Here is a 55,323-nt window from a genome sequence, read left to right as displayed (position 1 = left end):
TCCTTTTCCTTCTGCTCCTTCCACCACTGCAACTCGTCCTGGCGATTGCCCATGATGATGGTCGGGCGCGGCTTGCCGGCAGCGGCGAAAGCCTGCGCCGCGCCATAGCCGTCACCGCCCTGGTCGACGACACCGACCACATCCGGCAGCGACGGCAGGATCGTCGCTACGGCCTTCTGTGCCGTGGTCTGGTCCCAGTCGCCGGTCACCGAGCCGACGATCTTGAACTCGGGATGGGCGGCGACGCCTTCGAGGATGCCGGCATGGATGGCATCGTCGATCGAGGTGCCGGCGAGGCCGCGGATTTCCAGGAGGTTGCCGCCCTTGGGTTGGAATTTGGCCATCTGCTCGACTTCCTGCTTGCCCATGTCCTTGAAGTCGACGACCACCCGGTAGGCGCAGGGTTCGGTGACGATGCCGTCGAAGGAGACGACGACAATGCCGGCGTCGCAGGCCTGCTTGATGGCGCCGTTGAGCGCATCCGGAGACGCCGCATTGATAACGATCGCGTCATAGCCCTGCAGGATCAGGTTCTGCACCTGGGCTGCCTGCGTCGGCACTTCCTTGTCGGCCGTCGTGAAGACGTCGGCGGCGCCGACCACCTTGTCGGCAACCGCCTTCTTGGTGACGATGGCGTAGCTGTCCAGCATCGCCTGCCGCCAGGAATTGCCGGCGTAATTGTTGGAGAAGGCGATCTTCTTGCCGCTGGTGTCGGCAAGCGCGGTGCCTGCGGCAAGCATTGCCGCAAGGGCGCCCAAAACGAATATTTTCTTCATGTCATACTCCTCCCGTGAGTTGCTGTCTTACTAGTGGCTAATGGCTGGCTGGTGGCTAATGGCTGATATGCTCATAATGCTGTTTTTTATCTATTATCAGACAAATGCAGATAGGCGACAAGCTGTCAACAGCAATCCATGGCCAGCGATCAACTTGCGGTGCAATCATTGAAACTGGTTCGGCTCCTGGTCTAGGGATGGCGCTGGAGACCGATTGAATGGCAGCGAATCTTGCGCCGGGTGCACCCGGCATTCCGGCGCGCTGGACGTCGAGCGCCAAGAGCGGCGTCGGCACCGCGCTTTCGCCGGCGTGCCCGATCTGGTTCACCATCAGCCATGGTATTCTCAACGAGATCTACTATCCCCGCCTCGACAGCGCCTGCACCCGCGATCTGGGGCTGATCGTCACCGGACCGGACGGCTATTTCTCGGAAGAAAAGCGCGACGCCGAGCACAGCATCGAACCCCTGGAGGACGGGGTGCCTGCCTACCGGCTGGTCAACACCGCAAGCGATGGAACCTACAGGATCGAAAAGCGCATCCTGACGGATCCGGAACGTCCCGTCTTGCTGCAGCAGATTATGTTCACGCCGCTCAAAGGCGCGGCCGCCGATTACCGCGTCTACGCGCTGCTGGCGCCGCACCTCGTCAACGCCGGCATGGGCAACACCGCCTGGATCGACGACCATGAAGGACAGCCTGTCCTGTTTGCATCGGGACGCGGCACCTGCCTGGCGCTCGTCTCGTCGCTGCCGTGGAAGGCGTGCGCGGCCGGCTATGTCGGCGTCTCCGACGGCTGGCAGCAGCTTCGTCAAGGCGGCCGGCTCGATCCGGCCTGCCGCAGGGCCGAGGACGGCAATGTCGCGCTGATCGGCGAGATCGGCTTTTCGGCCGCGAACCCAAAAATATTGCTGGCACTGGGCTTCGGCACGACGCCGCAACAGGCGGCGGAGACTGCTTTCGCCAGCCTGAACCAAGGTTTTGGGCCCGCAGCCAGACCCTACATCGACAAATGGCGCCAATGGCAGTCTGGATTGCTGCCGCTGGACCGGCATGCGGCGTCCGGGCTCAACAACTACCGCCTCAGCACGGCGGTGCTGGCGGCACACCACTCGTCCGCCGGAGCAGCCGTTGCCAGCCTGTCGATCCCGTGGGGCTTCAACAAGGGCGACGACGACCTCGGCGGCTATCACCTGGTCTGGCCGCGCGATCTGGTCGAAACCGCCGGCGGCTTCCTCGCCGCCGGCGACCCGGCGGAAGCCTTGCGCATCCTTGGCTATCTGCGCTCGATCCAGCAGCCGGACGGCCATTGGCCGCAGAACGCCTGGCTCGACGGGTCGGCCTATTGGCCGGGCATTCAGATGGACGAATGCGCCTTCCCGCTGCTGCTCGCCGACGCGCTGCGCCGCGCCGGCCATTTGCCGCATGCCGCACTCTCCTCCTTCATGCCGATGATCGAGCGCGCTGCCGCCTATGTCGTGCGCAACGGCCCGGTCACCGGCGAGGACCGCTGGGAAGAAGACGCCGGCTACAGCCCGTTCACACTTGCGGTCGAGATCGCGGCGCTGCTTGCGGCTGCGGACATGTTCGACGCCGCCGGCAAAACAGAGCCGGCAAACTATCTGCGCGAAACCGCCGATATCTGGAACGATCAGATCGAGCGCTGGACCTACGTCGTCGGCACCGCCGCATGCGACGAAGCCGGCGTCGAAGGCTACTATGTCCGCATCGCCCCGCCCGAGACGGCCGGCGCGGCATCGCCGAAGGACGGCTTTGTACCGATCAAGAACCGTCCGCCCGGCGATGCGAACCGCCCGGCCGAGGCGATCGTCAGCCCGGATGCGCTGGCACTGGTCCGCTTCGGCTTGAGGCAGCCGACGATCCGCGCATCCTCGACACGGTCAAGGTCATCGACGCGCAATTGCGCTGCGAACTGCCGCAGGGCCCGCTCTGGTACCGCTACAATGGCGACGGCTATGGCGAGCATGCCGACGGCGCGCCCTTCGATGGAACCGGCCAGGGTCGCCCCTGGCCGCTTCTGGTCGGCGAGCGCGCCCATTACGAGCTGGCGGCGGGCCGTAGGGATAGTGCGGCAAGCCTGCTCAGGACGTTCGAGAACTCTGCCGGGCCGGGCGGCCTGCTGCCGGAGCAGGTCTGGGACGGTCCCGACATGCCGGAGCGCGAATTGCGGCATGGCGGGCCCTCCGGCAGCGCCAAGCCGCTGGTCTGGGCGCATTCCGAGCACATCAAACTGCTGCGTTCGCTGCGCGACGGCGCCGTGTTCGACATGCCGCCGCAAGGCGTCAAGCGCTATGTCGAGGGCAGGACGGTGTCGCGCCTCAGGGCATGGCGCTTCAACCACAAGATCCGTACCATCCCGGCAGGCAAGGCGTTGCGCATCGAACTTCTGGCCCGGGCGGTGGTTCATTGGAGCAGCGACAATTGGGCAACCATCCATGACGCCGAGACCACCGCGAATCTTTTCGGCATCCATCTCGCGGAGTTGCCGGTTGCCGACGCCGCTCCGGGCAATAGCATTGTCTTCACATTCTTCTGGTCCGATGCCGGCCGTTGGGAGAACGCTGACTTTTCTGTCGGCATCGGCGATACCGGAGAGAGCATGATCCCGCAAAGTGGAGACCGGTTTTCGGAAAAGATCATGCTTCAATAACAGCGCCACTAGATCATCGATCCCTCAAGTAAGGCAGGACGAGACCATGCAGATAGGAATGATGGGACTGGGCCGGATGGGCGCCAACATGGTTCGGCGCCTGCTGCGTGATGGCCACGAATGCGTCGTCTACGATATCAACCCGGCGAGCGTCGCGGCGCTTGTGAGCGCCGGCGCGGTCGGAGCCGCCTCGATGGAGGAGTTCGTCGGCAAGCTGGCGAAGCCGCGCAGCGCCTGGCTGATGCTGCCGGCGGCGATCACCGGCAGGATCGTCGACCAGGTGGCCGCCTTGATGGAGCCGGGCGACATCATCATCGACGGCGGCAATTCCTATTATCACGAGGCCGTCGACCACGCCGCGCGCCTGGCGTTGAAAGGCTTGAGCTATGTCGATGTCGGCACCAGCGGCGGCGTCTGGGGCCTCGAGCGCGGCTATTGCCTGATGATCGGCGGTCCCGACAGCGCGATCCAGCATCTCGATCCGATCTTCGCAACGCTGGCGCCCGGCGCCGACGCCGCTTCGCCTGCCCCCGGCAAGGACGCCGGAACCGCTCCCTTCGGATATCTCCACTGCGGGCCGAGCGGCGCCGGCCATTTCGTCAAGATGGTCCATAACGGCATCGAATACGGCGTCATGGCCGCCTATGCCGAGGGCATGAACATCCTGAAGTCGGCGAATGCCGGCAAGCGGCAGCGCACCGCCGACGCCGAAACCAGCCCGCTGGAAAACCCGCAATATTACCAGTTCGACATCGACATCGCTGAAGTGGCCGAGGTCTGGCGGCACGGCAGCGTCATCGGCTCGTGGCTGCTCGATTTGACGGCCGGCGCGCTGAAGGCCGATTCGTCGTTGACGCAGTTCGGCGGGCGGGTTTCGGATTCCGGCGAAGGACGCTGGACGCTGAAGGCGGCGATCGACACCGGCGTGCCGGCGCCGGTGCTGTCGTCGGCGCTGTTCGACAGGTTCTCCTCGCAAGGCGAATCCGAATTCGCCGACAAGCTTCTGTCCGCCATGCGCTATGCCTTTGGCGGCCATGTCGAAAAACCCAAGGCCGGCTCGTGACGGGCGACAGGGAGGCACGCCCATGAGCCAGGAACGATCGGACACGCTGGTGCTTTTCGGTGCCACCGGCGATCTCGCCCACAAGAAGATCTTCCCCGCCCTTTACGCCATGGTGGCCAAGGGGACGCTGAGCGAGCCGGTGATCGGCGTCGCCTTCGATCCCTGGGACCTCGCCAAGCTGCAGGCGCGCGCCCGCGACGGCATCGTCAACGCCATCGGCAGCATCGACGAGAAGATCTTCGCCAGGCTTGCATCGCTGCTGCGCTATGTCAGCGGCGACTACCGTGCGTCTGCGACCTTCGAGAAGCTGAAAGCCGCACTCGGCAGCGCTGAGCGGCCGCTGCACTATCTGGCAGTGCCGCCGGCCATGTTCGAGGTCGTCGTCCAGGGGCTGGAACAGTCCGGCGCCGCCCAGGGCGCGCGCCTGATGGTGGAAAAGCCGTTCGGCCACGATCTGCAATCGGCGCGCTGGCTGAACCGGGTGCTGCATCTGGTCTTCGACGAGAAGTCGATCTTTCGCATCGACCATTATCTCGGCAAGGAGGCGATCCAGAACCTACTCTATTTCCGCTTCGCCAATTCCTTCCTCGAGCCGATCTGGAACCGCAATTACGTCGAGAGCGTGCAGATCACCATGGCCGAGGATTTCGGTGTCGAGGGCCGCGGCCGCTTCTATGACGAGGTCGGCTGCATCCGCGACGTCATCGAAAACCACCTGCTCAACATCCTCTTGCTGCTCGCCATGGAGCCGCCGGTCGGCCGCTCGGCCGACGATCTGATCGACGAGAAGGTGCAGGTGCTGCGGGCGATCCGGACGCTGACCAGGGACGATGTCGTGCGCGGCCAGTTCGACGGCTATCTCAGCGAGCCGGGCGTGGCGCCGAATTCGCCGGTCGAGACCTTCGCGGCAGTGCGCTTTTTCGTCGATACCTGGCGCTGGCAGGATGTGCCGTTCTTCATCCGCGCCGGCAAATCCCTGCCGGTGCACGCCACCGAGGTCATCGTGCGGCTGAAGCGGCCGCCGCTCGACGTCTTCGATCCAATCAAACCCGGCGACTGCAATCACGTGCGCTTCCGCATCGACCCGCAGGTGGCGATCTCGATCGGAGCCCGGCGCAAGGCGCCCGGCGACGACATGGTCGGCGAGCAGGTCGAGCTCACCGCGCTCGACGATTCGAAGGGCGACATGCCGCCTTACGAGCGGTTGATCGGCGACGCCATGAACGGCAACGGCCAGCTGTTCACCCGCCAGGACGCCAGCGAGCTCGCCTGGCGCATCGTCGGTCCGGTGCTCGGCGACACCACGCCGCCCCCTGTCTACGCGCCAAAGACGTGGGGGCCGGCCGAAGCCATGGCTGGATTCGGGCCGCCGAACGGCTGGATCAATCCAACAAAATGATTTCTGGGAGGCGAAAGCGGTGGCCAAAGCGGTGAAGCAACAGGCATCGGACGAAGAAAAGATCGTGCTTGCGATCGATATCGGCGGCTCGCACGTCAAGATCCGCACCAGCGCCGGCGGCGACGAGCGCAAGACCGCTTCCGGACCGGAGCTGACGCCGCAGCAGATGGTCGCGGCGGTGAAGACGCTGGCCGAAGGGCTGCAATACGATGTCGTCTCGATGGGCTATCCGGGTCCGGTGCACCACAACCGGCCGCTGACCGAACCCGCCAATCTCGGCAAGGGCTGGGTCGGCTGCGATTTCGCCGCTGAGCTCGGCAAGCCGGTGAAGGTCGTCAACGATGCGCTCATGCAGGCCATCGGCAGTTATGAGGGCGGCCGCATGCTGTTCCTTGGCCTCGGCACCGGCCTGGGGGCCGCGATGATCGTTGATAACGTCGCCCAGCCGATGGAGCTTGCCCATCTTCCCTACAAGAAGCGCGGCAGTTTCGAAGACTATGTCGGCGAACGCGGCCTGCAAAAGCGCGGCAAGAAGAAATGGCGCAAATACGTCTTCGACGTCGTCGACCGGCTTCGCACCGCGATGCAGCCGGATTACGTGGTCATCGGCGGCGGCAATGTCGACGAACTCACCGACTTGCCCGCCGATTGCAGACGCGGCGACAACACACGCGCCTTCGAAGGCGGATTTCGACTATGGCGCGACAAATCCCTGATTATCTGATATTGCTGATTGTCTGATATTATCGAGCACCGGCTCAGGGTTGTTAATCCCGCGCTGCCGTTAGTATTATTATTCAAAATAATGTGTGACGTGGTGCGGCGTCATTGCATTGCGCAGATTTGCCGACTAGGAATTTCTGCGACCCCCACGGACGGAGAAATAGATTGATCGACGACAACAACAACGCTCGCAAAGACATCGACCTGCTCGAGCTGACCGCCCATATCGTGTCCGCATATGTCGAGAAGAACCGCTTGCCGGCTTCCGGCCTCGGCGATCTCATCGCCAGCGTCAGCGCCTCCATAGGCGGGCTCGGGCAACCGGCAGTGCCGGTCGCCGCGCCGCTGACGCCTGCCGTCAATCCCAAGAAATCGGTGACGCCGGACTACATCATCTGTCTCGAGGACGGCAAGAAGTTCAAATCCTTGAAGCGCCATATCGGCGTCCATTTCGGGCTGACGCCCGACGCCTATCGCGCCAAATGGGGCCTGCCGTCCGACTACCCGATGGTCGCCCCCAACTACGCTGCCTCGCGTTCGCAGCTCGCCAAGGCGATCGGCCTCGGCCGCAAAGCCGCCCCGCCCGCGCCCGTCAAGGGCAGGGGCAGGAAGGCCAAGGCGACGGCCTAAAAGCGTTCGGATCAGGTCCGGTCGCTCCGCCAGCGGCAACGCCCGGCGGAGCGGAAATTGTTGATCCAGGCCGGATTTTTGCGCGCGTCCCGCGCCGAACTGCGCTAAAGGCTCTTTTGGCCGGACCAGCGCCCATCGTGGAAGTGCCCCGCCGGCCGACATCGCCGCCACGGGGCCTTATTCCATGACCACAGAATCCCAAGTACCGCCTGACCAGCGTTATGCAGCCTTTCGCCACCGGCCGTTCCTGAGCTACTGGGCGGCGCGTTTTCTCTCGACATTCTCCACCCAGATCGTGTCAGTCGCCGTCGGCTGGCAGATCTATGATCTCACCCGCGACCCGTTCGACCTCGGCCTTGTCGGCATCGTCCAGTTCCTGCCTTCGCTGCTGCTGGTGCTGGTCACCGGCGACGTTGCCGACCGTTTCGGGCGCCGCCTGATCATGGCGTTGGCAGTGCTGGTCGAGGCGGGCTGCGCCTTGGCCCTTCTGCTGTTGACGCTGCGCGGCCTCTCCGGGCCGATGCCGGTCTTCATCGTGCTCGCCATGTTCGGCATCGCGCGCGCCTTCTTCGGGCCGGCTTCGTCATCGTTGTTCGCCAATCTGGTGCCGCCGGAGGATTTCGCCAACGCCATCGCCTGGAACTCGTCCGCCTGGCAGACGGCAACCATCGTCGGGCCGGTCGCCGGCGGCCTGCTCTACGGGCTTTCGGCCGAAGCCGCCTACACCACCGCGGCCGTGCTGATGCTCATCGCCGCCGTGCTGATCTTCACCATCCCGAAGCCTGCCCAGCGCAGCCGGACCGACAGGCCGACGGTGCAGACCCTGTTCGCCGGCTTCGGCTACATCTGGAGCGAAAAGATCGTGCTCGGCGCGATTTCGCTCGATCTGTTCGCGGTGCTCCTGTCCGGCGCCTCGGCGCTGCTGCCGGTCTATGCGCGCGATATCCTCGAACTCGGCCCGTGGGGGCTCGGCCTGTTGCGCTCGGCGCCCGGCGTCGGCGCCATCTGCGTCGCCATCTGGCTGGCCGGACACCCGATCCGCAACCATGCCGGCCTTGTTATGCTCGGCTTCGTTGCGCTGTTCGGCGCGTTCACCGTCTTGTTCGGCCTCTCGACCATCACCTGGCTGTCGATCGCAGCCCTTGCCCTGCTCGGCGCCACCGACATGTTCAGCGTCTACATCCGCGAGACGCTGATCCAGCTGTGGACGCCGGACGACGTTCGCGGCCGCGTCAACGCTGTCAACCAGGTGTTTGTCGGCGCCTCCAATGAGCTCGGCGAATTCCGCGCCGGCACCATGGCGGCGTTGATTGGCACGGTTCCGGCCGTGGTGGTCGGCGGCGTCGGGGCGATCGCTGTCGCCGGTCTATGGGCGGTGCTGTTCCCCCAGCTGCGCAAGGTGCGTCATCTCAGGGGACGAAACTAAAGCGCGACGCGCTTTAGTTCGTTTGTTGTGCATGTCGTTTTCCCAAGACCGCTGCACACTTTTGGGCACATGCACCGACTTCACCGCAGCGCCGGCTTGCCAAAAATCATCGGCAGGAACTCGCCGAGCCAGCGCTTGAGGTGCATGTCCCAGATCAGCCGGCCGCCGAGATGGTCGCGGCCGGGCTGCGCGCCGGGCAGTTCGAAGCGGTGCGCGCCGCGCACCACCCAGCGCTGCATCATCGCCCGGGTCAATTCGCCATGGAACTGGATGCCCCAGGCATTGTCGCCGTAGCGGAAGGCCTGGTTGGGATAGGTTTCGGCCGTCGCCAAAAGCGTCGCGTCTTTGGGCAGCGAAAAGCCCTCGCGATGGAACTGATAGACCATCTCCGGCCAATGCATCAGCCTGCTGCCCGCTTCGGTCGCCTTCAGCGGATACCAGCCGATTTCGACCAGGCCCTCGCCATGGCCCTCGACCCTGCCGCCAAGATGCTTGACCAACATTTGCGCGCCGAGGCAGATGCCAAGCAGCGGCCGGTTCTCGTTGAGCGGAATTTTGAGCCAGTCGGTCTCGCGGCGGACGAACTCGTCGCCGTCATTGGCGCTCATCGGCCCGCCGAACACCACGGCGCCGGCATGGCCATCCAGCGTCTGCGGCAAGGCCTCGCCGAGCGGCGGGCGGCGGATGTCGAGATCGAAGCCTTCCTCGATAAGCATATGGCCGACCCGCCCCGGGCTCGAATGCTCCTGATGCAGCACGATCAGGATCTTTGGTCTCGGGCTTGGCTTGGGCGGCATTGGAAGGCGGGATCCTGTCTATTCGTCGCTCGACGTTCCGGCAGCACCAGGAGCCGCGGCGGCCGCCTTGAGGCGCGCCTCGACACGATCGCGACGTTCGACGCCGATCAGCTCGGCGACCCGCCAGACGGTATTGTCCTCGAGTTCGTGCAGCTCGCCATCGGCATAAACGATCTCCCACATCAGGCCGATGAAGGCCTTTCGCGCCTCGGCGTCGAGATGGCGCTTGAGCACGCTGGTGAAGGCGTAGAGGTCGATCGCCTCATTGTCGGCCCGCTCGCCGGCAGCCGCCAACGCGTCGAGTTCGTCGCCGCTGATCGAGTAGCTTTCCGCCAGCACCTTCTTGAACCGCTCCCATTCGGTATCCTGGCGCACCCCGTCGGCGTTCATCACATGGAAAAGCAGGGCGGACGCCGCAATGCGCGGATCGTCGGCGCTGGGGCTGTCGCCACCACCGGACGGCAGATCCCTTAGAAACGACAGAACGCGTTCGAACATCAAATCATTCCCAATAAGCCCGGGTCCGCTCGACCCTGATCAGAACAAACGAAACCGGCGCGCCGATTTATCCGCCGCGTCGTCGGGATCGACGCCGGGGTCGTCAGGCAGCCGCGTCAATTCCTGCGCCGGCTCGACGGCTTCGGCATCGTCCGGCACCGCGGCAAATGCCGCCGCGGTGACCGGTGTCACATGATCCTCGCCGGCACGGTTTTCCGGCCTCTCCTCGGTCGCCGCGCTCGGCGTCTCGGCAGCAACCGCTGTGGGCTCGATCGCCTCGGCTGTTTCCTCTACCGGCTTGGCTGGAGCCGCGATGGCCGGCACCGGCGCCTCCGGCGTATCCTCATGGCTGTCGATCAACTGGCCGAGCCGCTCCATCGGCGCCCGCCATTCGAATGCGTCGAGCCTGCCGGTGATCGGCGATACCGGAGTCCAGCGTTCGGAGACGACGCCGTCGGCGACCCAGGCCGGGTCGCGCGGCGCCCTCACCGCCTTCGACAGCAGCTGCCGCACCTTGCCCTGGTCGCCGCTCTCGGCCTCCTCGACGTGGGCGAGCAGCAGATAGGCGCCTTCGCGGCGATCCATTCGGATGGCGGCTTCCGCCTCCCGACGGGCGGTTGAAAAATCCTGCGCATCGAGCGCGGCGCGCGCCACGGCAAGCGAGGACTCGGCATGATTCTTCTTCAGGTCCTGCAGCTTCTTTGCCCGGTTCAGCCGGTCGAGCACGGCATCGCCCGGCCTGGCATGGGTATAGAGCTCGGCGATCTCGGGATGCGGCTCGGCCTTCCACGCCGCCTCGAGGATTTTCGAGCCCTTGCGCACGTCGTTCTGCCGAAACAGCAATTTTGCCGCGACGACCGCCGCCGGCGCGAAATCCGGCCGCAGCCGGTTGGCTTCCAGAGCCGCCGTCCGGGCGGCATTGGCATCGCTGTCGATCAACGCCTGCGCCTTGGCGGTCAGCAGCACGGCGCGGCGTCGGTTGGCCGCATCGCGCTCGATCTGCCGGGTCGACTTCTGGGCGTCGACCAGTTTCAGCGCACCGTCCCAATCGCCGCGGCCGGTCAGGTCTTCCAGCGTCGATTCGGCCGCCCATGCCAGTTGCGGCGCCACTGCCGCGGCACGACCCGCGTAGTGGCGCGCCGCATTGCGGTCGCCGAGCCGCTCGGCCTCGAGATAAAGCCCACGCAGGCCGAGCAGCCGCATTTCGGGATCGTCGAGCATGGTCTCGAATTTTTCACGGGCGCCCTCATGGTCGCCTTCGAGCAGCGAGGCCTGCGCGTCGAGCAGCTGGATCAGCGGCTCCTGGTCGGAACGAATCAGCTTTGCCGCCTCCTTAGTCTTCTTGCGGGCGAGCGCGCCATCACCGGCACCAGCCGCGATCATCCCGGTCGACAGCGCCTGATAGCCGCGGTCGCGGCGACGCACGCGGAAATAGCGCGAGATCGTATAGGGGCTGTTCCACAGCGCCTTGACCAGCCACCAGACGATCATCACCGCGGCAACCACGGCAACGACCGCCACCGCCGCGACCATCAGGCTGACCTGGTATTGATAGCCGTTGAAGGTGACGAGCATTTCACCCGGCCGGTCGGCCAGCCAGGCGAAGCCGAGCCCGAGCGCAAAGACGACGGCGAGGAAGGCGAGGATGCGGATCATTGGGTTCCTCACGCCTTCATCGCGCCGGCGATGAGCGACTCGATCTGCATCTCGACCTCCATCCGAGCTTTCAGCTTGCCGGCAAAGTCGGCGCCGGCGGCCTTGGCCGCGTCAGGCAGGGTTTCGTATTCGCTGAGCGCCTTGGCGTAGTCCCCCTGATTGACCGCGACCTCCATGCGGGCGACGGTTTCCGGGACGCCGGTGCCTTCGACGGCGCCGATCGGCCTGACCTTGACCAGCGATTCGGCGCTCGACAGCAGCTTTTGCAGGATGCCGGCATTCTGCTCGACGGGCGTCGCGGCAGCGACCATGGCGTTGGCGGCGGTGTCCGCTTCGGCGGCGATCTCGGCCCGCGTCGGGACGCCCTTTTCGGCAAAGGCGCGCAGCGTCGCGATCTCGGGTGCATCGGGTGAGATGGCGGCAAAGGTTTCGAGCTCGGCGGCGAACGGCGCACCACGGTCGAGCGCTGCCTTGAGCGCCGAGGCGGCAATGGCCAGCGCGATCTTCGGCTGCGAAGCCTGTGCATCGACCTTGCCCGAGAGCTGTGAAACCGACTGTTCCAGGGCCGCAAGTCGGCCTTCCTGCGCCTTTGCCGTGTCGCCGGCGGATTTCACCAGCGCGTCGAGCGCGGCCAGCCTTTCGTTGAGCGGGCCGAGATCGACGGGCGCCGTGCCGCCGGCCTTGCCGAGGGCCGCGACCGCCGTCTCGATCTGCCTGACCTTGTCGCCAAGTGCTGCCACCCCGGCATTGTCGCCGGCGCCGCCTTGTTCGACCGTCGATTTCAACGCCGCGACGTCCGCCCTGACCTGGTCCAGCGCCGATGACAGCCCGTCCACCTTGGCCGATGCGTCATTGTTGGCGCCGGCCTGTCTGAGGTCCGCGACCTCGCGTTTCAGCGAAACGATCTCACCATTGACGGCGTCGAGCGACACGGGGCCCGACCCCGGCGCACCGAGCAGGCCGGCAAATTGCAGCCCGCCGGCCGCGGCGAGCGCGATGACGCCGCCGACAATACCGGCGGCGATGCCGTTGATGCCGCTCCGCTTCGGCTGCGCTGCCATATGGTCGTCCCTCGTCTCGGCTGTCTTCTCGCCGGAGCCCGGGATCCCCGGTTCGTTGGCCCTGGTTCCGCTGGATGCATCTTCGAAACTGTAGTCGGAAGCCGTGGAGCGACCGGGCGGCGCATCCGAACCGGCGGGATAAGGGGTTTCCGTTTCCCTGGTAGAATCGGTGCCGGCATCCGCCGGCTCTTCCGTGCCGGCGCGCGCGGCTGCGTCGGCGTGTTCCCATGGCTCGAGATCGGTCTGGTCGGCATGCACCGGCTCTTCAGGCGGCTCGGGCTGCGAGGCGTTCGCCGCTTCCTCGGCCCGCGCCTCGTCAGTCTGCGAGGTCGCGACATCTTGTTCGTCGGCGACTCGCGAGACGGCGCCGGGCTCGAGCTCGATGGTCACCGGCTCACGGCGGCTCTTGGAATGCCGCATCTTCGGCGTCTTGACCATACTCGGGCTCCGCAAAATTCGCTTCGGGATGGTTGAAAGGGTCTAGCACATCACCAAGCGGTGAAAAGGGGCGGCGTGATGACGCCACGGCTTGGAGTTCAGTTTTGGCAAAACGCCGCAGTGGTTTTGGGATACGGCATGCGGGGCCAGAAACAAAAAACCCGCCTCGGCGGCGGGTCGTTGGGGCGAATCAGCACCATCAGTGATTTTCTAGCATAGCTGCCGGCACAAAGCAAGAACAAAATGTGACTCGAGGGCAATCGTCCATGTTGGCGCTGCCCCTCATCGCCCTGCCGGGCACTTCTCCCCGTATAGTGACGGGGAGAAGGGGCTGTCACGAGGCTCGACGCTTCTTCTGCAACGCTGGAGATTGGCGAAATCCTCGGCGAAGGCACCCCTCTCCCCGTCACTATACGGGGAGAGGATGCCGGCAGGCAGGTGAGGGGCGGCGTCAACATCTGGAGGACAGGGATAGAGCCGCCTCGAGTGCCGGTCAGCGCGACGCCTGCAAAAGCCCCAGCAAGGCATCCTCGCTGGGCTCCGGCGCTATCCGGATCCTTTCGCCGGCGACATCGCCCAGGGCCGCGGCAATGCGCCCCGACAACGCGAAAAAGCGCGTGTCCTGAAAAAGGCCACGCAGCGCCGGCCGGCCAGCCAGGGCCTGCATCGCCATGGCCGCCTTGGCCGAATAGAGCAGCACCGCCTCGACCGGCCGGGCGGACAGGCGCGCAAGCACGGCCTCATCGGAGTAATCCAGCACAACGGCGTCGTAGGTCTCGACGGCGCGGACCTGAACGCCCGCCGCCTGCAGCCGCTCCTCGAAACCCGGAAACCGCACCCGCCCGCAGAGATAGACGATCGTCTGCCCGGCAAAACCACCAGCAAGTGCATCGGCCAGCGCCTCGGCATTGCCCGGGCCTTCGCTGACCGACAGAAACCCGGCAGCGCGGGCTGCTTCCGCCGTCTTCCTGCCGACGGTGTGGCACGGCAAGCCCGCGAGCGCCGCGATGACCTCTTTCGGCGCATGGCGAACGGCATTGGCGCTGGTGACCGCGACCGCGGCGGCGGCATCGGCGACCGCGCCGGCATCGACCGCCAGCGCCACGGTTTCGGTCAATGGCAGCAGGATCGGCTGAAAGCCGGCATCCGCAAGCCGGCGCGCCGTGCGCGAGGTGCCCGGTTCGGGCCTCGTCACCAGGACGCGGAGCATGTCAGGTCCAGCCGTCGAAGAATGTTTCGCCGGCTTTGGCCCGAACGGTCGCGGCGGCTTCCGCGCCGATGCGCGCCGCCTCCTGCGCCGGCCCTTGCAGCCTGACTTCATGCGACTGCGTGCCATCGGGCGAGATGATCAGCCCGGCAAAGGAAATCGTCCCGCCCGATATCGTCGCATGGCCGGCGATCGGCGTGCGGCAGGACCCGTCGAGCGCCGCCAGGAAGGCGCGCTCGCAGGCCAGCGCCTCGCCGGTCGGCCCGTCGTGGATCGCCGTCAGCATCGCTTCCACGTCGCGGTCGCCGATGCGGCTTTCGATGCAGATCGCGCCTTGTCCCGGCGCTGGCGGAAAGACGTCGAGCGGCATCAGGTCGGTGACGACATCTTCGAGCCCGAGCCGCTTCAGCCCGGCATAGGCGAGGATGGTGCCGTCGGCGATGCCGTCGTCGAGCTTGCGCAGCCGCGTCTGCACATTGCCGCGGAACATCACCACTTCGACGTCCGGCCGCATCCGCCGGATCAGCGCCTGGCGCCGCAGCGACGACGAACCGACCTTGGCGCCTTGTGGCAGGCCGGCAATCGTTCGCGCCGCCTTGCCGATGAAGGCATCGCGCGCGTCCTCTCGCGGCAGGAAGGCGGACAGTTCCAGCCCTTCGGGCAACAGCGTCGGCATGTCCTTCGACGAATGCACGGCGATATCGATGCGGCGCGCCAGCAGCGCCTCCTCGATCTCCTTGGTGAACAGGCCCTTGCCGCCGGCTTCCGACAGCGGCCGGTCCTGGATGCGGTCGCCGCTGGTCGAGATGACGACCACCTCGAACGCCTCGGCCGGCATGCCGTGCGCGGCCATCAGCCGCGCCTGCGTTTCATGCGCCTGCGCCAGCGCCAGCGGGCTGCCGCGTGTTCCGATTTTCAAGGTTGTTTGCATGACGCGCCGTCCGTGATAACCCCCGGCAGATCGAGGCCGTTTTCCGGGCTTTCTCCTATCGGGGAAAGGCCGGTTGCACAATCATCGAGGACAGCGACGAATTGATCCGCGTTCTGGGCATCGAGACGAGTTGCGACGAGACCGCCGCCAGCGTGGTGGCGCTGGACGGTCGCAGCACGCCGCAAATCCTGTCGAACATCGTGCTCAGCCAGATCGAGGAGCATGCTGCTTTCGGCGGCGTCGTGCCGGAGATCGCCGCGCGCGCCCATGTCGAGGCGCTCGACGGCATCATCGAGGCAGCGCTGGCCGATGCCGGCGTCGAGCTCGCCGACATCGATGCGATTGCCGCCACCGCCGGTCCCGGTCTTGTCGGTGGGCTGATCGTCGGCCTGATGACGGCCAAAGCAATCGCCGCGGCAGCCAAAAAACCGCTGATCGCCATCAACCATCTCGAAGGCCACGCGCTGACGGCCAGATTGACCGACGGGCTCGGCTTTCCCTACCTCTTGCTGCTGGTCTCCGGCGGCCATACCCAGATCGTCGCCGTACGCGGCGTCGGCGACTACCAGCGCTGGGCGACGACGATCGATGACGCGCTTGGCGAGGCCTTCGACAAGACGGCCAAGATGCTCGGCCTGCCCTATCCGGGCGGACCGAATGTCGAGCAGGCGGCGGCAAATGGCGATGCGGCGCGTTTTGCGTTTCGGCGCCCGATGAAGGGCTCGGCGCAGCCCGATTTTTCCTTCTCCGGCCTCAAGACCGCGGTGCGCCAGGCGGCAACCGCGATTGCCCCGCTGAGCGACCAGGATGTTGCCGATATCTGCGCCTCGTTCCAGGCGGCGGTGGCGGATGCGCTGGGCGACCGTGTTGCGCGGGCGCTGACCCGGTTCCGTCAGCAATTCCCGGACAAGGCCGAGCCTGCGCTGGTTGTCGCCGGCGGCGTCGCCGCCAACCGGACCATCAAGGCGACATTGCAGGGCCTGTGCGAGCAGGCCGGGTTCAGCTTCGTCGCGCCGCCGCTTAACCTCTGCACCGATAATGCGGCGATGATCGCCTGGGCCGGCATCGAGCGCCTGCGCGCCGGCATATCAGGCGAAAACGCGGCCGATTTCGTGCCGCGCTCGCGCTGGCCGCTGGACAGCGTCTCGGCCCCGATGGTCGGCTCGGGCCGGCGTGGGGCCAAGGCGTGACCGGCAGCGAACACAAGGCGCCAAGCGGCTGGCGCGTCGCCGTGCTCGGCGGCGGCGCCTGGGGCACGGCACTGGCGCTGGCCATGCTGCGAGCCGGTCATTTCGTCCGCCTCTATGCGCGCGACCCGGAGACCGTCGCGGCGATCGACCGTGGCGAAAATCCGCGCTATTTGCCGGGCATCGCGCTCGATCCCGGCATCGTGGCGACGAGCGACATCGAGGCCTCGCTCGACGGCGCGGACTGCGTGCTGGCGGTGGCGCCGGCGCAATCGTTGCGGATTATGCTGACGGCGGCGTCCAGCCATATGCCGAAAGGCGTCCCGCTGGTCCTCTGCGCCAAGGGCATCGAGCGCGACACCGGCGCGCTGCTGTCATCCATTGCCGAGGAAATCCTGCCGGCAAATCCGGTCGCCGCTTTGTCCGGCCCAAGCTTTGCCACCGACGTCGCCAGGGGCCTGCCGACGGCCGTCGTGGTCGCCGCCCGCGACGAGGCTCTGGCCACCGACCTTGCCGCCCGCTTTTCGGCGGAAAATCTGCGCTGTTATTCGAGCGACGATCTAATCGGCGTCGAGATCGGCGGCGCGCTGAAGAACGTCTTTGCCATTGCCGCGGGTGCCGTCACCGGCGCCGGGCTCGGTGCCAGCGCCCAGGCGGCGATGGTGACGCGCGGCTTCGTCGAATTGCGCCGCATCGGCGCCGCCTTTGGCGCCAAGCCGGAGACGCTGATGGGGCTTTCAGGCCTCGGCGACCTGCTGCTCACCTGCTCGTCCGCCCAGTCGCGCAATTTCGCTTATGGGCTGGCGCTGGGGCAAGGCAAGCCGCTCGCCGGCCTGCCTCTGGCGGAAGGCGTGCCGACGGCGGCAATCGCCGCCCGCATCGCCGGCGAGCGCCGGATCGACGCGCCGATCATCGCCGCCGTCGCCGCCATACTGGACGGCACCATAACCATAGACCAGGCTGTGTCGGCGTTGATGACAAGGCCGCTCAAGACCGAAACCGACATGTAATCCCGAACGATTGCGGAGATGGAAAGATGCTGTTTGCGTTGATTTGCAAGGACAAGCCAGGAAGCCTGCAGGTGCGGCTCGATACGCGGCCCAAGCACCTTGCCTTCCTGGAAGGGCTGAACGGCGACAAGAAATTGGCCTTCGCCGGCCCGTTCCTCGACGCCGACGGCAAGCCGAACGGCACTCTCGCCGTTGTCGAGGCGCCCGATCTGGCTGCGGCAAAAGCCCTGTCGGCGGCCGATCCCTATACCAAGGCAGGGCTGTTCGAAAGCGTCGAAATCCGGCAGTGGAACTGGAGCTTCAACAAACCGGCGGATATCTAATCGAGGCGGCACCTGAGGAGGAGCAAAACAATGAACTACTGGCTGTTCAAATCCGAACCCTCGGTCTTCTCCTTCGAAATGCTGAAGGCCAAGGGCAAGGCCGGCACGCAATGGGACGGCGTGCGCAATTATGCGGCGCGCAACAACATGAAGGCGATGCAGATCGGCGATCTCGGCTTCTTCTACCATTCCAATGACGGGCTCGACATCGTCGGCATCGCCGAAGTCTGCGCTCTGGCCCATCAGGACAGCACCACCGACGACCCCCGCTGGGAGTGCGTCGATATCCGCGCCTTCAAGGACATGCCGAAGCCAGTGACGCTGGAGCAGGCCAAGGCCAATCCAAAGCTGGCCGACATGGCGCTGGTGCGGCTCGGGCGGCTGTCCGTGCAGCCGGTGACGCCGGCCGAATGGCAAGAAGTTTGCCGCATGGGCGGCCTGACGCCGGCGCCATGACGGCGCTGACGCCGGACAGCGCCAAGAAATTCATCCTCGACAACACGGCGCTGATGGCGCCGCCGCATGTGCCGGAGATCCGCCTGCAACTGGCCGACGAGGCACATGAATTATGGCAGCGGACAGAGGACGAGCTGACCGAAATCGGCCTGCCGCCGCCCTTCTGGGCTTTTGTCTGGGCCGGCGGCCAGGGCCTTGCCCGCTACATCCTCGACAATCCGGCGGCGGTGCGCGGCAGGCGCGTGCTCGACTTCGCCTCCGGCTCCGGCCTTGTCGCCATTGCCGCGGCCAAAGCTGGCGCCGCGGAGGTGATCGCCGCCGATATCGACCCGCTCTGCGCGACAGCGATCCGCCTCAACGCCGAGGCAAATGGAGCCGAGATAAAATTCCTCATCGGCGACTGCATCGGCAGCGATGCCGGGTGGGACGTCGTGCTGGCCGGCGATGTCTTCTACGACAAGTCCTTTGCCGACAGGCTGATGCCGTGGTTCGTCACTCTGAAGGCGCGCGGCGCCGACATCCTCGTCGGCGATCCCGGCCGTTCCTATCTGCCGAGGGCGGGACTGAAACCGCTTGCCGTCTATGAAGTGGCGGTGACCCGGGCGCTGGAGGACGCCGAGGTCAAGCGCACGACCGTCTGGCGTCTTGCTTGACGGCATCGCCGAACAGGCGTTCCATCGCGCAATCGACCGGAGGGAACCATGGATTTTTCAGCAATCAATTGGCTGGCGGTAATCGTCGCCGCCGTCGTGGCATGGCTGTTCGGCGCGGCCTGGTACATGGGCTTGAGCAAGCCGTGGCTGAAGGCCGCCAAGCTTGATCCGGCGACGATGAGCAAATCGATGCTGCCCTTCGTCGTCTCCTTCATCGCGGACCTCGTCATGGCGCTGGTCATGTCGCTGATCATCGGCGCGGTGACCGGCGGCGAACCGAGCCTGCTTGCCGGGGTGATCTTCGGCTTCGTTCTCTGGCTGGGGTTCGTCGCCACCACGCTTTCAGTCAACCATCGCTACGAAGGCTTCGGCTGGGATCTGACGCTCATCGATGTCGGCCATTGGCTCGGCGTGCTGCTTCTCATTGGCGCGGTGATCGGCTGGTTCGGCGCGGCGGTGGGCTGACCGTCAGGTCGGGGTCTTGGCGATTTCCTCGAGAAGCCAATCGCGAAATGCGACGATGCGCGGATCATTCGCCGCACTTTCGGGATAGACCAGGAAATAGGCGAATTCGGGCGCGACCTTGATGCCGAGTTCGAAGGGCCGGATCAGCCTGCCTTCGGACAGGTCGGTTGCCACCATGGCGAAATCGGCGAGCGCGACCGCGTTGCCGTCGAGCGCGGCCTGGACGGCATCCGTCGAGTTGCCGAACACGATGGTCCGGCTGTCGTCGAAATCGTCGACGCCCGCCGCCGCCATCCATATGCTCCAATTCGGCCAGGTGACGCCTTGGCGCGACCACTCGATATGGGCCAGCGTATGATGGAACAGGTCGCGCGGCTCCTTGAGCGGCGGCCCTGACCGCAGCAAGGCCGGACTGCAGACGGGAATAATGACGTTTTCGAACAGCCGGTGCGATCGAAGCCCCGGATACTTGCCGGTGCCAAAACGGATGCCGAGATCGACGTCGTCGCGATCGAAGTCGCGCACCTCGTAGCTGATGTCGAAACGCAGCTCGATCGCCGGATGCTGCTTGCGAAAATCGTCGACGCGCCGCATCAGCCACTTCGTCGCGAATTGCGCATCGAGGGTGACCTTCAGCAGCGCCGATCCGCGCGCTGTCTTCTGCGCCCGTGAGACGGCCCGACCAAGCAGGTCGAGCGCATCGGTCGAAGCTTCGAACAGCACCGCGCCCGCCTCGGTCAGCCGGATCGTGCGGCTGGTGCGTGTGAACAGCACGATGCCGAGCTGATCCTCGATTTCCTTGATCTGGTGGCTGACCGCTGCCGGGGTCAGGCCGAGCTCGTCGGCGGCGCGGGTGAAATTGAGGTGCCGGGCCGCTGCCTCCAGCGTCCGCAGCGCACGGGTTCCAGGCAACAGGCGCGCCATCAGTGCCAGACGAGGAGGGTTCGGTCGAGCATTCCAATCCTCAAACAAAACTTGAAGATGCGGAAAAAACTACTCGTTTCCCGTTTGAATTTCAATCCGCCATGATCTGAGCATCAAAGAAACATCAAACCGGATTTGATGTCCGGAGAAGCGGATTGCACCATGTCTGACATCACCTTGCGCTCTGTAAGCCTCCGCCCGGCCTGGCTGCGCGCCGTGCTTGACTGGCTTCGGCACGCGAGAATCGCGGTCAGTCTTCCCTACGAGAATGTCGAGAATCTCTCCGACCGCCAGCTGCGCGACATTGGCGGCGAACGCAAGGACATCGCACGCGCCATGGACCGGGAACTCGGCCGGCTCGGCCTTCTCGACATAGGGTGGCAAAGGAGTAGGGGAGTAGGGGAGTAGGGGAGTAGGAAAAGCTAAGCGGCGCGCCCGCGCCTGTCTTACCCTTACTGCCCTATTCCCCTACTCCCTTATTCCCCTACTCCCTTACCTTACCACCCTTACCACCGTCCGCTCCGACAGCAGCGGCAGCAGCCGTGCCATGGTGCGGGCCGTTACCGCGACGCAGCCTTGCGTCGGCGTGAAGCCGGGGCGCGCCAGGTGGAAGAAGATGGCGCTGCCGCGCCCGCGCCGGCGCGGCACAAAGTTCCAGTCCAGCACCAGGCAGGCGTCATAGAGGTCGTCGGCCCGCAGCATCCGCTCATGGCTGGCGCCATACGGGATTTTTACCGGACGGTTGTAGTTGCGGTCCCCAGGCACCTCGCACCAGCCGAGATCGCGGCCGATCGGCGTCATCGCCAGCCGCGTCCGGCGGCCGCCGGCAAAACGGTCGCCGCGAAAATATCCCGACAATATCCGCATCGAGGCAAGCGGGGTGGCGCCGTCGCCCTCGCGCTTGCCGGCCGAGATGCCGCCATGCCCCAGCGCACATGGAAACACGAGTTTGCCAGCCTGCAGAAAGCCTTGGCTGGGCTGGCCTGGGCGCGCGCGCACGGTGAGCACGGTGAGCCCTTTCGGCAAAATTGCGCCGACTGCATTGCGATCGTGTTTTTTCTTGTATGATCGTGCCACGGAACAAATCACTGTGAACGGCTGTTGTGCCGGTCAGCTTCCGCATAAACAGGCAGCGGTCAACTGAAATCTCTTTTCAAAACAACGGATTGATCCATGACTTCACGCACCATTCTGATCGTCGACGACGATGACGACCTGCGCGGCACCCTTGTCGAGCAATTGTCGCTTTATGAGGAATTCGATGTCCTGCAGGAAGCGACCGCCGCCAAAGGCGTCGCCACGGCGCGCGGCGGGCTCATCGACCTGCTGATCATGGATGTCGGCCTGCCCGACATGGATGGCCGCGAGGCGGTAAAGATATTGCGCAAGGGCGGCTACAAGGCGCCGATCATCATGCTGACCGGCCATGATACCGATTCCGACACCATCCTTGGCCTCGAGGCCGGCGCCAACGACTATGTGACGAAGCCGTTCCGCTTTGCCGTGCTGCTGGCCCGCATCCGCGCCCAGCTGCGCCAGCACGAACAGAGCGAGGACGCCACTTTCTCGGTCGGCCCCTACACGTTCAAGCCCAGCCAGAAGCTTCTGATCGACCCGCGCGGCGCCAAGGTTCGGCTGACCGAAAAGGAAGCCTCGATCATCAAATATCTCTACCGCGCCGACCAGAAGGTGGTGACCCGCGACGTGCTGCTGGAGGAAGTCTGGGGCTACAATTCCGGCGTCACCACGCATACTCTGGAAACGCATGTCTACCGGCTGCGCCAGAAGATCGAGCGCGATCCTTCCAACGCGGAAATTCTCGTGACAGAAAGCGGCGGCTACAAGCTGGTTCCTTAAACATTTCATTATTCAAATAAGCGATCCGGGCGGGGCGCTTTTCGGGTACGGTCCTGAGGCTGGAGGTGGTTCTGGATCGGCCTCGTAGGGGAGGAGTCGGACTGACGGTTCGGGGACATAGCTAGATGGCGCTGGATGACGACATCCGCATCCTGTCCGCCGTGAGGCTCTTCGAGGGCTTCACGCAGGAACAGCTGCGTCTGCTCGCCTTCGGCGCCGAAACCACCAAGTTGCAAGCCGACCACAAGCTTTACCGCGAGGACGACGAGGCTGATTGCGCCTATATCGTGATCAGCGGCCGCATCGTCCTCTACCGCGAGCACGATGGCGAGCGCATCCCGATCGGCACCGCCGGCCCCGGCACCATGCTCAGCGAACTGGCGCTGATCGCCGACACCAACCGGCTGACCAGCGCCTCCGCCGAAATCGATTCGGAAGTGCTGCGGCTCAGCCGCAAGATGTTCCGCCGCATCCTCGAGGAATATCCGGAGCTGGCGGTTCACCTGCACCAGCGCATCTCGGAGGATTTCCAGGCGATGATCCGCCGGATCGAGGAACTTGGGCCGCGTTTTGCCGGCTAATGTAGCGCCTCTGGCCTAACCAGATTGGAACCGCGAGGGCTCAAGGCCGGTGCGTTGCGGAAACAAGCTCGGCCTTGCGCCGCGCCGTCTCCAGTCCGAGCGCAATGAAGCGGCGCGCATGTTTGGCCAACTCCATATTGTCGGTCCACAGATTGCGCCAGATCGCGGTTTTCCGCGACAGGTTCTCGTCGACGATTTCCGAGGAGAAGGATTCGAAGCTGAGGTCGTCGCTGTAGCCGATGGCGGTCAGCGCATCGAATATCCCCGCAAAATCGATATTGCCGGTGCCGAGGAAGCCGCGATGGCTCTCGCCGATATGGACATAGCCAATCTTCCTTGCGGCGTTGCGAATGGCCAAGCTGACATCGGCCTCCTCGATGTTCATGTGGAAACTGTCGAGATGCAGGAAAATGTTGTCGGAGCCGCTGTCCGCGATGAAGGCCATGCCTTGCGCTGCGGTGTTGAGCAGATTGCTTTCGAAGCGGTTGACGATTTCGAGGTTGAGGGTGACGCCGGCTGATTTTGCCGTCTCCGCCACCTCGGCCAGCGTGCCGGCGCTGCGGTTCCACTGGTCGCGCGTCGGCGCCTCGCTCTGCAAGCCGTGGCTGGTGCTGAGGATGCCGGCAACCTTCTGGCCGCCGAGATCGCGGGTCAGCGCGATCGTACGTTTCAGGATTTCGACGCCGTGCGCGGCAATCGTTTTGTCGGCGCTCGAAATATCGCCGTCGGCCGGCAGTCCGATGCTGATCGCAACACCGAGGCCGAGATCGGCGATCCGCTTGGCCAACCCATCAATGTCGACATTGGCGGGGTCGAGATAGGAGAATTCGATCAGGTCGAAGCCGGCTTCCCTGGTGTTGGCCAGCGTCCGCTCGAGGTCGCCCTGCGCCGAGCTCGCCGACCAGACGAATGAGTGGATTCCGATGCGCGACATGATTGTCTCCGGTTATTGCAGGAGTAGCGGACGTAAGTCCAAATCGGTTTTGGCAATCCGTTGCTCGAACAAAAAAGGTGCGGCCGGTCATCCCGGCCGCCCCCCGCTTGGGGGGCTTAGCGAGCTGCGGTCCAGCCCTTGTAATCCTTCAAATTGTCGGCGGTGATCAGCTTCGGGTCGAGCAGCACCGTCGGCTCGGCCGGCTTCTTGCCGGCAAGCAGGTCAGCCGCCATCGTCAGCGACTGGCCGGCCATCACATAGGGATCCTGTGAGGCCGAGGCCTTGATCATCGACGTGCCGGAGGCGAGTTCCTTCTCGATATCCGGCGCACCGTCGACCGCGGTGAAGATGAACTCCGAGCGGTTGAGCTGCTTGGCCGCAAGCTGGGCGCCGATCGCTGTCGGATCGTTGATGGCGAAGACCGCGTCGATCTTGTCGAAACGGGTCAGCAGCGACTGGAACACTTTCAGGCCGCCGTCACGCGAGCCTTCGGCGTTCTGGTCGTCGGAAAGAACCTTGATGTCCGGGTGTTTTGCCAGCACGTCCTTGCAGCCCTTGACCCGCTCCAGGATCGACGACGAGGCCGGGCCGTTGAGGATGACGTAGTCGCCCTTGCCGCCGGTACGATCGACCAGATACTGGCACGCCTCTTCGCCGGCCTTGACATTGTTGGTCATCACGGTGACGTCGGCGCCCGGCGCCGAAACATCGAAGGCGGCAACGACGATGCCGGCCGCCTGCGCCTTCTTCACCGCCGGCGCGATCGCCTTGGCATCGACGGCGTTGAGCATGATGACGTCGACGCCGGCGGCGATGAAGGAATCGACCTGCGACACCTGCTTGTTGAGGTCGTAGTCGGCCGATACCGAGGTCACCTGCACATTCGGGTTGATCTTCTTGGCCGCGTCCTCGATGCCCTTGATGGTGGCGACGAAGAACGGGTTGCCGAGCAGGCCGACCGAGATGCCGACCTTGTTCAGATCCTTGGCCGATGCCGGCGCGATGACGGCGGCCGCAAGGGCGACGCCGCAGAGCAGTTTAGCGATGGTCTTCATTGTTTTGTTTTCCTCCTGATGCCCCGCGCCTCTCACGGTGCGTTACACATGAAACCGGCTCGTTGGATGCCGGCGACTAAGGGCCATCACGTTCTTGCTCCTGCCTGGAGCCGGTAACGGTCGAGGGCGACCGCCACGATGATGACCAATCCCTTGATGATGTACTGCCAGATGTCCGAAACACCGGCGAGGATAAGCCCGTTGGACAGCACGGCGATGATCAGGCCGCCGATCAGCGTGCCCCAGATCGAGCCGACGCCGCCGACGAAACTGGTGCCGCCGAGGATGACCGCGGCAATGGCGTCGAGTTCGTAGGACTGGCCGAGCTGCAGCCCGTTGGCGGCATAGAGCCGGGCCGCCGACATGGCGCCGCCAAGGCCGGCCAGAAGGCCGGAAACGCCGTAGACGAAGAGCAGCACCAACGGCACCTTGATGCCGGTCAGCCTGGCGGCCTCGGCATTGCCGCCGACGGCGTAGATCCAGGTACCGAGCACGGTGCGCTTGAGCACCAGCCAGGACAGCACCACGACCGCCAGCGCGATGATGACCAGCCACGGAATGCCGAACAGCGACCCGTTGCCGATGAAGTCGAACGGCAGGTCCGCGTTGAACACCGTGGTGTCCTGGCCGAGCAGGCGGGCGACGCCGCGCACGGCGGTCAGCGACCCCAGCGTGACGATGAAGGGTGGCAGCTTGATATAGGCGATCAGCAGCCCGTTGATGACGCCGAAGCCGAGCCCGACGAGAATGGCGGCCGGCACGCCCAGCAGTCCCCAATCGGGCACCAGCGACACCATCACCGCCACCATCGCCGAGGCGGCAAGGATCGAGCCGACGGACAGGTCGATGCCGCCGGTCAGGATGACGAAGGTCATGCCGGCCGCCAGCACGATGTTGATCGACGATTGCTGCATGACGATCAGCAGATTGGTCTGGGTGAAAAAGCGCGGGTTGATGAACTGGAAGCCGACCGCCAGCAGGATCAGGATCGGCAGCATGCCGAGCGCAGCGATGGCGGTGCGCCACCTTGTGCTCCTGCCGACCGCCCGGTCGTCCGCTTTCATCGTGTCGGCCACCTTGTCGGTCATCGCTGAGCCGCTCCCGTTGCAAGTTCCATGATCGCTTCCTGCCGCAGCGGCTCGCCCTCCGACGCCGTCACCTCGCCGGCAATGATGCCGTCGCGCATCACCAGCACGCGGTCGGCGATGCCGATCACCTCCGGCAGTTCGCTGGAGATCATCAGGATGGCGATGCCTTTCTTGGCCAGATTGTCGATCAGCCGGTAGATTTCCGACTTCGCCCCGACATCGACGCCGCGGGTCGGCTCGTCGAGGATGACGACCTGCGGCTCGGTTTCCAGCAGGCGGGCGAGCAGCACCTTCTGCTGGTTACCGCCTGACAGCGAGCCGGCGTTGGCCTGCACCGAGCCGGTGCGGATGGAGAGGTCGGATACCGCCTTGGCGGCGCGCTTTTCGGCTGCCGTGAAGTCGCGCAGACCGCCGGCGTTCGCGTCCTTTGCCAGCACGCCCATGCTGATGTTGTCGGAGATCGACATGTCGAGGAACAGGCCAAGTTGCTTGCGGTCCTCGGTCAGGTAGGCGATGCCGGCATCGAGCGCCTCGCTTGGCGAACCGATGGATATCGGTTTGCCGCCGAGCTCCAGCGTGCCTGATGTGTGCCTGTCGGCGCCGAAGATCAGCCGTGCCAGTTCGGTGCGGCCGGAGCCGACCAGGCCGGCCAGTGCCAGCACCTCGCCTTTGTGGAGATCGAAGGAACAATTCTTTATGAGATTGCCGTCCGACATGCCGCGCACCGACAGCGCGACGGCGCGCTTGCTGTCCGGTGGGCGGTGATCCTTCTTGTAGAAGGTCGACAGATCGCGCCCGACCATCATCGATACCAGGCGCGAGGCGTTCAGATCGGCGCGGTCGAGCGTGCCGACATAGCCGCTGTCGCGCAGCACGCTGACGCGGTCGGCGAGCTGGTAGACCTCTTCCATGCGGTGGCTGATGTAGATGATGGCGATGCCTTGCGCCTTCAGCGTCGCGATCACCTCGAACAGCCGGTCGGTCTCACGCGAGGTCAGCGACGTGGTCGGCTCGTCCATGACGATGATGCGCGCATTGGTCGACAGCGCGCGGGCGATTTCGACCAGCTGGCGTTCGCCGAGTGACAGGCTGGCGACCGGAGTGCGCGCCGAAAAGGTCACGCCGAGCCGCGCGATGATCTCGCTGGCGCGCCGATTGCACTGCTCGCGATCGACGACGCCGAACCGTCGCGGCTCGTTGCCGAGAAAAATGTTCTGCGCCACCGACAGATTGGGCGCCAGCGACAGCTCCTGATAGATGACCGCAATGCCGGCGGCGCGCGCCTTGATCGGGTCGCCCGTGGCGGCCGGCACGCCGTCGATCAGGATCTCGCCGCCGGGATCCGGCCGGTAGGCGCCGGACAGCACCTTCATCAGCGTCGACTTGCCGGCACCGTTCTCGCCCATCAGCGCGTGCAGTTCGCCGGCATGAACGGTCAGCGAGACATTGTGCAAGGCGCGGATCGCACCGAACGTCTTGGAGATGTGGCGCATCTCCAGCACGGGCTGGCGGGCCGTCTCGCTCCTGGCGGCGGCGCTCATCGCGCACCTCCCGCACCTGCCCTGGCCACACCCCGGTCGGCGGCAAGGCCGCGCCAATCATTGCGATAGCCGGCAAGGCCGCTGAAACTTGCCGCATGCACCGCCTCCGGCGCCTCGGTGGCAAACTCGCGTCCGACGCTTTCGAAGGCAAGTGCGGCGGCACCGGTGGCGCTGCCCTCCAGCGTTGCGCCCTGCAGGAAGGCCTGCCCGGGACGCAACTGCGCCAGCAACGCGGCAAGCAGCCCGCCATTGTTCAGGCCGCCGTCGACGATCACCGTATTGTCCGAATGGATCAGCTCGAGGCACAAATCCACCATCAGCGCGACATAGAGCAGCGCCATGGCCGCGCGTTCCTCGGCATTGGGCGTACGCCCGACCAGTTCGCCGCGGCGGTGTGGAATCGGGCCGCCGGGCGCGAAGCTCGGCAGCGCCATGATGCCGGCGTCGATCACCCGCTGTACCGAGGAGGGCGCGATTGCGCCCTGCCAGCCGGCGCTGATCGTGGCGAATTCGCGCCCGCCCATGAAGCGGATGGTCGGCACCGGGCCGTCGTCGACATCGACATTGACCAGCATGTCGCGCTCGCCATCGAGTGCATCGAGCGGACAGTCCGGATTGAGCACGACCACCCAGGTGCCGGTCGAGACCACGGTCACCGGCCCGAGCTGCTGCCGGCGGTAGGCATGGAGCGCAGCATTGCTGTCGTGGACGCCATTATGGATGGCGACCGGCTTCGCGGCCTGGCCGAAGCGCTGCTCGCCGATCACCGCGCCGGCACGCTCGAAGGCGGGCATCTGGCTGCGCCAGCCCTCGGCATCGACCAGCGAGCTGAAATCGCGTTTGCGCGGCGCCCACAGATGCGAGTGGCAGCCGAGATACGACACTTCCGACACCGGCCGGCCGCCAAAACGCCAGCTCCAATATTGGGGATAGCCGAGGATCGATTTCGCTGCGGCGAAGGCACCGGGCTCCACCTCCTTCAGCCACAACATGTGGCGGCCGTAGTTGAAGCCAAGCGGCAGGCGCGGCGAAAAAGTCTCGGCAAAATCCGGAATGCGGCGGTCGATCTGCGCGGCGATTTCGGCCGGCGGTTCCTGCTCGTAGTCGAGGATCGGATGCGTCAGCGCGGCGTCGTCGACCAGCGCGAAGGTGCAGCCATGGCCGGATACCATCAGACCTCCGACGCCATGCGTGTCGACGGCGTCATCGATGGCGCGAGCCGCCCAGTCGTGCAGCGCTGGCTCGTCGAGCACGCTGAAGCCGCCTTTGCGGATCCAGCTCGGCTGGGTGCGGCGCTCGTCGAGGATCTGTCCGTCCTGGCCGAAGACGAACAGCTTCGAATTGGTCTTGCCGAAATCGAGGACGGCGATGTTCACTGGGCGCCTCCCGAGGAAGCGGCGATCCGCACCATGACGCCGGCATCTTCGAGCATGCGCGCATCGGCGTCGGACAGGCCGTCATCGGTGACCAGCGTGCCGATCCGCGACAGCGGCAGCGCCACGTTGCGCGCGTGGATCGACAGTTTGCGGCTGTCGGCCAGCACGACGATCTGGTCGGCGCAGAGGCTGAGCTCGACGATCGAGCGGACCAGCAGCGGATGCGATTCCAGAAGACCTTCCTGGCCGATGCCTTGCGCGCCGAGAAAAAACTTCGAGGCATAGAACGGCACCGTCTGCGTCAGCGAATGGATGATGCCCGGCTCGCGGTGCAGTTCGCCGCCGGCGACAGTGAGGCTGCAATGGCCGTGGTCGCTGAGATAGGCCGCGAGCGGCATCGAGTTGGTGTAGAGCCGGATATTGCGGTCGGCGAGCTTGACGCCGAGATGGAAGCAGGTCGAGCCGCCATGCACGATGACCGCGTCGCCGTCGCGCACCATGGTGGCGGCGAGAGCGGCGATTTGCCGCTTGGCCTCGACGGCGAGGTCGCGGTTCTCGTCATAGGGCCTGGCATAGGCGACGCCGGCTTGCGAAGCGCCATCGAGCGCCGAGATGCCGCCATAGACCTTGCGCGCTTCGCCGGCCTCGTCGATCTTGTCGATGTCGCGCCGCACCGTCGCCGCCGACACGCCAAGCCGCTCCTGCAGCTCGCGCACCGATGCGAAAGGCCGGTCCCGCAAAAGCTCGACAATCTGACGCTGGCGGCCGGAGTCGCTCAACCCTTACCTCCCAATGCGCTTGCCTCCCAAGCCATTTTGCACGGCATTGCCATTTTGCACGGCAATTGGTGCAACTTACTCAAAGTGCCTCCGATTGCAAGCCTGATTTGACGCGATAACATCACTGTTGACGTAACTTACTCGCATCTGCGATACCAGCGTCGGTCTTCGTCCCGGCAATGGGACGTCCAAAGCCGTGGCCACGCGGCCGGTTTGTGGAGGAATTTCGATGACGATCAGTGCGGATGCGCAGGAACTGGCAGCGCTGCGGTCGCTTTCGGCGGAGATCGGCAGCGAGCCGCATCTGACCCAGGCCGCCGGCGGCAACACCTCGCTGAAAGCCGGTGACACGCTCTGGATCAAGGCCTCCGGCACTTGGCTGAAGGACGCGCTCATCGCGGACATCATGGTGCCGGTCGGCATCCCGCCATTGCTCGACGCCATTGAACGGGGCGACCCGGCCGCCGAACAGCCACAGGCCTTCGCCATCGGCGCCTTCAATCCACGCGGCTTGCGCCCGTCGATCGAGACCACCGTGCATGCGCTGATGCCGCAACGCATCGTTCTGCATGTCCACTGCGTCGAGACCATTTCGCTGGCCGTGCAGGCCGACTGCGAGGCCGAGGCCGCCAGGCGGCTCGACGGCCACCAATGGGCGTATGTTCCCTATCGCCGGCCGGGACTGCCGCTCGCCCAGGGTATCGCCGAGCGCCTGCGGCCAGGCGTGGACGTCCTGATCCTCGGCAATCACGGCCTGGTCGTTGCAGCCGAGACCGTCGCCGCGGCCGACATGCTGCTGCGCCGCGTGACAAGGCTGTTGGCGCGACCGCCGCGCCAGGTGGCAGAACCGGACATCGTGGCGCTGACGGCGCTGGCCGGCGACAGCGACTACAGACTACCGGCCGACGTCGAGGCGCATGCGGTGGCGATCGACCCCGAAAGCTGCCGCATGGCGTCAGGGGGCAGCCTCTACCCCGACCACGTCATCTTTCTCGGCGAGGGTTCGGTCGTGGCGAGACCGGACGAGGGTGTGAAGCGCGTCATCGAGCGCAGCGGCGCCGCACCCGTGGCGATCCTGTTTCCCGGCCTCGGCGTGCTGATGCGCGGCGACGCCGGCGCCGGTGCCGACGCCATGCAGCGCTGCCTCGCCGACGTGACGGCGCGGGTCGATGTCGCGGCGAAGCTGAATTATCTGACAGCGGCAGAGAATGACGAACTGATCAACTGGGACGCCGAAAAATATCGCCAGAGACTCAATGCCGGAGGCAACTGACATGCCGCGTTCGTCTGGCCCGCTTGCCATCGGCATTGACATCGGCACATCCGGCGCGCGCGCCGTCGCCATGCGCCCGGACTTTTCCATTGCCGCGCATTCCGCTATTGCCCTCGAGCGATTTGGGCTGAACGGCCGCGACCCCGCCATATGGTGGGAGGCGGTCGGCGCGACGTTGGCGGAACTGCTCAAATGTATCGATCGCGCGGCAGTGCGCTCGATCGCCGTCGACGGTACGTCGGGCACGCTGCTGCCGGTCGACGGCGCCGGGCGGCCGCTGGCCGAACCGCTGATGTACAACGACAAGGTCGCTGACGACACTATTCTGACTGCAATAGCTGGCGCGGCACCGGCAACGAGCGCTGCACTTGGGGCGACGTCCGGTCTCGCCAAGGCGCTGTCTTTCCAGCACCTGCCCGGCGTCGCCACTGTGCTGCACCAGGCCGACTGGATCGCCGGACAGTTTTCCGGCCGCTTCGACGGCAGCGACGAGAACAACGCCCTGAAAACCGGCTACGATGTCGAAACCCGCCGCTGGCCCGACTGGATCGCGGCCACCGGAATGCGTGTGGATCTTCTGCCCCGAGTCGTGCGACCGGGCGATGTCACGGGCACACTCACCGCCAGCGCTGCGAAAATGTTCGGCCTGCCGCGTGACCTGGTCGTGGTCGCCGGCACCACCGACGGCTGTGCGTCGTTCCTGGCGACCGGTGCGACTACCGCGGGCGACGGCGTCACCGCGCTCGGCTCATCGCTGACCATCAAGATCCTCTCCGACCGGCCGATCTCGGCGCCGCAATTCGGCATCTATAGCCATAGGCTGGGAGACATCTATCTGGCGGGCGGTGCCTCGAACTCCGGCGGCAAGGTGCTAGCCCAGCATTTTCCCGTCGCCCGCATTGTCGAACTCAGCAAAAAAATCGACCCGGCGACCGAGACCGGCCTCGATTATTACCCGCTGCCGGCGCCGGGCGAACGCTTCCCCATAGCCGATCCGGCGTTGCCGCCGCGCCTCGAGCCGCGGCCCGCCGACGACGCCGACTATCTGAAAGCGATGTTCGAGGGTATTGCGGCGATCGAAGCGCTCGGCTATCGCCGGCTTGCCGAACTCGGCGCCCCCCGGCTGACATCGGTCAGGAGCGTCGGTGGCGGTGCGGCCAATCCGGCCTGGACGGCGATCCGGCAGCGCAAGCTCGGCGTCGCCCTCTTGCCGGCTCTGTCGGACGAGGCCGCTGCCGGTACGGCGCGGCTGGCGCTGATGGGCGCAAGCGCAGCGGGGCTTTTATGACGGCCAAGGCAATTCAACACCTCGACGGCATCGCCGCGCTGGCCGACCGCTATCAGGTGTTCCTGCTCGACCAATTTGGTGTGCTGCACGACGGCACCAGCGCCTATCCAGGTGCTGTCGAAGCCTTGTCGGCACTCAAGCGCGCCGGCAAGACCATCGTGCTGATCTCGAATTCCGGCAAGCGGGCGCAACCCAATGAGCGCCGCCTGCTGAAGCTCGGCTTCGAACCGGGAAGCTGGGATCACTTTGTCTCCTCCGGCGAGGTGGCGTGGCGCTCCTTCCATCAAATGGCGGCATCCGGAGCCCTGCGCCCGCAGACAAAATGCCTGCTGATCCGCCGCGACAATGACCGTTCGGCTGTCGACGGCCTGCCCTTCGTCCTGGCCAAGGACGGCGACGATGCGGAACTGGTGCTGATTTCCGCCAGCGAGGGCGATCGCTACGACCTCGACCATTATCGCCGGCTTCTTGGTCCGGCGGCGGCGCGCCGGGTGCCATGCTTCTGCACCAACCCCGACAAGATCATGCTGACTGCCGTCGGCCCTCGCTTCGGTGCCGGCCGGCTCGCCGATCTCTATGAGAGCCTCGGCGGCAGCGTGGCGCGCATTGGCAAGCCCAATCCGCAGATATTCGAGGCAGCGCTGGCACTGGCGGGCCACCCGGAGCGCGACAGCGTGGTCTGCGTCGGCGACAGCGTCGAGCACGACATCGCCGGCGGCAACGGCGTCGGCGTCGCGACGACGCTGGTCCTGTCAGGCATATTGGCGGGGGCGCCTGACCTGGAGGACGTTTTCGCCACGCTCAACGCCCGTCCCGACTACATCGCGGATAGCTTCAGGTTTCGCTGAGTTGTTAAGGCGAGACAAAGCTAATCCAGGTTGAAACGCCCGATCACCGGCACATGGTCCGAGGGCCGTTCCCAGCCGCGCGCCGGCCGCAGGATTTCATAGCTGGCAAAATGCGGCACCAGGTTTGGCGACGACCAGATATGGTCGAGGCGGCGGCCGCGATTTGAGGCCTGCCAATCCTGGGCGCGATAGCTCCACCAGGTGTAGAGTTTCTCCTCGTAAGGCACATTCAGCCGCATCAGGTCGATCCAGTCGCCGGCGAGCCGCATTGCCTCGAAATTTTCCGTCTCGACCGGCGTATGGCTAACGACGTTGAGGAGCTGCTTGTGCGACCAGACATCGTGCTCGAGCGGCGCGATGTTGAGATCGCCGACCAGGATCGAGCCGGAGTGCTCGTCATGCTCGGCGCGGACGGCGTTCATCTCGGCAACGAAATCGAGCTTGTGCTTGAACTTGCGGTTGACGGTCGGGTCGGGCTCGTCGCCGCCGGCCGGAACGTAGAAATTATGCAGCAGGATCGTCTTGCCGCCGACGTTGACGGTGACCGACAGATGCCGGCTGTCGTCGATGTCGCAGAAGCGGCGCTTTTCGACGATCTCGATCGGACGACGCGCTATGGTCGCAACGCCGTGATAGCCCTTCTGGCCATGGAAGGCGATGTGCTCGTAGCCAAGCTTGCGGAACGCCTTCTCCGGAAACAATTCGTCCGGAACCTTGGTTTCCTGCAGGCAAAGCACGTCCGGCGCCTGCTCGACCAGCAGGCGCTCGACAATCGGCATGCGCAGCCGAACGGAGTTGATGTTCCAGGTAGCGACGGAAAACGGCATGTGGGGTTCCGGACAACGCAAGATCCGCCGGATGGCTCCGACGGAAGTCAATCGCGGAAACTACTGCCAGCCGCGCACCGTAAAGACAAGCCGCCCGCACCAACGCGGAAAGCCATCCCGCAGCGGTAGAAAGCTACCTAGTCTTGGTGTTCAGTTCCCGGTTGGCCGTATAGTCGATGGCGAAGGTGTCGGGGGCGAAGCTGACGCCCTCCTTGGTGTTGAAGATCATCACCGTTGTGTCCTTGCCTTGCGCATCGGTGATGGTCCACTGCCGCAATTCATAGGATTTCGGATCGAACATCATGGTGATCTTCGAATTGCCGAACACGGATTTGTCGGCAAGCTGGATAGTGGTGAGATCGTTTTCTTCCTTGACGCTTCTGACGCGTCCGCCCGAGAGATCGATCTTATCGTCGAGCAGCAGCTTCAGTGGCGTCTTCGACAGCGGATAGAGGTCGGAGGTCCGCAGCTTCTTGTTGAGGATGACCACCGACTTGCCGTCGGAAATCACCCTGAAATTCGAGGCGCCGTCATAATTGAAGCGGATCTTGCCCGGCCGTTCCAGAAAGAACTTGCCGCCGGTCTGCTCGCCCTTGGGTCCGAACTGCACGAACTCGCCGCTCATCGATTTGACCGAGGAGAAATGATCGGCGATTTTCTGCGCCGTCGCCGGAACCGCTGCTTGCGCCGACGCTAGCAACTGGAAGCCGGGCACGAGGTTGGCGGCCGCCGCACCGGCCAGGACCAGACCGAGGCCGAGCACATGCCGGCGGGTTGGGGCGAAATCCCTGCTTGGGGCGAGAGTTGCGTTTTTCATGCCGGTCACCATCATTTGATTGCTTGCTCGTTATATTGGTCTGGCCCCCCAGTTGGGCTTAAGTTTGGCGGGCCGCACGGCGCTCATCCGTTGCAACGCGCCAAAAGGTTCAAAGTTGCCGGCGCTGATGCGCTCTAGAACTTGTCGTCCTCCGTCGGTACCAGGATTTCGCGTTTTCCGGCATGATTGGCCGGGCCGACAATGCCTTCCTTCTCCATCTTCTCGATGATCGAGGCGGCGCGGTTGTAGCCGATGCCGAGCCGGCGCTGGATGTAGCTGGTCGAGGCCTTGCCGTCGCGCAGCACCACCGCAACCGCCTGGTCGTAGGGGTCGTCGGAATCGTCAAAATTGCCGCCGTCGCCGCCGCCACTGCCTTTGCCCGACGGCTCATCGTCGTCCTTGTCGTCGTCCTCGGTGATGGCGTCGAGATATTCCGGCACGCCCTGCAGCTTCAGATGCGCGACGATCTTCTCCACCTCGTCGTCGGAGACGAAGGGACCGTGCACGCGCTGGATGCGGCCGCCGCCGGCCATGTAGAGCATGTCGCCCATGCCGAGCAGCTGTTCGGCGCCCTGCTCGCCCAGGATGGTGCGGCTGTCGATCTTCGATGTCACCTGGAACGAGATACGGGTCGGGAAATTTGCCTTGATGGTGCCGGTGATGACGTCGACCGACGGACGCTGCGTCGCCATGATGACATGGATGCCGGCGGCGCGCGCCATCTGCGCCAGGCGCTGCACCGCGCCTTCGATGTCCTTGCCGGCGACCATCATCAAATCGGCCATCTCGTCGATGATGACGACGATGTAGGGCATCGGCTCGAGGTCGAGGTTCTCCGTCTCGTAGATCGCTTCGCCGGTCTGGCGGTCGAAGCCGGTCTGCACGGTGCGCGAGATCCTTTCGCCTTTTTTCTCGGCCTGCTGCACGCGCGCGTTGAAGCCGTCGATGTTGCGGACGCCAACCTTCGACATCTTGCGGTAGCGGTCCTCCATCTCGCGCACGGTCCATTTCAGCGCCACCACCGCCTTCTTCGGATCGGTGACCACCGGCGTCAGAAGATGCGGAATGCCGTCATAGACCGAGAGCTCCAGCATCTTTGGATCGATCATGATCAGTCGGCAGTCCTGCGGCGTCAGCCGGTAGAGCAGCGACAGGATCATGGTGTTGATGGCGACGGACTTGCCCGAGCCGGTGGTACCGGCGACCAGCACGTGCGGCATTTTGGCGATGTCGACGATCACCGCCTCGCCATTGATGGTCTTGCCCAGCGCCAGCGCTAGCTTGGACTTTGTCGTTTCGAAATCGCGGCTGGCGAGTATCTCCCTGAGATAGACGGTCTCGCGTTTGGCGTTCGGCAGCTCGATGCCGATGGCGTTGCGGCCTGGCACCACGGCGACACGGCAGGCGATGGCGCTCATCGAGCGGGCGATGTCGTCGGAAAGGCCGATGACCCGCGACGATTTGATGCCGGGCGCCGGCTCCAGTTCATAAAGCGTGACGACCGGGCCGGGACGCACATGGATGATCTCGCCCTTGACGCCGAAATCCTCCAGCACGCCTTCGAGCAGGCGGGCATTCTGCTCCAGCGCGTCCTTGGACAGGCTGGCATCGCGCACGACATTCTTCGGCTCGGACAGGAAATGCAGCGACGGCATTTCAAACCTTTCCGAGCCGATCAGTGTGGTCTGCGCTTCGCGCTGGACGCGGGCGCCCGGAGCCGGGCGGGGTGCCGGCGCTGCGACGCGCGTGGCCGCATCGGATCGGAAATTCTGAACCTGCGCTGTCGGGGCGCTGCGCCGTTGGCCCACGGGCTCCGGTGCAAAATCCATGTCGTCATTGTCATCGTTGTCGAAGACGTCGGCATCGTCGGGGTCGATCGAGGCACTGCGGTCGTTGACCATGGCGGCGAAGAATTCCGGCTCGACGCGGGCGCGCCCGCCCGGGCTCATCCGCGCTTCGGCGAACTCGGCCGACTCGACCCGTTCGGCCGCCCGCCGCCAGGCGCTGGGGCGCGGCTCCATCTCCGGCTCGAAATCGTCGTGCTCGCGCCGGCGCGCGGCGCGGCGGCGCAGATAGGCGCGCAGCGACAGCCACCAGTGGGTGATGGCGCCAAGCGCCAATATACCTTCGTCGCCCTCGTCCTCTTCATTGTCGAAAAGCAGGTCGTCCTGCGGATCGGGCACGGCAGGCTGTTCGAGGACGGCAAAGCCGTTCTTGCGCGAAATCAGCGCCGAGCCATACAAGAATACCCACAGCGCCGGCGCTGCCAGGAGCACGGCGAGCACGCTGGCGACGAGGCCGGTCGGATAGCCGCCGATGACCAGGCCGGGAATGTTGAGTACCATATCGCCGAATACGCCGCCGAGGCCGGTCGGTAGCGGCCAGGTCTTGGGCGGCACCACGCAGCCGGCAATTGCGGCGCCAAGCAGCGAAAACCCGAACCAGGCCAGCGCCCGTTTCGGCAGCCGGTCGACACCGCGCGCGGTAAACAGCAGAAATCCCCAGATCACCGCCGGCACCAGCGCCGCAACGGCGGCAAGTCCGAAGAACTGCATGGCAATGTCGGAAAAGACGGCGCCCGCATAACCCATTGCATTGGTGACGATATTATCGGTGGCGTGCGAAAAGCTCGGATCGGCGACGTTCCAGGTGGCAAGGGCGGCGACGCCGAAGCCAACCAGAGCAAACAGCCCGGCACCGACCAGCCGCCCGACCTGGCGCCTCGCGAACGCCCGGATGCCGTGCCCCGTATCGGCCAGCGCAAGCGGTGCTGAAGCCCCTGAACGCATGCTCTTCCTCGTCTGTCGTTGCCCGGCCGGGCGCGGACGCGCAACACGGCAGATTCGGCTGTCAGACTAGCGGCGGGAAGGTTAAGGGCGCATTAACCATGGGCAGTCTGCGTCTGCGGAACGGGCGCAGGATGTCACGTCTGACTTCCTGTTCAAACGCGGCGGTGATCCTGCGACAGGCATTGGAAACCACGCTGACTCGGCGAAAATGGCGGGCACGCTGGCTCGCCATTGTCCGAATCGTGGCGATGAAACAATCAGGCCGCGGCCTGATTGGGATTGTCAGTTGGCGCCGCCGAGCGCCTGCACATTGGCGCAGAATTCGGCATGCGGCTTGCTCATCGCCGCATCGTTGCATTCCTTCTTCATGGCTTCCTGCTTTTCCTTCGGCATCGCCATGAACGCGGTCTTGAATTCCGCCATCGGCTTCATGGTTTTCATGCTGGAGTCCGTGAAGAACGGCGCCATGTTGTCCGGCTCGTCCAGCGCACCGGCCAGCGCCGTTCCGCTGACCAGGGCAAGAGCGAGAGCTCCGAGGCAGATTGTCTTGATGTTCATGATGGTTCCTTCCCCATGGTTTTTGACGAGCGTCCAAATGACGATCGCACCACAGTTCGGAGCCGCTGCGGCCGATGTTTCACGCCGCCGGCGGATCGGGCAGCTTGATCAAGCGATCGTGATCGAGCCATCACGGCCATCCGCGCAAAAAAAGAGGCCCGGAAGGTTTCCGGGCCTCAAGGCGTGAGCCCTTGCGGGAGCATCACGACGGGATCTTCCCCGGCACCGGCAAAACGCCGGTGCCAGCCAATACCTTTACGGCACCACTTCGCCGTGCTGGCTGATGTCGAGCCCTTCGACCTCTTCCTGGGTGGAAGGACGCAGGCCGACCAGCGCCTTGACGATGTAGAGGATCACGAAGCTCGCGATCGCCGTCCACAGGATGGTGAAGACGATACCGTAGAGCTGCTTGCCGACAGAAGCACCCGAGCCGAGGCTGTTGATCGCCGGATCGGCGAGCACGCCGGTCAGCAACGCGCCGATGATGCCGCCGATGCCGTGCACACCGAATGCATCGAGCGAGTCGTCATAGCCGAACGCGTGCTTGAGCTTGACGGCCGAGACGTAGCACAGCACGCCGGCGACGATGCCGACGATGAAGGCGCCCGTCGGATTGACGAAGCCGGAAGCCGGTGTCACCGCGACCAGGCCGGCGACGGCGCCCGAGATGATGCCGAGAACGCTCGGCTTCTTGGCGACGATCCATTCGGCGAACATCCAGGCGAGCGCCGCAGCGGCAGCGGCAACCTGGGTGTTCAGCATCGCGGCACCGGCAAGGCCGTCGGCGGCCAGTTCCGAGCCGGCGTTGAAGCCGAACCAGCCGACCCACAGCAGCGAAGCGCCGATTACGGAGTAGACGAGGTTGTGCGGCGCCATGTTGGTGGTGCCGTAGCCTTCACGTTTGCCGAGAACCAGCGCGCAGACCAGGCCGGCAACACCGGCATTGATGTGAACGACCGTGCCGCCTGCGAAATCGAGAACGCCGGCTGTGCCGAGGAAGCCGCCGCCCCACACCCAGTGCGCGATCGGGGCATAGACGACCAGCAGCCACGCTCCCATGAAGATGAGCAGCGCCGAGAACTTCATACGTTCGGCGAAGGCCCCGGCAATCAGCGCCGGCGTGATGATGGCGAAGGTCATCTGGAACATCGAGAAGACGAACTCAGGGATGTTCGCCACCCCCGGCAGCCACAGCGACGAGGTGGTGATGCCATTGTGGAAGAACTTCGAGAAGCCGCCGAGATAGGCATTCATGCCGCCGCCATCCGAGAAAGCCAGCGAATAGCCGAACATGAACCACAGCACCGTCACCAGGCAGGTGATGGCAAAGCTCTGCATGATCGTGGCGAGCACGTTCTTCTTGCGCACCATGCCGCCATAAAACAGCGCCAGGCCCGGTACGGTCATCATCAGCACCAGGGCCGTCGAGGTCAGCATCCAGGCGGTGTTGCCGGTGTCGAGCGCGGGCGCAGGGGCAGCCGGTGCTGCCGGAGCTGCTTCCTGCGCGAACGCAGCAACCGTGCCCAGTGCAGCGAGAGCGAGCGAGCCCAAAACGGCCGCGCGTCCCGTTATCTTCAAGGTGGAAGGAATATTCATTGAACTCTCCATTGGAATACGTATCCGCGGCTCAAAGCGCGTCGGTGTCTGTTTCGCCGGTGCGAATGCGCACCGCCTGGTCGATGCCGAAAACGAAGATCTTGCCGTCGCCGATCTGGCCGGTCTTGGCCGCCGCGGTGATGGCGTCGACGGCCTTGTCGACCATGTCGACGGCGACCGCGACTTCGATCTTGATCTTCGGCAGGAAGCTGACCGCGTATTCCGCCCCGCGATAGATTTCCGTGTGCCCCTTCTGACGTCCGTAGCCTTTTACTTCGGTGACGGTCAGGCCCTGGATGCCGACTGCGGTGAGCGCCTCGCGCACCTCGTCGAGCTTGAACGGCTTTATGATTGCCATCACGATCTTCATAAGGTTTCACCCTTTGCTGTTGCGGGTCCCCGCGTTTGCACGACTTCGCCGATCCCCATGAGAGCCGGAGAGTGCCCGCTAGGATTCAAGCTCCGTGCCAATTGCCGAAGCAGGGTGTTAAGCTGTTGTTAAACAACGAAATCGGGAAGGTTTGCCGACTGCCTGTTCACAGGCGCGGCAGTGCATATGCTTAAAAAATAGGCAAATTTCGAAAAATGCCTACTCCGCAGGCGGCCGCTTCAGCCGGATGAGTCCTTCTTGGGCAACCGAGGCGATCAACGTGCCGTCGCGCGCAAACAGCGAGCCGCGGGTAAAGCCTCGCGATCCTTGCGTCGACGGGCTGTCTTGCGTGTACAGCATCCAGTCGTCGAGCGGATGGCTGCGATGGAACCACATGGCGTGGTCGAGGCTGGCTGCCTGGATATCGCGATCGAAAATGGCGCGGCCATGGGCAAAGGTCGAGGTGTCGAGCAGCGTCATGTCGGAGAGGTAAGCGAGCACGGCCGCCTGCGTGGCGCGGTCCGCCGGCACCGGGCCGGTGGTGCGGATCCAGATGTTCTGCTTCGGCTCGAGCTTTTCCCGGCTGGTATAATGCTTCAGCATCACCGGCTTCATCTCGATCGGCCGGTCGCGCTCCCAATAGCGCTTGATGCCGTCGGGCACGGCTTCGCCGAACTTGCCCAGCAATTCGCGCTGCGACAGCAACGTGTCGGGCGCCGGCACGTCCTGCGGCATTGGCACCTGATGTTCCAGGCCGACCTCATCCTGCTGGAACGAAGCTTCGAGCGAAAAGATCGCCTGGCCGTGCTGGATCGCCACGACGCGGCGCGTAGTAAAGGAGCCGCCGTCGCGGATGCGGTCGACCTCGTAGATGATCGGCACCTTGGTGTCGCCCGGCCGCATGAAATAGCCATGCAGCGAATGCACGTGGCGCTCGGGCTCGACCGTTCGCTGCGCGGCGACCAGCGCCTGGGCGATGGTCTGGCCGCCGAAGATGCGCTGCCAGTCGAGCTTGGGGCTGCGACCACGATACAGATTGTGTTCCAGCTGCTCGAGGTCGAGAATGCCGAGAAGCTCGTCCATGGCTGCCGTCATCTTGACCTCGCCGCAAAATTACCATGGCGGTTTCCGACAGGAACAGCGGGCAGTCAAGGGCGGAATGCCCGGCGACAGTCAGGCTGCGAAAGGAATTGCCATGGTGGACAGCAAGAATTCGCTCGACGTTCTGGTCGCCGGCGCCGGCTATATCGGCCTGGCCGCCGCCGTATCGCTGAAGCAGGCGCGGCCGAGCCTTGCGGTTGCCGTCGTCGATGCAGCACCCGCCGGCGTCTGGCAGAAGGACGGCCGCGCCTCGGCGATTGCCGCCGCCGCGTGCCGCATGCTCGACCAGCTCGGCGTCTGGAACGAGATCGCGCCGGAGGCGCAGGCGATCACCGAAATGATCGTCACCGATTCGCGCACGACGGATCCGGTCCGTCCGGTGTTCCTCACCTTCGACGGCGAGGTCGCGCCCGGCGAACCCTTTGCGCATATGGTCGCCAACAAGGATTTGAACGGCGCCTTGCGCCGGCGCGCCGAACAACTCGGCATCGGCATCATCGAAGGCGTCGCCGTCAGCGCCTTCGACATCAACGGTGCCGGCATCACCGTGCATCTTGCCGATGGCGCGACGCTGAAGGCGCGGCTGCTGGTTGCGGCCGACGGCGTCAACTCGAAGCTGCGCGACATGGCCGGCATCAAGACGGTGAAATGGGAGTATGGCCAGTCCGGCATCGTCTGCACGGTGGCGCACGAGCGGCCGCACAACGGCCGCGCCGAAGAGCATTTTCTGCCAGCCGGCCCCTTTGCCACGCTGCCACTCAAGCCGGGCAAGGACGGCACCAACCGTTCGTCGATCGTCTGGGTCGAACGATCGCAGGATGCCGAAAAGCTGGTCGCGGGCGACACCCTGGTCCTGGAGTATGAGCTCGAGCACCGCTTTGGCCTCAAGCTCGGCGAAATCCATATCGCCGACAAGCCCCGCGCCTGGCCGCTCGGGCTGACCATTGCGCGCGCCTTCGTCGCGCCGCGCATCGCCTTGGCCGGCGACGCCGCCCACGGCATCCATCCGATCGCCGGCCAGGGCCTCAATCTCGGCTTCAAGGACGTGGCTGCACTTGCCGAAGTGGTGGTCGAGGCCGACCGGCTCGGCCAAGACATCGGCGCGCTCGATGTGCTCGAACGCTACCAGCAATGGCGGCGCTTCGACACGGTGCAGATGGGCATCACCACCGATGTGCTGAACCGGCTGTTTTCCAACGATTTCGGCCCGCTGCGCGCTTTGCGCGACATCGGCCTCGGCCTTGTCGAACGCATGCCCCGCCTGAAGGGCTTCTTCATCCGCCAGGCGTCGGGTCTGTCCGGCGACACGCCGAAACTGTTGAAGGGCGAACCGCTCTAGCCCCGGCAAGCGCGCGTTTTACTGGCGTTCGGTCAGTTGACCTCGAAGCCCAGTTTCTGGCGGAGCCGCAGCATTCGCTGGTCGGAAATCTGCAGGCTTTGCCCGTCGGCTTCCGCCGCCCGGCTGACCATCTGCAGCAGATCGCTCCTTTCGGCCGCGTCGAGCCGCTCGCGCAGGAACGGCGCCAGCTTGTCGATGACGACCGTGACGTCGTCGATTTGCGATGCCGCCCATTTGGCGTAGATCACCGCTTCATCGGTCTGCTTTTTGTCGGCAATCTCCGAGATCACCGATCGAATGGCAGCTTCGCGTTGCGGCAGCACAGGGCCGTGTTCCGAAATGATCGCGGTGATCAGCGTCGCGGCGGCCACGACCGGATCGTCGATCGCCGTCAGCGGCGAGAGCGCCGCCTGCTTGCGCAGTTTCTTGCGGCGGATATTGCCCTGGACGCGGCCAACGACGTCGGCAACCTCACGCGCCGCGTCGTTCATGGTCTTCAGCCGGTACCACCAGAACGCCGCTGCCCCCAGTAGGCCGATTGCAGCAATCAATATATGCATGCCCCAAGATCCCCAATCTCGGGTGACGATAGGAGAAGTATTGCTTCGCTTCAACACGCAAAAGTTGCGTCAATTGAAGAAAACGAAAGCCTGCGCCAGTCGCCGGCCGCCGACATCTCTACGACCCCGGCACGTTGTAGATCGCCCGCACCTCGATCGTGCCGATTTCCGCCAGCGGAATGCCGCCTGCGATCTCCAACGCCTCGTCGAGGTCCTCGGCCTCGATCATGACGAAACCGAGCAACTGCTCCTTGGTCTCGGCGAAAGGGCCGTCGGTGACCAGCCGCTTGCCTTTGCGCCGGCGCACGGTCTTCGACGTCTGCACCGATTGCAGCGCCTGCGCGATGATCAGCCGGCCGCTTTGCGCCACCGACTTGTCATAGGCCAGCGAATCGGCGTCGAGCTTGGCCAGCCTCGCAGGCGTCATTGCGTAGAGATCTTTTTCTTCACCGTAGACCAGGCAAACATATTTCATCTTTACCTCCATTCCTGGGTTGGACCGTAGGACGAGGCTACGGAAACATCGGCCGGGCCTTTGCCCGCTGCATAATCGAGACCCGCTGCATAATCGAGAAAGGACACCGCAATGCCGATGATGGCAATCGCCGCAAGCAGTCGGCCAAAACCGGAAGGCCGCAGGCGCGACCAGTCGGCTTGCTGTTCACCGGTCCCGCGGCAGGTGTTTGTCCAGTGAGCAGAAAACAGATTGTTCATGTGGTCCTCCATCCGGCCACCAATTCCATGGCCGCCCCCAGGACGGCCGGGACAGATGGAAGTCGACATTTTTGCACGCGTTTTTTTTCGAATTTTTCGCCCGAGCGTTTTTTGCCCGACCATGATGTGTCACGCTGCCGCCGATACGAAAGCGCGGGTGGCCTTCGCTCCCGCGCGCGCTATAGTCGACTGGATGCCGATCACGGGCTCAGTCACGACAATCAAGGAGGAATTGATGGACCGCACCGCCAACGCCGTTTGGAAAGGCAGTTTCAAGGAAGGCAAAGGCACACTCGAAACCCAGAGCGGGGTGCTGAAGGGCACGCCCTATTCGGCCAAGATGCGTTTCGAGGACGAAAGCGGCAAATCCGGCACCAACCCGGAAGAGCTGATCGCCGCCGCCCACGCCGGCTGCTACGCCATGCAGCTTTCGCATTTTCTCGCCGAGAACGGCACGCCGGCCGCCGAGCTCGACGCCAAGGCCGTGGTAACGCTGGTCCCCGGCACCGGCATCACCGGCAGCGCGATCACGCTGGTCGGCAAGGTGCCGGGCATCGATGCCGACAAGTTCAAGGAATTGGCCGAGAAGGCCAAGGCCGAATGCCCGGTCTCGAAAGCGCTCGGCGCCATCAAAGTATCGCTCGACGCCAGGCTCGGGTGAGCCGCCAAACGAACGTCGGCGATCCTTCGCGCCCCCCTCTGCCCTGCCGGGCATCTCCCCCTCAAGTGGGGAGATTGGCAGTTTTGGCGACGGCTCTCGTCCTTCAACCTTGGTGATTGGCGAAAGTGGAGATGACAGCGCAATCTCCCCCCTTGAGGGGGAGATGTCCGGCAGGACAGAGGGGGGCGCTGTCCCGCCGGCATTCGAGTGACTATGTAGTGCCTTCGCCGGACAGCGCGTCGAGGCGGGCGCGCAATGCCGCGACCTCTTGCTCGAGGGCGTGCACGCGCGTCTCCAGATCCGACGCCGGCGAGGACGACTGCAGGGCTGCGGCAGCCGGCAGCTGCGGCGGTCCGCTGAGCAGATGGACATAGCGATCCTCGCGCTGGCCTGGCCCGCGATCGATCTGCTGCACCAGCGGTGGCCGGCGGCCGATCAGCAGATCGAGGTTGCCGCGAAGCTCGTCGATCGACGGCAGCCGCGCCATGCGCTCGCTTCGTGCCAGCAATTCATAGGCCGTCTGCGGGCCGCGCAGGAGCAACAGGCCGAGCAGCGCGATCTGCGCCGAGGTCAGTGAAAAGCGCTGTGCCACGACATGCTCATGGCGCTCGACGCGCGACGCGAACACCTGCCTGACCAGGCCCTTCTGCTCAAGCTGGCCAAGTGCCCGCCTAACCTCGCCAAGCTCGACCGACATCACCGGCTCGCGCGCCGTCTTCTGGTTGGCCGCGGCAAGTGCCGCATTGAGCGTCAGCGGATAGACGTCCGGCGTCAGCTCCTTCTTCTCGATCAGGCAACCGAGGACGCGCGCTTCGATGGGGGAGAGGATGGGAAGATCGGAGTCGGTCATAGATGGTATCCATTTGAAGTCGGCGGGACAGCGCCCCCCTCTGTCCTGCCGGACATCTCCCCCCTAGGGGGGAGATTGGCAACATAGCCGATTTCGCCAATCTCCAGCGTTGCCGAATAAAGCCCCGGGCCGAAACTGCCAATCTCCCCACTAGAGGGGGAGATGTCCGGCAGGACAGAGGGGGGCGCGAAGGATCGCTACGGACGAGACGATCTCGGCTGCAACCCGCCCGCCGCCTATACCCGTCGCTCCACCATCATCTTCTTGATCTCGGCGATCGCCTTGGCCGGGTTGAGCCCCTTGGGGCAAGTCTGGGCGCAGTTCATGATGGTGTGGCAGCGGTAGAGCCGGAACGGGTCTTCGAGGTTGTCGAGCCGCTCGCCCGTCGCCTCGTCCCTGGAATCGATCAGCCAGCGATAGGCCTGCAGCAGCGTCGCCGGGCCGAGATAGCGCTCGCCGTTCCACCAGTAGCTCGGGCAGGAGGTCGAACAGCAGGCGCATAATATGCACTCGTAGAGCCCGTCGAGCTTTTCGCGGTCCTCATGGCTCTGCAGCCATTCCTTGGCCGGCTCGGGCGATACCGTCTTCAGCCACGGCTCGATCGAGGCGTGCTGGGCGTAGAAATTGGTGAGGTCGGGCACCAGGTCCTTGACCACGGCCATATGCGGCAGCGGATAGACCTTGATCGCGCCGGAAATGTCGTCACAGCCCTTGGTGCAGGCCAGCGTGTTCGACCCGTCGATGTTCATGGCGCAGGAGCCGCAAATGCCTTCGCGGCAGGAGCGGCGCAGCGTCAGCGTCGGGTCGATCTTGTTCTTGATCCAGAGCAGCGCGTCGAGCACCATCGGCCCGCAATCGTCCATGTCGACGAAATACGTATCCATGCGCGGGTTCTCGTCATCGTCCGGCGACCAGCGGTAGATGCGGTATTCGCGCAGATTGGTCGCACCCTCCGGCTTCGGCCAGGTTTTTCCGGCCATGATCTTCGAGTTTTTCGGAAGCGTGAGTTCGACCATTACCTCAGGTCCTTTCGGATGACGAGCTTCAGCCCGGACCAGATCTCGTTTATGGCGGCGACCTTGACGTCGACGAGGTCGAGCTTCAGCGCCTCGGCGCGGATAACGTCCTCGGTGACGTCGGTCGGCACTTTCGATGCCTTTTTCGGCCATGACACCCAGACCATGCCGTTCCGCTTGATCGCCGCTTCGACGTCGCCAAGACGGTCCTCGATCTCGACGCGCTGCCGGGTGAAAGCATGTACGGCATCGTATTTCTCATGAACGCCCGAAATCGCCGACCAGTCAGCCAGCCGGTCGAGCTCGGCAAAGTCCACGGCTTCGGCAAGGTCGTCCAGCTCGGCCGGCAAGGCGACGAAAGCGGCAATCATCCCGTCCTTCAGGCCGAGCTTGGCCGGAAGGGGCGTGCCGGAATATCCCGCAACCGCCAGCGCCATCGTCAATACACTCTCGCCTTCGGTGCAATCTTGGCCGGGTTGATGCCGCCGTCTGCCTCCTTGAGCAGCGTCTCAGTGTGCACGGGCCGGTAGGTGAGCGCCACCTCGCCGGCTTCGTTGAGCCGGGCCAGCGTATGCTTGCGCCAGTTCGCGTCGTCGCGGGCCGAAAAGTCCTCCCGCGCGTGCGCGCCGCGGCTTTCCTTGCGCGCCTCGGCGCCGTAGACGGTGGTGATGGCGTTGGCCATCAGGTTTTCCAGCTCCAGCGTCTCGACCAGATCGGAGTTCCAGATCATCGAGCGATCGAACACTTTTACGTCCTTGAGCTCGCCCCACAGCTGCGAAATGCGCTTGCAGCCGCTTTCCAGCGATTCCTGGGTGCGGAACACCGCTGCGTCCTCCTGCATCGCCTTCTGCATCTTTTCGCGCAAAACCGCTGTCGGGGTCGAGCCGTTGGCGTGGCGCAGCCGGTCGAAGCGGTCCATGATTTTTTCGACGGCGGCCTCGTTGGGCGAGGGGATCGCCGATGTGCGGTCGATCACCTGGCCGGCCCGGATCGCCGCCGCACGGCCGAACACCACCAGGTCGATCAGCGAGTTGGAGCCCAGCCGGTTAGCACCGTGCACCGAGGCGCAGCCGGCTTCGCCGACCGCCATCAGCCCGGGTGACACCTGGTCCGGGTTCAAAGCCGTCGGGTTCAGCACCTCGCCCCAATAATTGGTCGGCACGCCGCCCATATTGTAGTGGACCGTCGGCAGCACCGGGATCGGTTCCTTGGTCAGGTCGACGCCGGCAAAGATCTTTGCCGATTCCGAAATACCGGGAAGCCTCTCGTGCAGCACGGCCGGGTCAAGATGGTCGAGATGCAGAAAGATGTGATCCTTCTTCGGGCCGACGCCGCGGCCCTCGCGGATCTCCAGCGTCATACAGCGCGAGACCACGTCTCGGGAAGCCAGATCCTTGGCTGACGGCGCGTAGCGCTCCATGAAGCGCTCGCCCTCGGAATTGACGAGATAGCCGCCCTCGCCGCGGGCACCCTCGGTGATCAGGCAGCCGGCGCCGTAGATGCCGGTCGGGTGGAACTGCACGAACTCCATGTCCTGCAGCGGCAGGCCTGCGCGTGCGGCCATGCCACCGCCATCGCCAGTGCAGGTATGCGCCGAGGTGGCCGAGAAATAGGCGCGGCCATAGCCGCCGGTCGCCAGCACCACCATCTTCGCCGAAAAGCGGTGGATGGTGCCGTCGTCGAGGTTCCAGGCGACGACGCCGGTGCAGGTGCCGTCCGGCTCCATGATCAGGTCGAGCGCGAAATACTCGATGAAGAACTGCGCATTGTGCTTCAGCGACTGGCCGTAGAGCGTGTGCAGCATGGCGTGGCCGGTGCGGTCGGCGGCCGCACAGGTGCGCTGCACCGGCGGCCCCTCGCCGAAATTCATCATCATGCCGCCGAACGGCCGCTGGTAGATTTTCCCGTCCTCAGTGCGGCTGAAGGGAACGCCGTAATGCTCGAGCTCGTAGACAGCCGCCGGCGCTTCGCGCACCATGTATTCCTGAGCGTCGGTATCGCCCAGCCAATCCGAGCCCTTGACCGTGTCGAAGAGATGCCACTGCCAGTTGTCTGGCCCCATATTGGCGAGCGAGGCGGCAATGCCGCCCTGCGCCGCCACCGTATGCGAGCGCGTCGGGAACACTTTGGTGATGCAGGCGGTGCGCAGGCCCTGCTCGGCCATGCCGAGCGTGGCGCGCAGGCCGGCGCCGCCGGCGCCGACGACCACGACGTCGAATTTGTGATCGACATAGCTATAGGCGGAAGCCGTGTTGGCGTTCTTCGCGTCCTTGGCCAAAAATCAGCCTCCAAATGCCAGTTTAAGCAGGGCGAAGACCGAAGCGACGCCGACGACTACGGGAAAGAATGTGTTGAGAGCGAGCAGCGCCAGCCTGGTGCCCTCGCCATGCACATAGTCTTCGATGATTGCCTGCATGCCGAGCCGCATGTGGTAGAGGACCGACAACAGCACCAGCGCCAGGACCAGTGCCACGAACGGATTGGCAAGTGCGGCGCGCACCTCGAGGTAGCTGGCGCCGTTGAGTGCAATCAGGAAGCCGACGAAGAACAGGACCAGCGGGATGTTGGAAATCGCTGTCAGCCGCTGGCGCCAGAAATGGCCGGTGCCCTCGCGGGCGGAACCGAGGCCGCGGACCTTGGCCAGCGGCGTGCGCATATCGGTGTTCTTGCCGTTCATGTCAGGCTCCCCCGCGCCATGTAGCCGGCGATCCAGATCAGCAGCGTCAGCGTGACCGAGCCTGCCAGCGTCGCCCAGGCGATCCTCGAGGCGGTATGCTTTTCCAGCCCTGCCCCAGTGTCCCAGATAAGATGCCGGACGCCGCCCAGCATGTGGTGCATCAGCGCCCAGCTGTAGCCGAACAGCACCAGCCGTCCCAGCCACGAGCCGAAAGCCCAGTTGACGGCATTGAAGGTCGCCTCCGAGCTCGCCGCCGCCATCAGCCACAGCGCGACCAGCAGCGTGCCGAAATAGAGCGCCCCGCCGGTGATGCGGTGGACGATCGACATCGTCATGGTGATCGGCGGCCGATAGACGGTCAGGTGCGGCGAAAGCGGCCGTTCACGTCTGGCAAATTCGCGGGTGGCTGGTGATTTGCTCATGGCTCCCCCAGTTCGGCGTCTCTGGAGCCTCAGGTGGGAATGCGGCATTGCCGCTTCCGGTTGCGACTTCGGACAGCCGGTTTCTAATGCTCTTTTTGCACCGCGTCAAAGCCGGAAAACCGTTTCGAAAACGTAATTTAGTCTGATGAAAGCGACGCTTTCAGCTTCAATCGATTAGGACTGTCGCCTTGAGCCGGCACAATGTCGCTGCACTGCAAAATATGGCTGCCGCACCGGGCGGATCAGCGTTTACAGGCCAGCGGTGATGCACCGCCCTTCATCACCAGCGCATCACGCCCATCGATCACGATTGCGTCATGCGCCTCGCCGTAACGGCTGGTCTGATTGGCCGGTGACGCCGGCAGCTCGGAGCTGGTGCCGTCCGGGCCGAGCACGCGCACCGACGTGCCCAGGTTCTCGATGGTCATCACGCTACCGTCGGTGCATTTGTAGGTTGAAGTGCGCGGCTGCGGTGCCGTCGGTTCGCTAGCGGCGGGAGCAAGCGACACGGAAGCGGCGGGCGTATTGCCGAGCTTGGGCGCGCTGGTCTGCGGCGCGCAGGCGGCGGCAGCCAGCAGCGGCGGAATGGCCAGCGCCATCCGAAACGTGCGGCGTAATCTCATATGCTGCTTTCCCCCGCGCGCATCGAGCCCGCCGCGATGCTTCGGCAGGCCACCGGATTTCATGCTTTTTAAGTCGCGCTCGATGCCGGCGATGGTGGGAACAAGGCATGGCCGAATGATGGCCGGTGGGTGATCGAGTATTAACCATGTTTTCCGAGACCTCGCCCCGGCTGCGGTTGCCCTCTTAACAAAGGTTAATAAAAGGTTAATTTCTGATTCGAGGAGGCTTGCCTCTCAGCAATGGAGCAGCACGCCATGCATTCGAATTCAGCAGGATCGCGCCTTCCCTGGTTCCTAGTGGCGGCGCTCGCCTTCGGCATCGCCGCACCGGCATTCGCCGGGACGCGCCACCACGACCGCGTCTATGCCGATTCCTTCGGCAATCTGGTCATCGAAAGCGCCGCCGGCTACAAGCGTATCCTCGTCGGCGAGGGCAAGCTGGCCAAGGAATTGTCCGACTACACCGGCGCCGGCCAGCCCGACGTGATCTACGAAAACGAATCGGACGATGTTCGCAGCGGCGACTGCTACAGGCCGCCGGTTTTCGTGAAGGGCCGCAGCTATATGTACGGCCTCTCCGACGGCGAGATGCCGGAGCTCAGCCCCTGCCGCTGACGGCCACGCCGCCCTTTGTCGACGGCGCCGGCAGGGCTACAGCCGACCCCACCGAGACACGCACGCAGTCGCGGCCGCTGCCCTTCGCCTGATAGAGCGCTTTGTCGGCGCGCCGCAGCAGGTCGGAAAAGCTTTCGCCCGGACCAAGCTCGGCAACGCCGAAGCTGGCGCTGCAGCGATGATCCGCCGGCAGGCAGTCGATCGGCGTGGCACCGAAGGCGCTACGCGTGCCCTCGGCAAAGAGCCGGGCGGCGGCTAGGTTGGTCCCCGGCAGGAAAATAGCGAATTCCTCGCCGCCGATGCGGCCGGCGACATGATGGTCGGCCGCGGCCTCGCGGAGGAAACCGGAAAAGGTCTCGATGACCCGATCGCCGGACGCGTGGCCGTAAGTATCGTTGATGCGCTTGAAATGGTCGAGATCGGCAATGACCAGTGCCGCCGGAACGGCGCGCCGCATGGCATCGCGCAGTGCGATCTCGGCATGGCGCTCGAAGCCGCCACGGTTGAGCAGCCGCGAAAGCGTGTCGGTTTCCGACTTCGACGTCGCCTCGGCGAGCACGTCGCGGACCAGGATAGCCAGCGTCACCAGCGCAAGCGCCAGGCCGAACACGGTGCCGATAGACTGCGACACCAACGCGTAGCTGGTCTGCGAATAAGATTGCGGGTTGGCACCCCAGCCACCAAGCGCATGGGCGATGAAGGGTTTGCTGGCGAACTGCAAGGTGCTGGCCGCCAGGACAGCCATCAGCATATAGTCGAGCCGCTCGCGTCTTTGCCTGGACGACAAGACGATCGCCAGCCCGGTGAATTGCATGGCCGCATAGGGAAGCTGGTAGGCTGCCATTCGCACAAAGGATTGGCGTGGCAGGTCCTGGACGAAGTAGACCGCGAGGGTGGCGAAGACCAGGAAGAACAGCATCGGCAGCCAAGGCGGCGAAACGCGGTATTTATGGGCAAGCCCGCCATTGAAGGCGACGGTTGCGCCAAGGAAGGCGGCAAAGGCGGCGACAACCACGGGGCGCGCATTGTCGAAGGCAGGGATGCTGAACTCAATCGCGAAATAGGCCATGCCGAGCGCATAGCCGAACGCCAGCCAGCGCGCCGATACACGTCCGGCGTCATAGACCGCTATCGTCATGAACGCCGCCGCCAGCAGCCCGGCAACGAACAGGTTGATCACCAGGATGAAATTAGCGCTGCCCATGGCGTTTTGGCACTCCCCCCGAACAGCAAATCACCGACGCGCGAAAAAGACGTTAATTCGAAGCCGCCGCTGACGCTCAGCCAGCACTGGTCCGATTGGGAAGGACGACCGTTTCAGGCCGCTGATAGGACAGGCATACGCTGTCGCGGCCACTCCTTTTGGCTTTATAGAGCGCTTCGTCGGCGCGCCGCATCAGCGGGTCCAGCCCTTCGTCGCTAGTGCGGGCGGCCACGCCGAAGCTCGCGGTCACTCTTGTCTCGGGCGGAAGCCCGTCGATTCTGCCCGCCGAATAGAGCGTGCGAATGGTTTCGGCAAACAGTCTTGCCGCACCAAGGTCGCTGAGCGGCAACAGCACGGCGAACTCTTCGCCGCCGATACGGCCGGCAACGCCGCGCGTACCTGCAGCCGACAGAAGCTTGGCAGCGAAGTCGGCGATGACGCGGTCGCCGGCCGCGTGGCCATGCTGATCGTTAAGTGCCTTGAAATGATCGAGATCGGCAAGCACCAGCGCAACCGGCAATTGCGCCGTGGCACAGTGCTGCAGGACAAGCATGGCGCGCTCCTCGAAGCCGCGGCGGTTGAGCAGGCCCGACAGCGGGTCTGTCAGGGTTTCGGTCTTCAGGGCCTTCATCACATAGAGCGCGGCGGCGCCGAACAGGCAAAGTGCAATAAGCAGCGACAGCAATGCATGCGACAGCAGCGCCGTCGTCCAATAGGACGAGGTGTAAAGCCCTTCATAGCTGGTGAACGGCCCATGCGCGATGACGACGGCAAGCGTCCGCGCCAGGAAGTTCAGGCCGGAAAGCAGCGACAGCACGAACAGGATCATTTCTGTCGGGCCGTTGTTGCGCACCACGCGCAACTCGGCGGCGACAACCAGGCTGATGCCGCCGAAGCTGAAATTGATGGCAAGGATGCGCCAGGTGAGATCCGGCCGGGCAAAAAGAAACCACGAGAACGCGGCCAGGCCGCCGCAGGCCAGAATGCCGACCGCCGGGTAAGGCACGCGCCGCCCATAGCGCGCAATGACCGCGCCGGCGAGACAGCAGGTGGCGAAGGTGAAGCACAGGATCGAGATGAGCTTGGTCGGTGCCATGCCGACCGGCAGCGTGAAATACTGGAGCAGGAAGCCTGCGGCCGAGGCCGAGTAGCCCGCCGCCAGCACAGCCAGATAGGAACGGTGGCGCTGATAGAACCACAGCACGAGAAATGCCGCGCCGAGTGTGAGGGCGATGCCTGGATTGAGCAGCGCTATGAGCAGGCCGGTGTCCAAGCGCTGTAATTTCCCCTCGCTTCCCCTTGGAGGACCTTAGAGCGTAAGCCCAAACAAGCGGTTAAGCGAAAGCGAATATACGACGGGTGCGTCGACAAAGCCGCTGGGCGGAACCGCGAACGGCGAGCGGCGTTTCACGACGGCAACCAGGAGACGCTCCGATGGCCGACACGATCATGCTGACCGATCACGATGCAATTCGCTCATGGGCCGCGGCGCGCGCCGGCTTTCCGGCGATCGTCGACGTGTCGCCCGAAGCCGGAACGCAGCCCATGCTGAGGCTGGTCTTCGGCCAGCATGCCTACCAGGACCAGGATGAGGCCGAACGCCCGGTCAATGCCGGCGGCTACGAACTGGTCGAATGGGACGAATGGTTCAAACTCTTCGACGAGCGCCAACTGGCGCTGGTCGTCGCAAAGGATCAACCCGGCCGCCGTGAGGGATTCCACGAATTCGTCAGACGGCCCGGCTGAAGAATGCCCGAACCGCATTGCGGCTCGGGCACCTCATATCCGACTGCGCGCGCCCTGCGCTATTTCCACTCGCGGATGTCGACGAAATGGCCGGCGATCGCCGCCGCCGCCGCCATTGCCGGCGACACCAGATGCGTGCGGCCCTTGAAGCCTTGGCGCCCTTCGAAATTGCGGTTCGAGGTCGAGGCGCAGCGCTCATGCGGCTTCAGCCGGTCGTCGTTCATGGCAAGGCACATCGAGCAGCCCGGCTCGCGCCAGTCAAAGCCGGCGGCGACAAAGATCTTGTCGAGGCCTTCGGCCTCTGCCTGTTCCTTGACCAGACCGGAGCCCGGCACGATCATCGCACTGACCCGTGGGTTGACCTTCTTGCCCTCGATCACCTTGGCGGCGGCGCGCAGATCCTCGATGCGGCCATTGGTGCAGGAACCGATGAAGACGCGGTCAAGTTCGATATCGGTGATCTTGGTGCCCGGCGTCAGGCCCATATAGTCGAGTGCGCGTTGCTTGGACGTGCGCTTGTTCTCGTCGGTGATGTCGTCCGGGTTCGGCACGATGCCTTGCACCGAGACCACGTCCTCGGGCGAGGAGCCCCAGGAGACGATCGGCGGCAGCTTTGCCGCGTCGAGCACGACCACCTTGTCGAAATGCGCGCCTTCGTCGGACTGCAGCGTCTTCCAATAGGCGAGCGCGGCGTCCCAGGCTTCGCCCTTAGGGGCGCGCGGCTTGTCCTTGACATAGGCGAAGGTGGTCTCGTCGGGCGCGATCAGGCCGGCGCGCGCGCCGGCTTCGATCGACATGTTGCAGATCGTCATGCGGCCTTCCATCGACAGCGCGCGGATTGCCTCGCCGGCATATTCGATGACATAGCCGGTGCCGCCGGCCGTGCCGATCTCGCCGATGATGGCGAGGATGATGTCCTTGGCGGTGACGCCTTCCGGCAGCGCGCCGTCGACGCGCACCAGCATGTTCTTGGCCTTGCGCTGGATCAGCGTCTGCGTCGCCAGCACATGCTCGACTTCCGAGGTGCCGATGCCATGCGCCAGCGCCCCGAACGCGCCATGCGTCGAGGTGTGGCTGTCGCCGCAGACGATGGTCATGCCGGGCAGCGTAAAGCCCTGCTCGGGACCGATGATGTGGACGATGCCTTGGCGGATGTCCTTCTCGGAATAATACTCGACGCCAAAATCCTTGGCGTTCTTGGCCAGCGCCTCGACCTGAATGCGGCTTTCCTCGTTCTTGATGCCGAACTTGCGCTCCGGCGAGGTCGACACATTGTGGTCGACCACGGCCAGCGTCTTTTCCGGATGCCGAACCTTGCGGCCTGTCATGCGCAGGCCTTCGAAAGCCTGCGGGCTGGTCACTTCGTGGACGAGGTGGCGGTCGATGTAGAGCAGGCAGGTGCCGTCATCCTGGCGGTCGACGACATGGTCGTCGAAAATCTTGTCGTAGAGGGTGCGCGGTGCGCTCATGTGCGTAAATCCGTCGATTTTAAAAAGGGAAAAGGACGCCGGTCGGCCCGGCGAAACAGCCTGGCGAGTCTGCCCTAGCTAAGTCGGCTGGTCAGCGCCCCGCAGATGCGCGCCGAAAATCGCGACGGCAGGCGTTTTCTGTCCTGCAGCACGAAACCCGTATAGGCCGGATCGCCAAAAAGCTCTTCCATGGCGCTGCTCATATCAATGTTTTGGCTTTTCAGCAATCGCGTCTGCCTTCCCGGAACCTGGGTTCCTCGCCCCACGAAGTGGGGAGAGGTGGCCCGGCGAAGCCGGGACGGAGAGGGGCCTTCGCGGCGTTGGAGCATTTTGGCGGATTCGCATATGGCCGGTCTCTCGCCCCATCCTCACCGGGCTCTGGCTTCGCGAATGCCGTCCCCCTCTCCGTCCCGGCTTCGCCGGGCCACCTCTCCCCCGCTTTGCGGGGGCGAGGA

At 64.7% G+C, this 55,323-nt stretch carries 56 protein-coding genes and 1 pseudogene (1 of these 57 running past the window's edge); 22 read left to right on the top strand and 35 right to left on the bottom strand.

Translation table 11 applies throughout. The annotated features are described in order from the left end of the window. Positions 1 to 776, bottom strand: partial view of an ABC transporter substrate-binding protein gene (locus tag NKH23_RS03640; protein WP_352468173.1) — the 5' portion only. The gene continues 238 nt to the left of window position 1, outside the view; the window shows 776 of its 1,014 coding nt (coding positions 1-776); it begins with the start codon at positions 774 to 776; its stop codon lies beyond the left edge, outside the window. A gap of 218 nt (positions 777 to 994) precedes the next feature. On the opposite strand from NKH23_RS03640, the pseudogene NKH23_RS03635 reads away from it, so the two are divergent. The 6 genes and pseudogenes from NKH23_RS03635 to NKH23_RS03610 all read left to right on the top strand — a co-directional run bounded on the left by NKH23_RS03635 (position 995) and on the right by NKH23_RS03610 (position 8,688). After that, a pseudogene (locus NKH23_RS03635) lies at positions 995 to 3,447 on the top strand (glucan 1,4-alpha-glucosidase). A gap of 46 nt (positions 3,448 to 3,493) precedes the next feature. Then, entirely contained in the window at positions 3,494 to 4,510 is a 1,017-nt protein-coding gene (gene gnd, locus NKH23_RS03630) for a phosphogluconate dehydrogenase (NAD(+)-dependent, decarboxylating) (protein ID WP_353034222.1), read from the top strand. 22 nt (positions 4,511 to 4,532) lie between these two features. After that, the gene (gene zwf / locus NKH23_RS03625) at positions 4,533 to 5,909 is read left to right on the top strand and encodes a glucose-6-phosphate dehydrogenase (protein ID WP_352912959.1); all 1,377 of its coding nucleotides are present in this window, start codon (positions 4,533 to 4,535) and stop codon (positions 5,907 to 5,909) included. Positions 5,910 to 5,928: 19 nt separating this feature from the next. After that, on the top strand, positions 5,929 to 6,633 hold the full coding sequence (locus NKH23_RS03620) for an ROK family protein (protein WP_352912960.1): 705 nt from the start codon (positions 5,929 to 5,931) through the stop codon (positions 6,631 to 6,633). A 164-nt stretch (positions 6,634 to 6,797) separates the two neighbouring features. Next, on the top strand, positions 6,798 to 7,262 hold the full coding sequence (locus NKH23_RS03615) for a Ros/MucR family transcriptional regulator (RefSeq protein ID WP_352468167.1): 465 nt from the start codon (positions 6,798 to 6,800) through the stop codon (positions 7,260 to 7,262). 184 nt (positions 7,263 to 7,446) lie between these two features. Next, positions 7,447 to 8,688, top strand: coding sequence for an MFS transporter (locus tag NKH23_RS03610; RefSeq protein WP_352977058.1), 1,242 nt, complete (start codon positions 7,447 to 7,449; stop codon positions 8,686 to 8,688). An 80-nt stretch (positions 8,689 to 8,768) separates the two neighbouring features. Here the strand turns inward: NKH23_RS03610 and NKH23_RS03605 are convergent, their stop codons facing one another. The 6 genes from NKH23_RS03605 to hemC form a co-directional block, all read right to left on the bottom strand. Further along, on the bottom strand, positions 8,769 to 9,485 hold the full coding sequence (locus NKH23_RS03605; protein ID WP_292657163.1) for a glutamine amidotransferase: 717 nt from the start codon (positions 9,483 to 9,485) through the stop codon (positions 8,769 to 8,771). A gap of 18 nt (positions 9,486 to 9,503) precedes the next feature. Then, positions 9,504 to 9,983 carry a tellurite resistance TerB family protein gene (locus tag NKH23_RS03600; protein ID WP_352468165.1) on the bottom strand — a complete coding sequence of 160 codons (480 nt, stop codon included), beginning with the start codon at positions 9,981 to 9,983 and terminating at the stop codon, positions 9,504 to 9,506. A gap of 39 nt (positions 9,984 to 10,022) precedes the next feature. After that, entirely contained in the window at positions 10,023 to 11,639 is a 1,617-nt protein-coding gene (locus tag NKH23_RS03595) for a heme biosynthesis protein HemY (protein WP_353034220.1), read from the bottom strand. Between the two features lie 8 nt (positions 11,640 to 11,647). Continuing rightward, a complete protein-coding gene (locus tag NKH23_RS03590) occupies positions 11,648 to 13,138 on the bottom strand; it encodes a COG4223 family protein (RefSeq protein ID WP_352912963.1) in 1,491 nt (496 codons plus the stop codon). Between the two features lie 493 nt (positions 13,139 to 13,631). After that, the gene (locus NKH23_RS03585; RefSeq protein WP_352912964.1) at positions 13,632 to 14,348 is read right to left on the bottom strand and encodes a uroporphyrinogen-III synthase; all 717 of its coding nucleotides are present in this window, start codon (positions 14,346 to 14,348) and stop codon (positions 13,632 to 13,634) included. Between the two features lies 1 nt (position 14,349). Further along, the gene (gene hemC, locus NKH23_RS03580) at positions 14,350 to 15,276 is read right to left on the bottom strand and encodes a hydroxymethylbilane synthase (RefSeq protein WP_352912965.1); all 927 of its coding nucleotides are present in this window, start codon (positions 15,274 to 15,276) and stop codon (positions 14,350 to 14,352) included. A gap of 104 nt (positions 15,277 to 15,380) precedes the next feature. Here hemC and tsaD point away from each other — a divergent pair, with 104 nt between their 5' ends. From tsaD to NKH23_RS03550, 6 genes are read left to right on the top strand one after another with little or no spacing between them, the layout of a single operon-like run. Next, entirely contained in the window at positions 15,381 to 16,466 is a 1,086-nt protein-coding gene (gene tsaD / locus NKH23_RS03575; RefSeq protein ID WP_352977079.1) for a tRNA (adenosine(37)-N6)-threonylcarbamoyltransferase complex transferase subunit TsaD, read from the top strand. After that, on the top strand, positions 16,463 to 17,473 hold the full coding sequence (locus NKH23_RS03570; protein WP_352912966.1) for an NAD(P)H-dependent glycerol-3-phosphate dehydrogenase: 1,011 nt from the start codon (positions 16,463 to 16,465) through the stop codon (positions 17,471 to 17,473). Before tsaD ends, NKH23_RS03570 begins: the two co-directional genes overlap by 4 nt. 26 nt (positions 17,474 to 17,499) lie before the next feature. Further along, positions 17,500 to 17,796 (top strand): YciI-like protein, encoded by a 297-nt coding sequence (locus tag NKH23_RS03565; protein ID WP_292663798.1) that lies wholly within the window; start codon positions 17,500 to 17,502, stop codon positions 17,794 to 17,796. Positions 17,797 to 17,826: 30 nt separating this feature from the next. Further along, a complete protein-coding gene (locus NKH23_RS03560; RefSeq protein WP_352468158.1) occupies positions 17,827 to 18,252 on the top strand; it encodes an EVE domain-containing protein in 426 nt (141 codons plus the stop codon). Next, positions 18,207 to 18,905, top strand: coding sequence for a class I SAM-dependent methyltransferase (locus tag NKH23_RS03555; protein WP_502912321.1), 699 nt, complete (start codon positions 18,207 to 18,209; stop codon positions 18,903 to 18,905). Before NKH23_RS03560 ends, NKH23_RS03555 begins: the two co-directional genes overlap by 46 nt. A gap of 48 nt (positions 18,906 to 18,953) precedes the next feature. Then, positions 18,954 to 19,370, top strand: coding sequence for a DUF1761 domain-containing protein (locus tag NKH23_RS03550; RefSeq protein WP_352912967.1), 417 nt, complete (start codon positions 18,954 to 18,956; stop codon positions 19,368 to 19,370). Between the two features lie 3 nt (positions 19,371 to 19,373). Here NKH23_RS03550 and gcvA read toward each other — a convergent pair whose 3' ends face one another. Beyond that, positions 19,374 to 20,294 carry a transcriptional regulator GcvA gene (gene gcvA / locus NKH23_RS03545; protein WP_352912968.1) on the bottom strand — a complete coding sequence of 307 codons (921 nt, stop codon included), beginning with the start codon at positions 20,292 to 20,294 and terminating at the stop codon, positions 19,374 to 19,376. 162 nt (positions 20,295 to 20,456) lie between these two features. Here gcvA and NKH23_RS03540 point away from each other — a divergent pair, with 162 nt between their 5' ends. Further along, complete coding sequence (locus NKH23_RS03540; RefSeq protein WP_352912969.1) at positions 20,457 to 20,702, top strand: hypothetical protein; 246 nt, start codon at positions 20,457 to 20,459, stop codon at positions 20,700 to 20,702. An 84-nt stretch (positions 20,703 to 20,786) separates the two neighbouring features. Here the strand turns inward: NKH23_RS03540 and NKH23_RS03535 are convergent, their stop codons facing one another. Beyond that, positions 20,787 to 21,323 (bottom strand): L,D-transpeptidase family protein, encoded by a 537-nt coding sequence (locus NKH23_RS03535; protein WP_352913174.1) that lies wholly within the window; start codon positions 21,321 to 21,323, stop codon positions 20,787 to 20,789. A gap of 144 nt (positions 21,324 to 21,467) precedes the next feature. On the opposite strand from NKH23_RS03535, the gene NKH23_RS03530 reads away from it, so the two are divergent. Continuing rightward, positions 21,468 to 22,151 (top strand): response regulator transcription factor, encoded by a 684-nt coding sequence (locus NKH23_RS03530; RefSeq protein ID WP_023680479.1) that lies wholly within the window; start codon positions 21,468 to 21,470, stop codon positions 22,149 to 22,151. Between the two features lie 125 nt (positions 22,152 to 22,276). Continuing rightward, on the top strand, positions 22,277 to 22,732 hold the full coding sequence (locus tag NKH23_RS03525; RefSeq protein ID WP_352718480.1) for a Crp/Fnr family transcriptional regulator: 456 nt from the start codon (positions 22,277 to 22,279) through the stop codon (positions 22,730 to 22,732). 40 nt (positions 22,733 to 22,772) lie between these two features. Here NKH23_RS03525 and NKH23_RS03520 read toward each other — a convergent pair whose 3' ends face one another. The 6 genes from NKH23_RS03520 to NKH23_RS03495 form a co-directional block, all read right to left on the bottom strand. Beyond that, positions 22,773 to 23,666, bottom strand: a complete 894-nt coding sequence (locus tag NKH23_RS03520; protein WP_352912970.1) for a sugar phosphate isomerase/epimerase family protein — start codon at positions 23,664 to 23,666, stop codon at positions 22,773 to 22,775. Between the two features lie 116 nt (positions 23,667 to 23,782). Next, positions 23,783 to 24,721: an ABC transporter substrate-binding protein gene (locus NKH23_RS03515; RefSeq protein ID WP_352912971.1), complete on the bottom strand. Its 939-nt coding sequence runs from the start codon at positions 24,719 to 24,721 to the stop codon at positions 23,783 to 23,785. 86 nt (positions 24,722 to 24,807) lie between these two features. After that, positions 24,808 to 25,785, bottom strand: a complete 978-nt coding sequence (locus tag NKH23_RS03510) for an ABC transporter permease subunit (RefSeq protein ID WP_502894527.1) — start codon at positions 25,783 to 25,785, stop codon at positions 24,808 to 24,810. 20 nt (positions 25,786 to 25,805) lie between these two features. Further along, positions 25,806 to 27,350, bottom strand: a complete 1,545-nt coding sequence (locus tag NKH23_RS03505; protein ID WP_352912972.1) for a sugar ABC transporter ATP-binding protein — start codon at positions 27,348 to 27,350, stop codon at positions 25,806 to 25,808. Next, positions 27,347 to 28,726, bottom strand: coding sequence for an FGGY-family carbohydrate kinase (locus tag NKH23_RS03500; protein ID WP_352977056.1), 1,380 nt, complete (start codon positions 28,724 to 28,726; stop codon positions 27,347 to 27,349). Before NKH23_RS03500 ends, NKH23_RS03505 begins: the two co-directional genes overlap by 4 nt. Continuing rightward, positions 28,723 to 29,505 (bottom strand): DeoR/GlpR family DNA-binding transcription regulator, encoded by a 783-nt coding sequence (locus NKH23_RS03495; protein WP_292663773.1) that lies wholly within the window; start codon positions 29,503 to 29,505, stop codon positions 28,723 to 28,725. The genes NKH23_RS03500 and NKH23_RS03495 overlap by 4 nt, the downstream gene beginning before the upstream one ends. 229 nt (positions 29,506 to 29,734) lie before the next feature. Between NKH23_RS03495 and NKH23_RS03490 the strand changes: the two genes are divergently transcribed. From NKH23_RS03490 to NKH23_RS03480, 3 genes are read left to right on the top strand one after another with little or no spacing between them, the layout of a single operon-like run. Then, positions 29,735 to 30,778 (top strand): class II aldolase/adducin family protein, encoded by a 1,044-nt coding sequence (locus tag NKH23_RS03490; protein ID WP_352912974.1) that lies wholly within the window; start codon positions 29,735 to 29,737, stop codon positions 30,776 to 30,778. 1 nt (position 30,779) lies between these two features. Continuing rightward, entirely contained in the window at positions 30,780 to 32,066 is a 1,287-nt protein-coding gene (locus NKH23_RS03485) for an FGGY-family carbohydrate kinase (RefSeq protein ID WP_352912975.1), read from the top strand. Next, on the top strand, positions 32,063 to 32,914 hold the full coding sequence (locus NKH23_RS03480; protein ID WP_352977055.1) for a TIGR01459 family HAD-type hydrolase: 852 nt from the start codon (positions 32,063 to 32,065) through the stop codon (positions 32,912 to 32,914). Before NKH23_RS03485 ends, NKH23_RS03480 begins: the two co-directional genes overlap by 4 nt. Positions 32,915 to 32,934: 20 nt before the next feature. On the opposite strand, the gene NKH23_RS03475 is transcribed toward NKH23_RS03480, so the two are convergent. The 7 genes from NKH23_RS03475 to tesB form a co-directional block, all read right to left on the bottom strand. Beyond that, entirely contained in the window at positions 32,935 to 33,741 is an 807-nt protein-coding gene (locus NKH23_RS03475; RefSeq protein WP_352977054.1) for an exodeoxyribonuclease III, read from the bottom strand. A 133-nt stretch (positions 33,742 to 33,874) separates the two neighbouring features. Beyond that, positions 33,875 to 34,558 (bottom strand): outer membrane lipoprotein carrier protein LolA, encoded by a 684-nt coding sequence (locus NKH23_RS03470; protein ID WP_352718507.1) that lies wholly within the window; start codon positions 34,556 to 34,558, stop codon positions 33,875 to 33,877. Between the two features lie 134 nt (positions 34,559 to 34,692). Next, on the bottom strand, positions 34,693 to 37,347 hold the full coding sequence (locus NKH23_RS03465) for an FtsK/SpoIIIE family DNA translocase (RefSeq protein WP_352912978.1): 2,655 nt from the start codon (positions 37,345 to 37,347) through the stop codon (positions 34,693 to 34,695). A gap of 282 nt (positions 37,348 to 37,629) precedes the next feature. Next, entirely contained in the window at positions 37,630 to 37,905 is a 276-nt protein-coding gene (locus NKH23_RS03460) for a hypothetical protein (protein ID WP_352912979.1), read from the bottom strand. A 255-nt stretch (positions 37,906 to 38,160) separates the two neighbouring features. Continuing rightward, a complete protein-coding gene (locus NKH23_RS03455) occupies positions 38,161 to 39,483 on the bottom strand; it encodes an ammonium transporter (RefSeq protein WP_352540949.1) in 1,323 nt (440 codons plus the stop codon). Between the two features lie 49 nt (positions 39,484 to 39,532). Continuing rightward, positions 39,533 to 39,871: a P-II family nitrogen regulator gene (locus tag NKH23_RS03450; RefSeq protein ID WP_292664109.1), complete on the bottom strand. Its 339-nt coding sequence runs from the start codon at positions 39,869 to 39,871 to the stop codon at positions 39,533 to 39,535. 219 nt (positions 39,872 to 40,090) lie between these two features. Next, entirely contained in the window at positions 40,091 to 40,966 is an 876-nt protein-coding gene (tesB, locus tag NKH23_RS03445) for an acyl-CoA thioesterase II (protein ID WP_031212697.1), read from the bottom strand. A gap of 100 nt (positions 40,967 to 41,066) precedes the next feature. Between tesB and NKH23_RS03440 the strand changes: the two genes are divergently transcribed. Continuing rightward, positions 41,067 to 42,311, top strand: a complete 1,245-nt coding sequence (locus NKH23_RS03440; RefSeq protein WP_352913177.1) for a ubiquinone biosynthesis hydroxylase — start codon at positions 41,067 to 41,069, stop codon at positions 42,309 to 42,311. Positions 42,312 to 42,343: 32 nt separating this feature from the next. Here NKH23_RS03440 and NKH23_RS03435 read toward each other — a convergent pair whose 3' ends face one another. From NKH23_RS03435 to NKH23_RS03425, 3 genes are all read right to left on the bottom strand, one after another. Further along, positions 42,344 to 42,871 carry a hypothetical protein gene (locus NKH23_RS03435; RefSeq protein ID WP_352912980.1) on the bottom strand — a complete coding sequence of 176 codons (528 nt, stop codon included), beginning with the start codon at positions 42,869 to 42,871 and terminating at the stop codon, positions 42,344 to 42,346. A 118-nt stretch (positions 42,872 to 42,989) separates the two neighbouring features. Then, entirely contained in the window at positions 42,990 to 43,346 is a 357-nt protein-coding gene (locus tag NKH23_RS03430) for a YciI family protein (protein WP_352912981.1), read from the bottom strand. Positions 43,347 to 43,348: 2 nt separating this feature from the next. Continuing rightward, positions 43,349 to 43,585, bottom strand: a complete 237-nt coding sequence (locus NKH23_RS03425; RefSeq protein ID WP_352912982.1) for a hypothetical protein — start codon at positions 43,583 to 43,585, stop codon at positions 43,349 to 43,351. A gap of 235 nt (positions 43,586 to 43,820) precedes the next feature. Here NKH23_RS03425 and NKH23_RS03420 point away from each other — a divergent pair, with 235 nt between their 5' ends. Next, positions 43,821 to 44,246 carry an OsmC family protein gene (locus NKH23_RS03420; protein WP_352912983.1) on the top strand — a complete coding sequence of 142 codons (426 nt, stop codon included), beginning with the start codon at positions 43,821 to 43,823 and terminating at the stop codon, positions 44,244 to 44,246. A 211-nt stretch (positions 44,247 to 44,457) separates the two neighbouring features. On the opposite strand, the gene NKH23_RS03415 is transcribed toward NKH23_RS03420, so the two are convergent. From NKH23_RS03415 to NKH23_RS03385, 7 genes are all read right to left on the bottom strand, one after another. After that, the gene (locus NKH23_RS03415; RefSeq protein WP_352912984.1) at positions 44,458 to 45,096 is read right to left on the bottom strand and encodes a YceH family protein; all 639 of its coding nucleotides are present in this window, start codon (positions 45,094 to 45,096) and stop codon (positions 44,458 to 44,460) included. Between the two features lie 236 nt (positions 45,097 to 45,332). Beyond that, positions 45,333 to 46,112 carry a succinate dehydrogenase iron-sulfur subunit gene (locus tag NKH23_RS03410; RefSeq protein ID WP_292663232.1) on the bottom strand — a complete coding sequence of 260 codons (780 nt, stop codon included), beginning with the start codon at positions 46,110 to 46,112 and terminating at the stop codon, positions 45,333 to 45,335. Next, positions 46,112 to 46,549 (bottom strand): DUF3052 family protein, encoded by a 438-nt coding sequence (locus tag NKH23_RS03405; protein ID WP_352913179.1) that lies wholly within the window; start codon positions 46,547 to 46,549, stop codon positions 46,112 to 46,114. The genes NKH23_RS03410 and NKH23_RS03405 overlap by 1 nt, the downstream gene beginning before the upstream one ends. Positions 46,550 to 46,551: 2 nt before the next feature. Beyond that, positions 46,552 to 48,390 carry a succinate dehydrogenase flavoprotein subunit gene (sdhA, locus tag NKH23_RS03400; RefSeq protein WP_352912985.1) on the bottom strand — a complete coding sequence of 613 codons (1,839 nt, stop codon included), beginning with the start codon at positions 48,388 to 48,390 and terminating at the stop codon, positions 46,552 to 46,554. Between the two features lie 3 nt (positions 48,391 to 48,393). Continuing rightward, positions 48,394 to 48,789, bottom strand: coding sequence for a succinate dehydrogenase, hydrophobic membrane anchor protein (gene sdhD, locus NKH23_RS03395; protein WP_292663226.1), 396 nt, complete (start codon positions 48,787 to 48,789; stop codon positions 48,394 to 48,396). After that, positions 48,786 to 49,211: a succinate dehydrogenase, cytochrome b556 subunit gene (gene sdhC, locus NKH23_RS03390; protein ID WP_352479640.1), complete on the bottom strand. Its 426-nt coding sequence runs from the start codon at positions 49,209 to 49,211 to the stop codon at positions 48,786 to 48,788. Before sdhC ends, sdhD begins: the two co-directional genes overlap by 4 nt. A 242-nt stretch (positions 49,212 to 49,453) precedes the next feature. Next, positions 49,454 to 49,897 (bottom strand): hypothetical protein, encoded by a 444-nt coding sequence (locus NKH23_RS03385; RefSeq protein ID WP_353034217.1) that lies wholly within the window; start codon positions 49,895 to 49,897, stop codon positions 49,454 to 49,456. A 192-nt stretch (positions 49,898 to 50,089) separates the two neighbouring features. On the opposite strand from NKH23_RS03385, the gene NKH23_RS03380 reads away from it, so the two are divergent. After that, positions 50,090 to 50,449, top strand: coding sequence for a hypothetical protein (locus NKH23_RS03380; RefSeq protein WP_352977050.1), 360 nt, complete (start codon positions 50,090 to 50,092; stop codon positions 50,447 to 50,449). Here NKH23_RS03380 and NKH23_RS03375 read toward each other — a convergent pair. Beyond that, a complete protein-coding gene (locus NKH23_RS03375) occupies positions 50,433 to 51,653 on the bottom strand; it encodes a GGDEF domain-containing protein (RefSeq protein ID WP_352977049.1) in 1,221 nt (406 codons plus the stop codon). The two genes, NKH23_RS03380 and NKH23_RS03375, sit on opposite strands and share 17 nt — an antisense overlap. A gap of 76 nt (positions 51,654 to 51,729) precedes the next feature. Beyond that, positions 51,730 to 52,926 carry a GGDEF domain-containing protein gene (locus NKH23_RS03370; protein ID WP_353034215.1) on the bottom strand — a complete coding sequence of 399 codons (1,197 nt, stop codon included), beginning with the start codon at positions 52,924 to 52,926 and terminating at the stop codon, positions 51,730 to 51,732. Positions 52,927 to 53,087: 161 nt separating this feature from the next. Here NKH23_RS03370 and NKH23_RS03365 point away from each other — a divergent pair, with 161 nt between their 5' ends. After that, positions 53,088 to 53,399 (top strand): hypothetical protein, encoded by a 312-nt coding sequence (locus NKH23_RS03365; protein ID WP_352468075.1) that lies wholly within the window; start codon positions 53,088 to 53,090, stop codon positions 53,397 to 53,399. 59 nt (positions 53,400 to 53,458) lie between these two features. Here NKH23_RS03365 and leuC read toward each other — a convergent pair whose 3' ends face one another. Continuing rightward, positions 53,459 to 54,868 (bottom strand): 3-isopropylmalate dehydratase large subunit, encoded by a 1,410-nt coding sequence (gene leuC, locus NKH23_RS03360; RefSeq protein WP_352468076.1) that lies wholly within the window; start codon positions 54,866 to 54,868, stop codon positions 53,459 to 53,461. Positions 54,869 to 55,323 lie beyond the last annotated feature (455 nt).

The sequence above is a fragment of the Mesorhizobium sp. M1328 genome (assembly GCF_040318075.1).
Lineage (GTDB): Bacteria > Pseudomonadota > Alphaproteobacteria > Rhizobiales > Rhizobiaceae > Mesorhizobium.
This window is presented reverse-complemented; position numbering and strand designations above follow the sequence as displayed.

Bases quoted from the DNA above. Each gene is read 5' to 3' on its own strand.
- gnd (WP_353034222.1), top strand. From the start codon at position 3,494: ATGCAGATAGGAATGATGGGACTGGGCCGGATGGGCGCCAACATGGTT.
- zwf (WP_352912959.1), top strand. From the start codon at position 4,533: ATGAGCCAGGAACGATCGGACACGCTGGTGCTTTTCGGTGCCACCGGC.
- NKH23_RS03610 (WP_352977058.1), top strand. From the start codon at position 7,447: ATGACCACAGAATCCCAAGTACCGCCTGACCAGCGTTATGCAGCCTTT.
- NKH23_RS03605 (WP_292657163.1), bottom strand. From the start codon at position 9,485: ATGCCGCCCAAGCCAAGCCCGAGACCAAAGATCCTGATCGTGCTGCAT.
- NKH23_RS03600 (WP_352468165.1), bottom strand. From the start codon at position 9,983: ATGTTCGAACGCGTTCTGTCGTTTCTAAGGGATCTGCCGTCCGGTGGT.
- NKH23_RS03595 (WP_353034220.1), bottom strand. From the start codon at position 11,639: ATGATCCGCATCCTCGCCTTCCTCGCCGTCGTCTTTGCGCTCGGGCTC.
- NKH23_RS03590 (WP_352912963.1), bottom strand. From the start codon at position 13,138: ATGGTCAAGACGCCGAAGATGCGGCATTCCAAGAGCCGCCGTGAGCCG.
- NKH23_RS03585 (WP_352912964.1), bottom strand. From the start codon at position 14,348: ATGCTCCGCGTCCTGGTGACGAGGCCCGAACCGGGCACCTCGCGCACG.
- hemC (WP_352912965.1), bottom strand. From the start codon at position 15,276: ATGCAAACAACCTTGAAAATCGGAACACGCGGCAGCCCGCTGGCGCTG.
- NKH23_RS03565 (WP_292663798.1), top strand. From the start codon at position 17,500: ATGCTGTTTGCGTTGATTTGCAAGGACAAGCCAGGAAGCCTGCAGGTG.
- NKH23_RS03560 (WP_352468158.1), top strand. From the start codon at position 17,827: ATGAACTACTGGCTGTTCAAATCCGAACCCTCGGTCTTCTCCTTCGAA.
- NKH23_RS03555 (WP_502912321.1), top strand. From the start codon at position 18,207: ATGGCAAGAAGTTTGCCGCATGGGCGGCCTGACGCCGGCGCCATGACG.
- NKH23_RS03550 (WP_352912967.1), top strand. From the start codon at position 18,954: ATGGATTTTTCAGCAATCAATTGGCTGGCGGTAATCGTCGCCGCCGTC.
- gcvA (WP_352912968.1), bottom strand. From the start codon at position 20,294: ATGGCGCGCCTGTTGCCTGGAACCCGTGCGCTGCGGACGCTGGAGGCA.
- NKH23_RS03540 (WP_352912969.1), top strand. From the start codon at position 20,457: ATGTCTGACATCACCTTGCGCTCTGTAAGCCTCCGCCCGGCCTGGCTG.
- NKH23_RS03530 (WP_023680479.1), top strand. From the start codon at position 21,468: ATGACTTCACGCACCATTCTGATCGTCGACGACGATGACGACCTGCGC.
- NKH23_RS03525 (WP_352718480.1), top strand. From the start codon at position 22,277: ATGGCGCTGGATGACGACATCCGCATCCTGTCCGCCGTGAGGCTCTTC.
- NKH23_RS03520 (WP_352912970.1), bottom strand. From the start codon at position 23,666: ATGTCGCGCATCGGAATCCACTCATTCGTCTGGTCGGCGAGCTCGGCG.
- NKH23_RS03515 (WP_352912971.1), bottom strand. From the start codon at position 24,721: ATGAAGACCATCGCTAAACTGCTCTGCGGCGTCGCCCTTGCGGCCGCC.
- NKH23_RS03510 (WP_502894527.1), bottom strand. From the start codon at position 25,785: ATGAAAGCGGACGACCGGGCGGTCGGCAGGAGCACAAGGTGGCGCACC.
- NKH23_RS03505 (WP_352912972.1), bottom strand. From the start codon at position 27,350: ATGAGCGCCGCCGCCAGGAGCGAGACGGCCCGCCAGCCCGTGCTGGAG.
- NKH23_RS03490 (WP_352912974.1), top strand. From the start codon at position 29,735: ATGACGATCAGTGCGGATGCGCAGGAACTGGCAGCGCTGCGGTCGCTT.
- NKH23_RS03485 (WP_352912975.1), top strand. From the start codon at position 30,780: ATGCCGCGTTCGTCTGGCCCGCTTGCCATCGGCATTGACATCGGCACA.
- NKH23_RS03480 (WP_352977055.1), top strand. From the start codon at position 32,063: ATGACGGCCAAGGCAATTCAACACCTCGACGGCATCGCCGCGCTGGCC.
- NKH23_RS03475 (WP_352977054.1), bottom strand. From the start codon at position 33,741: ATGCCGTTTTCCGTCGCTACCTGGAACATCAACTCCGTTCGGCTGCGC.
- NKH23_RS03470 (WP_352718507.1), bottom strand. From the start codon at position 34,558: ATGAAAAACGCAACTCTCGCCCCAAGCAGGGATTTCGCCCCAACCCGC.
- NKH23_RS03465 (WP_352912978.1), bottom strand. From the start codon at position 37,347: ATGCGTTCAGGGGCTTCAGCACCGCTTGCGCTGGCCGATACGGGGCAC.
- NKH23_RS03460 (WP_352912979.1), bottom strand. From the start codon at position 37,905: ATGAACATCAAGACAATCTGCCTCGGAGCTCTCGCTCTTGCCCTGGTC.
- NKH23_RS03450 (WP_292664109.1), bottom strand. From the start codon at position 39,871: ATGAAGATCGTGATGGCAATCATAAAGCCGTTCAAGCTCGACGAGGTG.
- tesB (WP_031212697.1), bottom strand. From the start codon at position 40,966: ATGACGGCAGCCATGGACGAGCTTCTCGGCATTCTCGACCTCGAGCAG.
- NKH23_RS03440 (WP_352913177.1), top strand. From the start codon at position 41,067: ATGGTGGACAGCAAGAATTCGCTCGACGTTCTGGTCGCCGGCGCCGGC.
- NKH23_RS03435 (WP_352912980.1), bottom strand. From the start codon at position 42,871: ATGCATATATTGATTGCTGCAATCGGCCTACTGGGGGCAGCGGCGTTC.
- NKH23_RS03430 (WP_352912981.1), bottom strand. From the start codon at position 43,346: ATGAAATATGTTTGCCTGGTCTACGGTGAAGAAAAAGATCTCTACGCA.
- NKH23_RS03425 (WP_352912982.1), bottom strand. From the start codon at position 43,585: ATGAACAATCTGTTTTCTGCTCACTGGACAAACACCTGCCGCGGGACC.
- NKH23_RS03420 (WP_352912983.1), top strand. From the start codon at position 43,821: ATGGACCGCACCGCCAACGCCGTTTGGAAAGGCAGTTTCAAGGAAGGC.
- NKH23_RS03415 (WP_352912984.1), bottom strand. From the start codon at position 45,096: ATGACCGACTCCGATCTTCCCATCCTCTCCCCCATCGAAGCGCGCGTC.
- NKH23_RS03410 (WP_292663232.1), bottom strand. From the start codon at position 46,112: ATGGTCGAACTCACGCTTCCGAAAAACTCGAAGATCATGGCCGGAAAA.
- NKH23_RS03405 (WP_352913179.1), bottom strand. From the start codon at position 46,549: ATGGCGCTGGCGGTTGCGGGATATTCCGGCACGCCCCTTCCGGCCAAG.
- sdhD (WP_292663226.1), bottom strand. From the start codon at position 48,789: ATGAACGGCAAGAACACCGATATGCGCACGCCGCTGGCCAAGGTCCGC.
- sdhC (WP_352479640.1), bottom strand. From the start codon at position 49,211: ATGAGCAAATCACCAGCCACCCGCGAATTTGCCAGACGTGAACGGCCG.
- NKH23_RS03385 (WP_353034217.1), bottom strand. From the start codon at position 49,897: ATGAAATCCGGTGGCCTGCCGAAGCATCGCGGCGGGCTCGATGCGCGC.
- NKH23_RS03380 (WP_352977050.1), top strand. From the start codon at position 50,090: ATGCATTCGAATTCAGCAGGATCGCGCCTTCCCTGGTTCCTAGTGGCG.
- NKH23_RS03375 (WP_352977049.1), bottom strand. From the start codon at position 51,653: ATGGGCAGCGCTAATTTCATCCTGGTGATCAACCTGTTCGTTGCCGGG.
- NKH23_RS03365 (WP_352468075.1), top strand. From the start codon at position 53,088: ATGGCCGACACGATCATGCTGACCGATCACGATGCAATTCGCTCATGG.
- leuC (WP_352468076.1), bottom strand. From the start codon at position 54,868: ATGAGCGCACCGCGCACCCTCTACGACAAGATTTTCGACGACCATGTC.